Here is a 55,754-nt window from a genome sequence, read left to right as displayed (position 1 = left end):
TGCGGGCTTCGGCGGACGCGGCCTGGGCCTCGCGGGCCTCGGCCTTGATGCCCGAGCGAACGGTCATCGCGATGTTGAACGCCATGATCAGCATGCCGGCCAGGAAGAACCCGCCACCAATGGCACGCACCACGTACGGCTTGTGCAGGAACACCACCGACTCGGTGAAGGTGTAGGCCAGGTTCCCGTACTGGTCGAAGGCGCGCAGCATCAGGCCCTGACCGATACCGGCCACCCACATCGCGGTGATGTACAGCACGATCCCGATGGTCGCCAGGAAGAAGTGCACGTACACCAGCTTCAGGCTGTACAGGTTCACGTTCCACAGCCGCGGGATCAGGTGATACAGCGAGCCGAAGGAGATCATCGCCACCCAGCCGAGGGCACCGGAGTGCACGTGACCCACGGTCCAGTCGGTGTAGTGCGACAGCGCATTCACGCTCTTCAGGGACATCATCGGACCCTCGAAGGTCGACATGCCGTAGAACGCCAGCGCGGTGATCAGGAACAGCATGATCGGGTCGGTGCGCAGTTTGTCCCAGGCGCCCGACAGGGTCATGATCCCGTTGATCATGCCGCCCCAGGAGGGCAGCAGCAGCAGGATAGAGAAGGTCGCCGCCAGGGTGGAGACCCAGTCCGGCAGCGCGGTCCAGTGCAGGTGGTGCGCACCCACCCACATGTACAGGAAGACCAGCGCCCAGAAATGGATGATGGACAGCTTGTACGAGTAGATCGGGCGACCGGCCTGCTTCGGCACGAAGTAGTACATCATCCCGAGGAACGCGGCCGTCAGGAAGAAGCCCACCGCGTTATGGCCGTACCACCACTGGGTCATCGCATCCTGCACCCCGGAGAAGATGGAGTAGGAATGCGGGTGGAACAGGCCGACCGGGACCTGGATGTTGTTGAAGATGTGCAGCAGCGCGGTGGCCAGGATAAAGGCCATGAAGAACCAGTTCGCCACGTAGATATGCGGCTGGTTCCGACGCAGCAGGGTCATCAGGTAGATCATGAAGTAGGCGACCCAGACCACCAGGATGATGATGTCGATCTGCCAGTTGAACTCGGCGTATTCGCGGCCCTGGGTGATCCCCATCATGTAGGTGATCACGCCGAGGACCAGCGCCAAGTTCCACCCGTAGAAGGTGAAGCTCGCCATGGAGTCACTCCACAGCCGGGTCTGACAGGTCCGCTGCACCACGTAGTAGGACGTGGCGAACAGCGCGTTACCCCCGAAACCGAAGATCACGGCCGTGGTGTGGACGGGGCGGAAACGCCCGAAGGTGATCTGCGCGATATCGAAGTTCAGGAACGGGAACGCCAGCTGCGAGGCGATCCAGACACCGGCGGCCATCCCGAACACGCCCCAGAGGACGGCGGCAATGGCAAACCGCTTGATAATCGCGTAGTTGTACTGCTCGGAAGTCGCGACTGACGCTGCGGGTGCGGCACCCGCCGTAGTGGCTGCTTGTGACATGACTTTTCCACCTTGCTGCGGGGAACACGGATGTCCCGATGGTTCGGGGGCGTGAACTCTACCCCATTCCGGGCCCACAAAAAACCAATACCGCCTGTGTCACTCGGATATTGAGCGGGACGGGCGGAACTTTTCCTGCCAAAGAGAATACATCTTCCGGTGGATCGCCCGCGAGGGACGCGGGCGGCATTTTCGTTGATCCAGATCAACGAACCGGCTGAACCGGGATCACGCGCCCGCCTGGCCGCGACGGGGGCGGCGCATCCGGCACCCAGGCATGACCATAGACCACCTCCCAGGTCGCGGGCAGACGACCCTCCACGCCGAAGTCGCGGGCATAGGCCTCGGCGACGGCCACCAGACGCCGGGGGCCAAACAGACCCGACGAACGCCCCGCCAGGGCGTTGCGCACCCCGACCCCGCGCAGGTCGCGGATCAGGCCGGTCAGATCCGGGTAGGTCAGGGTCAGGGCCTCCTGGTCCATCACCGGATCGGCAAAGCCGGATCGCACCAGGGCATCGCCGATGTCGTGCATGTCCATGAAGGCGTTGACATGTGCCCCGGCGCCGCCATCCACGGTCGCGAAGGCGGCGCGCAGCTCGCGCAGGGTGTCCGGGCCGAAGGTGGTAAACAGCCACAGCCCGCCCGGGCGCAGGATACGCCGCACCTCGGCGAAGGCCTGGTCGAGGTCGCTGCACCACTGCAGGGCCGAGCTGGAAACCGCCAGATCAAAGGACCGCTCGGCCAGCGGCAGGGCCTCAAGGTCACCGCAGACCACCTGCGGCCGCCGCAGCCAGCGCCCGCGCCGCCGCGCCCGCGCAACCATCTCCGGGGCGAAGTCCACGCCGGCCAGGCGCGCCCCGCGGTAGCGGCGGCTCAGGTGATCCAGGGCCTCGCCGATGCCGCAACCCAGATCGACGATGCGTTCCGGCTCCATCCGGATCCAGTCCAGACGCTCCAGCATCCGCTCCTGCACCTCGCGCTGCAGGACCGCATGCTCCTCGTAGGTGGCAGCGGCCCGTGCAAAGGCCTCGCGCACCCGCGCCTTGTCGAGATCGAAGCTGTCGGGTCGGGTCATGCGGACTCCCCTGCACTGCAGTGATCCAGAAACTCGGAAACAAATCCGGCCAGCCGCTGCGGCCGCGCCCACCAGTCCGCATGACCGCCCGCCCCGCGACCGGTCCGGCCATCGGGGCGCAAGCTCGTCAGTCCCACCTCCACCGCGGCCGGCACCAGCGCGTCCTCCGGCTCCAGCCAGCACGCCACCGGCGTATGTACCTCGGCCCAGGCGGCACGCAGGTCGGCGCCCTGCAGCAGGTCCAGACCCGCCGCCAGCCCATCCGGCGATGCCGGGGCCTCCTGCATCCGGTCCGCCAGTGCGCGCGCAAGCGAGGCCGCATCGGGACTGCCACGAGCACAGAGCATCGCCAGACGCCGATTGAGTCGGCGGCGGTCGCCTCCGAGGGCGGCGCGGAAGTCCTCCAGCTCGTCCAGCGGCAGGGCGGCCGGCCAGTCATCATTACGGATGAAGCGTGGCGTTGCCCCAATCAGTACAAGCCCCTGCGGGCCCGTCCACTGGCGCGCCGCCGCGAGCGCCACCAGGCCGCCCAGGGACCAGCCAGCCCAGACCGGGTACTCGACGTCCGCGGGCAGCGCGGCGATCAGGGCCGCGGCGGCGCCCCCCGCATCCGCCAGCCGCCAGCCGTCGCCCGCGGCCCCATGACCGGGCAGATCCGGCGCCAGCACCCGCGTGCCGGCCGGCAGCTTGGCCCGCAGGGGCGCCCAGACCGCGCCGGAAAAGCCCCAGCCGTGCAACAGCACCAGCGTCGGGTCATGGACCGGGCGGGTCGCAGCCTCCATCTCAGCGCGCTGAACGCCGGCCACCGGCTTGCGTATCATGTGCGCTCGCAATCTCTTGCCCATCCGCGCAGACAGGCTCACCGCTCATGGCTATTACAATCGGCATCATCATCGCGTATCTGCTGGGATCGCTTTCCACGGCCATTCTGGTCAGCAAGCTGCTGCGTCTGCCGGACCCGCGCACCACCGGTTCGAAGAACCCCGGCGCCACGAATGTCCTGCGCTCGGGCGGCAAGAAGGCGGCCATCATCACGCTCATCGGGGATGTCGGCAAGGGCTGGCTGCCGGTATTCGTCGCGCTCCAGCTGGAGCTCTTCCCCGGCTGGGCGATCGGCCTGATCGGCCTGGCCGCCTTCCTCGGTCACGTGTTCCCCGTGTACTACCGCCTTCAGGGCGGCAAGGGTGTGGCCACCGCGCTTGGCGTGATCCTCGCGATCAGCCCGGCGGCCGGCGGACTGGTGCTGCTCACCTGGCTCGTGGTCGCCGCGATCTGGCGATATTCGTCGCTGGCGGCCCTGGTCGCGGCCGGCATGGCCCCGGTGTACACGATCCTGCTGGGCATGGATCACTGGATCAGCGCCGCGGTCGCGCTGATGAGCGTAATCCTGTTCATCCGCCACGACAGCAATATCCGCCGTCTGATGCGCGGTGAGGAATCTCGGATCGGCCAGAAGAACAAGGCCCCGGCCCCCGGAGACTGACGGCCCACCGAGCACGGGCCGGGCAGGGCTTCAGCCCGGTCCAGCCGGAACCGGCGCCTCCAGTTCGGCCAGGGGCCAGCGGGCCCGCGCGGCGACAACCGGGGCCCCGGCATCCCCTACGCCACCGGCCTGCAGCCGCCGCAGCCCGGCCAGCGCGATCATCGCCCCGTTGTCGGTGCAGAACTCCGGGCGCGGAAAATACACCGGCACCCCCTGGCGTTGCGCCATGGCCTGCAGCCCCGCGCGCAGCGTGGTGTTGGCGGCCACGCCACCGGCCACCACCAGCGCCGGGGCCCCGGTCTGCTCCAGACCGCGCCGGGTCTTTTCGACCAGGGTGTCGGTCACGGCCTCCTCGAAGGCGCGGGCCACATCCTCCGGGCGGTAACTTTGCTTCTTCAGCGCGGTCAGGACGGCGGTCTTCAGGCCGGAGAAGCTCATGTCCAGCCCCGGGCGATCCAGCATGGGGCGCGGCAGCCGCAGGGCATCCGGCTCGCCCTGTTCCGCCAGGCGCGCCAGCGCCGGGCCACCCGGATACCCCAGCCCCAGCAGCTTGGCGGTCTTGTCGAAGGCCTCGCCGGCGGCATCGTCGATGCTCTCGCCGATCAGGTCGTAGTCGCCCAGGGCCCGGGCATGGATCAGCTGGGTATGCCCCCCGGAGACCTGCAGCACCAGGAACGGGAAGTCGAGCCCGGTATCCTCCAGAAACGGCGCCAGCAGGTGGCCCTCCAGGTGATGCACCGCCAGCGCCGGGATACCCCAGCCCCAGGCCAGGGAGCGGGCCACCGAGGCACCGGTCAGCAGCGCCCCCAGCAGTCCCGGCCCGCCGGTGTAGGCCACCGCATCCAGGTCCGGCCCGTCCACGCCCGCCTCCTCCAGCACCGCGCGCACCAGCGGCAGGAGCCGCCGGATGTGGTCGCGCGAGGCCAGTTCCGGCACCACGCCGCCGTAGATTGCGTGCAGATCCGTCTGGCTGTACAGCCGGTGCGCGAGCAGGCCACGGTCGCTGTCGATCAGCGCCACGCCCGTCTCGTCACAGGAGGTTTCGATACCCAGTACCTTCATGGCGCCAGCATGCCGGGTTTCGTCGATGCCACCAAGCATCCCCGGAACGACCGCGCCATTGCGCCAGGACCGGGGTTCACAGGCGCCCCCGGCGATCGGGGATACCCCCCAGCGGCAGATGCGCGCAGCCGCGACCGAGAGCCATGACCTGGAAGCGCTCGCCCATCTCGCCCGGCAGGGTCAGCATGCGCACGGCCTGCGCCGCCTGCATGGTCAGGCGGGCATCCTCGCCGCTACCGACGCGGGCCTCGAAACGCTGCGGCAGCCCCGCCCCCAGGAGGAACTCGCCCTGCCCGGCGTAGGCCAGCACATCGAGGCCCGCGGCATCCGCCGCCTCGGCCACAGCGGTGAAGTCGACACTGGCGGTCAGGTCCATCAGCCCCGGATAGGCCAGAGGATCCTGGATCATCTGCTGGCGGTAGTAGCCGACCAGGGTCCCCTGGTGCCGTTCCGGGGCGTAGTAGGCCGCCTGCGGAAAGCCGTAATCCACGATCACGGCCACCCCCTGCTCCAGCCCCTCGGCGAGCGCGCGCACCCACGCCGCCTGCGCCGGCCGCCACTCGGACAGGTAGCCCTCGGGCCAGGGGCCATAGTCGGCCGCCAGCCGCGTCACGGGTTCGGCCAGGGCCGACGGGGCCTCGCGTTCGGCCAGGGTCAGCGCCCCGTCCGCCTCGGTAGTGACGCCGACCTGCCACACGCGCCCCTCACGCCAGCGGAACAGCTCCACCGGCAGGGCATCCAGCACCTCGTTGGCCAGCACCACCCCACGCAAGGGGGCCTCGGGGAGGGCGTCGAGCCAGGCCACACGCGCGTATTCCGCCGGCTCCAGCTGGGCCTGCAGGTGGGCCTGCTGCCGAGCGCGCAGGTCCGGGCTTACCTCGATGATCCAGTACCTCTCCCAGGCGACCCCGAGCTCGCGCAGGGTAGTGATCACATCCCCCGCCAGGCGGCCACTGCCGGCACCGAATTCCAGCAGCGTGCCGGCGCCGTCGAGGTCATCGCGCAGCACCGGGGCCAGCCAGGTCGCCAGGGTCTCGCCGAACAGCGGCGAGAGCTCCGGCGCGGTGACGAAGTCCCCGCCCTCGCCCAGCTTGTGTGCCCCGTTCACGTAATAGCCCAGACCCGGCGCATACAGGGCCGCCTGCATGTAATCGACGAACGGAAGGAACCCCTGGCCCGCCGCAATACTCTGTTGCAGGTGAGTGCGCAGACGCGCGGCGATCTCCCGGGCGACCGGATCGTCGGCGGTGTTTGTGCTAGGTTTCGGCGGCAACATGGCGACGCATGGTACCAACCCGGGGATGGACGTGGCGCAGGCACCCACCGACAATTTGAGCAGGACACCCGACCCGGCGGGCGTGGTGCTGATCACCGGGGCCGCACGGCGCGTCGGCGCCACCATTGCCCGGCACCTGCACGCGGCCGGGTTGCGGGTGCTGATCCATTACCGCGGCTCGCGTGACGAGGCCGACGCGCTCGCCGCCGATCTGAACGCGGTGCGCCCCGACAGCGCCCGCACCCTGCAGGCCGACCTGCTCGACCCCCAGGCCATCGAAGTCCTCGCCCGCGACGCCGAGGCGGCCTGGGGGCGGCTGGACTTTCTCGTCAACAACGCCTCGACGTTCTATCCAACCCCCGTGGGCGAGATCCGCGAATCCGCCTGGAACGACCTGATCGGCTCCAACCTGAAGGCGCCGACCTTCCTCACCCAGGCGTGCAACCCGGCGCTGCAGCGGGCGCAGGGCGCGGTCGTCAACATCGTGGATATCCACGCGCTGCGCCCGCTGAAGGGCTACCCGGTGTATTCGGCGGCCAAGGCCGGGCTCTGGGCCCTGACCCAGGCCTTTGCCCGCGAACTGGGGCCCGGCGTGCGGGTCAATGGGGTTGCGCCCGGCGCGATCCTGGCGCCGGAGGATGCGCAGAATACCGGCACCCACGAGGCCATGATCGAGCGCACCGCCCTCAAACGCGAGGGTAGCCCGGAGGATATCGCCCGCACCGTGCGGTTCCTGCTGCTGGATGCGCCCTACATTACCGGCCAGGTCATCCCGGTGGATGGCGGCCGCTCCGCGTCGCAGTAGCCGTACCCGGGGTCAGCCGCGCTACACTGGCCAGAACCAAGAACACGCGTCAGGAGACCACCCGATGATCGATTCCAAACGCTTCGACGACCTGGCTCGCCGGATCACCGAAAGCCTCCCGGAGTCCGTGCGCCACATGCAGGAAGACGTGCAGCGCCAGGTCCGCTCATCGCTGCAAAGCGGCTTCGAGCGCATGGACCTGGTCACCCGCGAGGACTTCGACATTCAGGTCGCCCTGCTGGAGCGCACCCGCGAACGCCTCGCCGAACTGGAGGCTCGCGTAGCTGCGCTGGAGGGGCGGCCGGACGACACCTCGGGGCAGTAGCCACCACTGAAACCACCCGCCGGGGACGGACCCCCGGCGGCCGAACGGAGGGGCACGGATGCCCGTCACCATTGCCTACGCCCGCGCCATCGACGGCATCCATGCCCCGCTGGTGACCATCGAGACCCATCTGGCCAATGGCCTCCCGGCCTTCCAGATCGTCGGCCTGCCGGAGGCCGCGGTGCGCGAGAGCCGTGATCGCGTGCGCGCGGCGATCCAGACCAGCGGCTTCGAATTCCCGCGGCGGCGCATCACCGTCAACCTGGCCCCCGCAGACCTGCCCAAGGACGGCGGCCGCTTCGACCTCGGGATCGCGCTGGGCATCCTCGCCGCCAGCCAGCAGATCCCGGCCGAAGCGCTGGCGGCGCACGAATTCCTGGGCGAACTGGGGCTGGACGGCCAGTTGCGGCCGGTGGGCGGCACACTGGCGGCCGGGCTCGCCGCCGCGGATGCCGACCGCGCCCTGGTGGTCAATCCGGAGGACGGCGCCGAGGCGGCACTGGCAAGCCGCGCGCGGGTGTTCACCGGGTCGCACCTGACCGCGGTATGCGCGGCGCTGGCCGGACGCGACGCCCTGGCACCCGCCCGGCCGCCCGACCCGAACCCGCCGAGCCACCCGGACCTCGCGGACGTACGCGGCCAGCACCAGGCGCGGCGCGCCCTGGAGATCGCCGCGGCTGGCGGGCACCACCTGCTGATGGTCGGCCCGCCCGGCAGCGGCAAGTCGATGCTCGCGGCGCGCATCCCCGGCATCCTGCCGCCGATGGACGAGGCCGAGGCGCTGGAGACGGCCGCCATCCACAGCCTGCGCGGCAGCACCCACCTGCGGGGTGACTGGCGGGCCCGGCCGTTCCGCTCCCCCCATCACACCGCGTCGGGCGTGGCCCTGGTGGGCGGCGGCAGTACCCCGCGCCCCGGGGAGATCTCGCTTGCGCACCAGGGCGTGCTGTTTCTGGACGAACTGACGGAGTTCGACCGCGCGGTGCTGGACGTGTTGCGCGAACCGCTGGAGACCGGCGTGATCCACATCTCGCGTGCCGCCCGCCAGGCCGAGTTCCCGGCCCGCTTCCAGCTCGTGGGTGCGATGAACCCCTGCCCGCAGGGCTTCGACTGCGACCTGGCCGAACGCTGCGAATGCACCCCGGAACAACGGGCCCGGCACCGCAAGCGCCTGTCCGCACCCCTGCTGGACCGGATCGACCTCGCCATCGAGGTGCCCCGGATCCCGCCGGCCGACCTGGCCGGCGCGACCGAGCCCACCGAGACGTCCGCCGCGGTCGCGACGCGCGTGACCCGGGCGCGCAACCGCCAGCAGGCGCGCCAGGAGGGGCTCAACAGCACCCTGGATGGCGCGGGACTCGACCGACACGCCGCCCTTGCGGCCGTCGACCGCGAGCTACTGGACAAGGCGGCCGAGCGCTTCCGTCTCTCGGCACGGGCCTATCACCGCATCCTGCGCGTGGCGCGCAGCATCGCCGATCTGGAGGGCGCGGAAGCGATTGCCACCCGACATCTCACCGAGGCGCTGAGCTACCGCGCCCTGGACCACTGGCGTACCCAATAAACGGGGAAGCGTCGGCCCGCAAAGAAAAGGCCCCGCCCGGTCTACCGGGCGGGGCCTTTGTACGCGGAAACGGCGCGACGATCAGTCTTCGAAGGTCGCCACGTAGACCGCCAGATCGGCGATGTCCTGATCCGACAGGTTCGCGGCATTCGGCGCCATCAGGGCCGTCTGGTCACCAACGGTCTCGCCGGCGCGGTAGCGCACCAGCTTGTCGGCGATGTACTCGGCATCACGGCCGGCCAACGCCGGGAAGACCGGGGTGCCCTGACCCTGCGCACCATGGCAGGCCACGCAGGTGTTGTAACGCGACTGACCGCGCTCAACATCACCCTCGTCGACCGCAATAGCGGCCACGGCTTCGGCCTCTTCCTCGGCGGCCGCTTCGCCCGCGTCGGTGGTGGCCACCGGCTCCTCGCCTTCAGCGGCGGCGTCGTCCGCTGCGGTGTCGCCGTTTCCGTTGGCACTGCCCTCGTAGCCGTGATCAACGCCTGCCTGATCGAGCATGTAGGCCACGACTTCATTCATCTGCTCGTCGGTCAGGCTGGAGTCGCCACCGCGGGCCGGCATCGCGCCGATGCCGTTGATCGAGTTCTCGAACAGGGTCTCCAGACCCTTGTCGTTCAGACGGTTAGTCCACTCGTCCGTGTCATCCTTGAGCGGGGCACCGGAGGCGCCCGAGTCATGGCAGGCGGCGCAGACGTTGGCGTAGATGTCGCCCGGGCTGAGGTCCGCGGCTTCCTCGGCGGTATCCACCTCACCGGAGACCACCCGGCCGATCGGCGCGATGCGCTCGGCAATACGCTCCTCGCTCACGGCCTCCGCCTGGGAACCCATCATGCCCCCAATCCAGCTCGCAAGCTGCGACACCAGAAACAGGACTGTCGCCAGCAGGGCCAGGGACGAGATAAACAGCAACACCTTGTTCCCGGTGTCCATCTTGATCGGTTGATTTCCCACTTCTCTCCCTCCGAGATCCTGGCCATGCATGGCCTTGTGGTGTGCTCTTTCGAAAGCGCTCGCGCGGTACGCGCAAATCGGGCGCAGAGTATAGGGCATCATGCCAGGCGCGACCACAAACCCAGCGGCGCGGTCAAATATGGCTGGACGCACCCGCGGCCCCGCCCGTATCATTGCAGCCCTTGCGCCCGTAGCTCAGCTGGATAGAGCGCTGCCCTCCGGAGGCAGAGGTCAGAGGTTCGAATCCTCTCGGGCGCGCCATTACTCAGAAAGGGGCCCTCGTGGCCCCTTTCTGAGTAATGGGGTGTCTGAGGGCCTCGATTCGAACCTCCGTTCGAATCGAGGCCCGCGAAGCGGGCCGACATCGCGGTGCAGCCAACGGCTGCACCGGTCCGAAGGACCGAGCCGCCACAGGCGGCGCAGCCATCCTCTCGGGCGCGACGCCCGAACACCCCGGACGTAGCCCCAAGCTCCATTCAAGCCGAGACCCGCAGCGCGGGCTGAGCGCGCCACAGCCACGGCCCGTGCCGGCTCGAAGGACCGGCGGCGCAACGAGCCCAGCCCCTCGGCGGCAGCCTCGGGACGTTCGCCGACACGAAGCCAGCCTCGCGCCCCCCACCCTCTCGGGCGCGAAGCACGAACACCCCCGAATCCAACCCGGCGAACCTCCAGTTCGAGCCGAGGCCCGCGCAGCTGCGCTGACATCCCCGTCCGCCGGATACAGCCCGAACGTTCCGCCAGCCTTCCGTTCCGCCCTTACCCGCCACAGCGCCCGCGGCGCACTGTCCGAATCGACTCCCGGCATGATCTGGATCAAATCGGAGGCCGGCTCCGGGGGCTAGCGTCGAAGGTGCATGGACCCAACTAGAGGAAAGATCATGCTGATGGAAATCATGTTTCAGTCGCCCATCGGGATCCTGACGATCGTGACGCTGGCGGGCATCGCGGCCTTCTTCGCGTACGTGATTTACTTCATCGTTCACGGGATGCACGAGAACGACAAGGGGCAATAGGCCCGGACGGATCCTGCCCGGGGCAGCCCCTCCAAACAGAAAAGGCCGGGGCGTCGGTCATCCAACGCCCTGGCCTTTGGTACGGGTTACCCGGAGCGCCCGGGTAACCCGTATGGTTGCGTCCGACTCAGGAGCCGGAGCCCCCGGGCGTATCACCCAGTTCGGCGCGCGGCGCGTCGCCACGGCGAGCATCCGCGGCCACTTCCGGGCCGACGCGGCTCGGCTCGGCCAGGGAGTCGGTGCAGGTCTGGGCACCGTGGTACAGGCGCACGACGTGCTTGGCCTCGGCGAAGAACAGCCAGCGCTCCATGCCGATCCCGACCAGGCTCGAGACCGCCGCCAGCCAGGCAATACCGGCCGGCGCACCGGAGAGGATCGAGCCGAAGACCAGCACCGGGGCGATGAAGCCGAGCAGGAAGACGCCCATCTTGATGTTGTCGATGGTGTCCTTGCGCGGGTCGTAGCCGAATTCGTCGGTCAGGAAGGTGCCGGCCGTATGACCGGTATCCAGCAGACGCACGGTCGCCCGGTTGAAGGTGGTCGCGGTGTTGATGGTCGGGCCGTTCACGCGCGAGATCCAGAAGTAGTAGATCCCCTTGAGCAACGCGGCGGCCAGCAGCGCGACGATGGCCACGCCCGCGTGCAGCGTGGTGGCATTGCCGAACACCGCGGCGATGGCGGCGAACAGCGTGGTGCCGGTCGCGATGCCCAGCATGATGTAATTCGCCGGGGTCAGCGCCGTGTTCCACTGGCGGATGGTCTTCAGGCAGCCATAGATCATGCCCGTGGAGAACAGCGTGATCACGGCCAGCACGGCAGCGATCGCGCCGGCCATGGCGGGCAGCGGCCCGATGGCCGAACCCTGCAGCAGCACACCCAGGCCGTAGATACCGGCGAAGGGGTAGAACAGCACCGCGAACACGGCCTCGCGCGACAGCCAGGAGGTCTTGAAGCGCATGAAGGAACGCCAGGCGTTCTTCTTGTTCGCCAGATGGCCGGTGGAAAGCATCAGCCCCAGGGTGATCATCCCCAGCGACACCAGGCCGTGCGCCAGCAGCTCGCCGTGGCTCATGGCCGGGCCGATACCCGCGAGATGGAAGGCCGCCAGCAGGATGAACAGGCCGTAGCCCGCACCCGAGATGACGGTAAACAGGATGACGGAAAATGCCGGATGCATATGAATTCTCCCGTTCGGGCCGCGTCTAGCGCGCGACCATCTTGTTGACCCAGTCCTTCACCGAGGTGACGAGCTTGTTGGCGCGCACATCGTCGGTGGGGATCGGGCGGGTGATACGCGGGGGCAGATAGGTGTTGACCGGCTTGTAGCCCAGCTCCGGCATCTGCTTCACGCCGCCGCGCTCGCGCACCAGGCGGCTGACCTCGGAGTCCTGATCGTCGAAGTCACCGAAGAACCGGGCGTGCGCCGGGCAGGTGATCACGCAGGCGGGCTGGCGCTCTTCCGGCGGAAGCTGCTCGTCGTAGATTCGGTCCACGCACAGCGTGCACTTCTTCATCACGCCGTCTTCGCGGTCCAGCTCGCGCGCACCGTAGGGGCAGGCCCAGGCGCAGTAGTTGCAGCCCATGCACTTGTCCTGGTCGACCAGCACGATGCCGTCTTCCGGGCGCTTGTAGGATGCGCCGGTCGGGCAGACGTTCACGCAGTCGGCATGCTGGCAGTGCATGCAGGACATCGGGATGTTCACGGTCTTGTTGTTGGGATAATCGCCGACTTCGTAGTGGCGAATACGGTTGAACCACACGCCGCTGGGGTCCTCGCCATAGGGACGATAGTCGGTCAGCGCGCCGGTGGTACCGCTGGTGTTCCACTGCTTGCAGGCCACCGCGCAGGCGTGACAGCCCACGCAGGTATCCATGTCGATTACGAGTCCAAGTCGCATTTCAGGTACTCCTCAAATTCTCTCGGGCCGCCGGCTTCGGCCGGCGGCATGGCCCGGATCCGTGATGCCTACTGTTCGTCGTCCAGCGAGCCGCGCGTCAGCACGTCGCGGATGGAACGGTTCAGGTGCACCGGCTTGTGCGCCGCGTAGCGGAGCTGGTCCGGGGCCTCGGACATGCCGGGCGCCGGCTTGATCGTGTCGAAGTCGGGCCAGGTGCTGGCCTCTTCCGGGTCGGCCGGGGTGATCTTGACCTTCAGGTCGTACCACGCGGCCTGGCCGGTGACCGGGTCGGAGTTGGTGATGTTGTCCACCGGGTCGCCCTTCTTCGGCAGCAGCTCACTGATCAGGTGGTTCATCAGGAAGCCCTTGTTGGACTCGTTCGCGTCCGGCTTCAGGCCCCAGGCGCCCTTCTGCTTGCCGATGGCGTTCCAGGTCCAGACGGTGTTCGGCTCGCAGCCCTCGATCAGCTTGACCTGCACGCGGATCTTGCCGTTGTGCGACTCCAGCCAAACCCAGGACATGTCCGCGATGCCCATGGACTCCGCCTTGCCACGGTTCATGTACAGATAGTTCTGGGCGCAGATCTGACGCAGCCAGGCATTCTGCGAATCCCAGGAGTGGTACATGAACATCGGGCGCTGGTTGACCGCATAGAACGGGTACTCGTCCTCGTCGATCCGGGTCTGCTCCAGCGGCTTGTGCCAGATCGGCAGCGGATCGAAGAACTGGGTCAGGCGATCCTTGTGCTCCTGCTTGGTCGGCTGCGGGCCGTCATACAGGCCCTGGCCGGCCAGCTTGAAGCGCTGCTGGGTCTCGGAGTAGAGCTCGATGGTGATCGGATCGGTCTTGCCCACCCAGCCGGCGTGCTTGGCCAGCTCCAGGTAGTCCTTGTTGGCGAAGCGGTAGAACTGCTGGTTCGGTGCCAGGTGATGCACGAAGAACCCCTGGTTCTCGATGTACGCCTCCCACTGCTTCGGGTTCGGCTCGCCACGCAGGTGGGTCTTGCCGTCCTTGCCGCGGTAGCCGGACAGGAAACCGATGCCGGGCTCCTTCTCGAAGTTGACGATGAAGTCCTTGTAGTCCGCGAACTTGCGGCTGCCGTCGTCCTTGGTGAACGCCGGGAACTTCAGACGCCCTGCCAGCTCGACCATGACCTCCTGCCAGGGACGCACGTCGCGATCGACCTCGAGGATCGGGTGGCGGATGGAGTCCGCCGCCGCGGCCGGCTCGGAGATCGGGCGGTCCAGCATGGAGATGGTGTCGTAGCGCTCCAGATAGGTCGTATCCGGGAGCACCAGATCGGCAAAGTTGACCGTCTCCGAGTGGAACGCATCCGCGACCACCAGGAACGGGATCTTGTACTCGCCGCTGTCGTCCTTCGCCCGCAGCATGTCCATCACCTCGGCGGTATTCATCGAGGAGTTCCAGGACATGTTCGCCATGAAGAAGATCAGCGTGTCGATCGGATAGGGATCGCCGTTGACCGCATTGGTCACCACCATGTGCATCAGGCCATGGTTGGAGATCGGGGCATCCCAGGAGAACGCCTTGTCGATGCGCAGCGGGTTGCCTTCGTCATCGATGACCAGGTCCTCCGGCGCGGTCGGGAAACCGAGCGGCGGGCTCTTCAGCGGGGTGTTCGGCGCGCATTCCTTGGCCGGCTTGATGCCCGGCGGGACGTGCTTGGGATACGGCGGCTTGGCCAGGTGACCGCCGGGGCAGTCCACCGAGCCCAGCATGATCTGCAGCAGATGGATCGCGCGGCAGGTCTGGAAGCCGTTGGAGTGCGCGGAGATGCCGCGCATCGCGTGCATGGACACCGGGCGACCGAACACCTTGTCGTGCTTGCGGCCCCAGGAGTCGGTCCACTCGATATCGAGTTCGATCGTCTCCTTGAACGCGACGTGCGCCATCTCCAGCGCCAGGCGCTCGGTCTGGTCGGCCGGGACGCCGGTGACCTCGGCGGTGTTCTCCGGGGAATACTCGTCGCTCAGGTAGCGCTCGGCCAGCAGCGTCATCACGGTCTTGACCGGGCGGCCGTCGGGCGCGGTGTACTCGCCGAACAACGCCGGCTTGATGTCGACCTGGGTGCCGTCGACGAACGCCTCCTGTTCCAGCTCCCAGACCAGCGGGTTGCCGGCCTCGTCACGCAGGATCAGGCCATCGCCCTTCTGCCCCGGGGTCTGCACCACCAACTGGGTGGCGTTGGTGTAGCGCACCAGGAAGTCCCAGTCGAACTGGTCGTTCTTCAGCAGCACGTGCAGCATCGACAGCGCGAACAGGCCGTCGGTACCGGGCTTGATGCCCACCCACTCGTCGGCGATCGCCTGGTAGCCGGTGCGCACCGGGTTGATCGCGACAAACTTGCCGCCGCGGCGCTTGAGCTTCTCCAGCCCGATCTTGATCGGGTTGGAGGCATGGTCTTCCGCCACGCCCCAGAGCATGTGGTACTTGGTGCGGTCCCAGTCGGGGTCGCCGAATTCCCAGAAGGCGAAGCCGGTGGTATACAGACCGCCGGTGGCCATGTTCACCGAGCAGAAGCCGCCGTGGGCCGCCCAGTTGTAGGTGCCGAACTGGGTCGCCCACAGACCGGTCAGGGCCTGCATCTGGTCGCGGCCGGTGAAGAACGCCAGCTTGCGCGGGTCGGTCTCGCGGATCTTCTGCAGCCGCGTGGACAGCATGTCCAGGGCCTCGTCCCAGGAGATCGGCTCGAACTCGCCGGCGCCGCGCTCGGTGCCGGGCTTGCGGCGCATCGGCTGGTGCAGGCGCGCCGGGGACTGCTGCTTCATGATCCCCGCGTTACCCTTGGCACACAGCACCCCCTTGTTGATCGGGTGATGCCGATTGCCCTGGATATAGCGGACCTTGTTGTTCTGGACGGTAACCTTGATGCCGCAGCGGCAGGCACACATGTAGCAGGTGGTGTACTTGATCTCCTGCTCGCTGTGGTTCTCGAACTCGGGCAACGCGCTCATTCAGACGACCCCATAGATTACGGTTTGCTTATTCATGGGCCATATTGGCCATAAGCCGGGCTTTTGGCCAACGAAAAGTTCTTATCTTGGAATAAGATAAAATTATCTGTGAGAGATTTTGTTTATTGCCGCAACGATTCTGAGGCATTGTTGTTGCGTTCTCGGAGAAGTGGTCTACGATGTGTGTGATGAAACATATCGCCCCCATCGGCAGGACGGAGCACCCCATGGAACAGCCCCTCAAGGACGAGAACGCACTGGTGGATGCCTTCGGCCGCCGCATCGAATATGTCCGCCTCTCGGTCACCGACCGCTGCGACCTGCGCTGCTTCTACTGCATGCCCAAGGGCTTTCGCGACTTCGAGGAGCCGGATCACTGGCTCAGCTTCGAGGAGATCGAGCGCGTCATGGGAGCCTTCGGACGTCTGGGCACCCGCCGCGTGCGCCTGACCGGCGGCGAGCCGCTGGTACGCAAGAACCTCCCGGACCTGGCCGCACGCCTGAACGCCCTGCCTGGCATCGACGACATCTCGCTGTCCACCAATGCCACGCGCATGGCGCGCCATGCCCAGGAACTGAAGGATGCCGGCGTGGCGCGCATCAACGTCAGTCTCGACTCGCTCAAGCCGGAAGTCTTCAAGGAGATCACCGGCGGCAAGCTGGAGAAGGTCCTGGACGGGCTGATGGCCTCCAAGGCCGCCGGGCTCGACCCGATCAAGATCAACATGGTGGTAATGGGCGGGATCAACGAGCCGGAAGTCGAGGACATGGTGGACTTCTGCATCGAGCACGGCTTCACCCTGCGCTTCATCGAGACCATGCCGATGGGCGACACCGGCCGCGAGGCGAAAGAGGGTCACTACGTGAACCTGCAGGACGTGCGCGCCCGTCTGGAGCAGCGCTACAACCTGGTACCCGGCGTGATGCCCGGCGGCGGCCCGGCGCGCTACATGCAGATCCCCGATACGCCGGTGCGCATCGGCTTCATTACGCCGATCTCGCAGCACTTCTGCGATACCTGCAACCGCGTGCGCCTGTCGGTGGACGGCACCATCTACACCTGCCTGGGCAACGACCACAGCCTGAACCTGCGCCCCTACCTGCGCGAGGGCTGCACCGATTCCGAACTGGAGGATCTGGTGGTCCAGGCCATCAACCTGAAACCGGAACGCCACGAATTCTCCGAGCGCCCGGAAAAGGTCATGCGCTTCATGTCCATGACCGGCGGCTAGCGTCACGGCGGGGCTGGCCCCGATCCCGTAGGAGGCCAGCCTTCTGGCCGATGGGGTGTGACAAGCGTCCCATCGGCCAGAAGGCTGGCCTCCTACATGCCTGGGGCCTCGACACCGCGCGAGCATTCCACAGGAACGAGGAAGGCCCGCTGGAAAGCGGGCCTTCTACGTGTCGGCGAACGGCGATCGGGCTCAGTCGACGGCGCCTTCCGGCGGCAGCTTTTCCTTCATGGAGTCGGACAGCGGCACGTCGTGCACGACCAAAACCGGCAGGCGGGCGTTGCGCACCAGCCACTCGGTCGCGGAACCGGAGAGCATGTTGGCGATCTGACTGCGCCCGCGGGTCCCCATCACGATCATATCCGCGCCCCACTCCTCCGCATGACGGGAGATCTCCTCCGGCGCACTGCCCACGGCGATGGCGACCTCGTCATCTGCCTCCGCCCACTCCTGCAACTGCGACCGGATTTTTTCTTCCGCCGAATGGCGCATTTCCTTTGCATTCAGGGGCGACGACCCCGCACCACTGAACGCACCAGCGGAACTGGGCCCTGCCACGTCCGACGGCTTCATCACATAGAGCAGCCGCTTCTTCGCCCCAGGGCAGTGCTGGCGTGCAACAGCCAGGGCCGCGGCAGAGGCGGGCGAGAAGTCGACGGCGATGATGACGCGCTGCAGCATGAAGATCCCCAATTGAACGCATGGAAGGGCCCCGGCAAAGGCTTGAGCGGGGCGGCAAACTTCAGGACGGGCTTATGAAGTGCTAGACTTTGTCGCCTTTCCTGGCGGTTTCAGTCTGTACCGGCATTGAACCGCTTGCAACCGCGCCATCCACTGGTGGCAACCGGGCCCGGCTACTTCGCACAAGTCTCTGGTACCTGTTCGTTCACCCGTTGATCCCGACGCATGTCGGCTTCGGCGCGCATCGGTATTGGGGAACGTAACGTGCAGCAGACCCTACAAGACTTCCTGTCCCGCCAGCGCAAGATCTGGTTGTTCAATGTGCGCGGCGACCTGATTGCCGGGATCGTGGTCGCGCTGGCCCTGATCCCGGAGGCGATCGCGTTCTCCATTATCGCCGGGGTGGACCCGAGCGTGGGCTTGTACGCGTCCTTCACCATGGCGGTAGTGATCGCCTTCGCCGGAGGGCGCCCCGGGATGATCTCGGCCGCGACCGGGGCCATGGCCCTGCTGATGGTGACACTCATCGCCGAGCACGGACTGCAGTACCTGCTGGCCGCGACCATCCTGACCGGGATCATCCAGATCCTGTTCGCCTGGGCCAAGCTCGCGCGCTACATGATGTTCATCCCGCGCACGGTGCTGGTCGGCTTCGTGAATGCGCTGGCGATCCTGATCTTCCTGTCGCAGGTGCCCTACCTGGTGGATGGCGACACCACCATGTGGGCGCTGGTCACCGCCGGGCTGCTCATCCTCTACGGCCTGCCGATGATCCCGGGCTATCCGAAGCTGCTGCCGCCGCCGCTGGTCGCGATCGTGGTGCTCAGCGTCGTGGTCTACTTCATGGGCCTGCCGACGCTGGAGGTCGGCGACATGGGCGATCTGCCGGACGGCCTGCCGGTGTTCCTGTTCCCGGATATCCCGCTGAACTGGGAGACGTTGCAGATCATCTTCCCGACCGCCTTCGCGCTGGCGATCGTCGGCCTGCTGGAGTCGCTGCTGACCGCCTCCATCCTCGACGACCTGACCGACACCCCGTCGGGCAAGAACCGCGAGGCCCAGGGCCAGGGCATCGCCAACATCGTCACCGGCTGCTTCGGCGGCATGGCGGGCTGCGCGATGATTGGCCAGTCGGTGATCAACATCAAGTCCGGGGGGCTGGGGCGGTTGTCCACGCTGTCGGCGGGGATCTTCCTGCTGATCTTCATCGTGTTCCTCGGCGACCTGGTCTCGATCATCCCGATGGCCGCGCTGGTCGCGGTGATGATCATGGTCTCCATCGCCACCTTCGACTGGGGCTCGCTGACCACCCTGCACAAGCTGCCGCGTACCGACGCCACCGTGCTGATCGTGACCGTTGGCACCACCGTGATCACCCACGACCTGTCGCTGGGCGTGTTCGCCGGCGTGCTGCTCTCGGCGATCTTCTTCGCGCGCAAGATGGTCAAGGCGGTCGAAGTCACCAGTGCCTTGTCCGAGGACGGCCAGACGCGCATCTACACCGTGCGCGGCCAACTGTTCTTCGTCGCCGTGGACAAGTTCATCGACAGCTTCGACTACCGCGAGGGCATCCATCACATCGAGATCGACCTGACCCGCGCCTCGCTGTGGGACAGCTCGGCGGTGGCCGCCATCGACAAGGTCGTCGGCAAGTTCCGCCGCAACGGCATGGAGGTCGAAGTGAAGGCCCCGCGCGGCGAGAGCGGCGAACTCCACGACAGGCTGGCGCTGCACGACAAGGGCGCTGACCCGGGGCCGGGCGAGCACTAGCGCCGCCACCGTCATTGCGAGGAGTGCAGCGACGAAGCAACCTCCTTCCGAGACGCTCGGACCCCGACGCTGCGCAAGCTTCAGGAGGTTGCCGCGGCCCCTGCGGGGCCTCGCAATGACGGTGCCCGTGGCGGCGCCGGGGGATTGGAGAGATTGGACCTCTTGTCCAGGCGTGGCAGGCTAGGCGGATGATGAACCTTCGCCGGCCGGCACCCCCGGCCGACCCCCGGGCCGAGCGCGAGCGGATTCGGCGCGCGCTGCTCTGGCCCATGCTGGGGGCCGCCCTCCTGATCGTGATCCATGCCCTGCACGACCTGGTCGGCGGGGACTGGTCGCGGCTGGGCATCCTGCCGCGCGACGCGGTCGGGGCGCTGGGTATCATCACCTCGCCGCTGATCCACGGCTCCTGGGGCCACCTGCTCGCCAATGTGCCGACCCTGTGGGTGCTCGGCATGCTCACGCTCTACGGCTTCCCGCGCGCCACCCGCGTTGCGGTCCCGATGATCTGGCTGATGGGCGGACTGGGCGTCTGGCTGTTTGCCCGCGAGGGGCTGCACATTGGCGCCTCGGGCCTGACCCACGGGCTGATGTTCTTCGCCGTGGTGATCGGGATTCGCCGCCGCGATGCGCTGTCCATCGCGGTGGCCATCATCATCCTGTTTCTCTACGGCAGCATGATCTGGGGCGTCTTCCCCAGCGGCCCCAGGGTCTCGTTCGAGGCCCACCTGTTCGGTGCGGTTGTCGGTGCGGTCTGCGGCTGGTTCCTCTATCGCCGCGACCCGTTCCCGGTATATCGGCGGCATGACTGGGAGGACGAGGACCCCACCGACGCCGAGACCCTGCGCAAGATCGAACAGGGGCGGCTCGACGAGATCGAGCCGAAAGAAGCACCGGAGGGGCCCGGGCGCGGCGGCTAGCCGGGCCTGTCTTGATGCGCTTCGCGGAGATCTGCCAGTGACGACGCGAGACCCGGCTGGGTAGCAGGCGCTAGCGTCCGAAGGTCATACGCATCCCCGCCAACAGGGTCAGGCCCGGGGCCGGCTCGTAATAGCGGCGGTTGCCGTCGTTGATGCGGATATTGTCGACGTGGTCCGCGTCGAGCAGGTTGTTCGCGGCCACGAAGGCCTCGACATGGGCGTTGCCATCCTGCCAATGGCGGCCCGCGCGCAGGTTCAGCGTGGTCTGCCCACCCACCCGTTCGTCATTGGCGTCGTTCACGTAGCGCCCGCCCGTGTACAGCGCATCGATGGTGAAAAAGTACGGGCCCTGGCGCCAGTCGGCCTCCACGAACAGCTGCTCGCGCGGCAGCCCGGGCAGCCGATTACCATCCTGCCGCTCACCCTGCTGGTCCACGAAATCCCGATAGCGGAAGTCGTTCAGGCTGAGCGCGCTGGACAGCGTCCACTGCTCGGTCGCGGCCCAGTCGACCGCCAGCTCGAAACCGTTGCGCGCGGTTCGGCCGGCGTTGGTGTAGAACGTGCGACCGTCCACGTTGGGCTCCTCGAACGGGGCGATCTCGTCGCGCACGCGGGTCGCGTAGACCGAGGCATCCCAGGCCAGGCGACCGGTCTCGCGGCGGATCCCGACCTCGATGCTGCGTGCCCGCTGGGGGTCGAGGGCGTCGTTGAAGCCACCCCCGCCCTCGGGGTTCGCGAACTCGGTGAAGGTCGGGGTCTCGAAGTTGGTGGCCACGTTCACGTAGGCCCGGTAGTCCGGCTGGAAGTGCCAGATCAGCCCCGCCATCGCGCTGGTCTCGCGGAAGGTCCTCGCATCCGAGCGATCCGGTTCGCCGACCCGGTCAGAGAAGTGGTCGTCGATGGACATGCGGATGCGGTCGTGGCGCGCGCCGAGCACCATGTTCCAGTCCGACCCCAGCGCGGTGTCGGTTTGTATAAACACTCCTCGCGAGCGGGCGCGCTCTAGCTGGTCCAGGGCCAGATCTCCAACGACTTCGTCTTCGTCACAGTCCAGCCCCGGTGTGAAAGTACCCGACGTACAGCGCCGAGTGCGGTCGTCACGCTGCTCTTCCAGGTCGATCCCGGTCAGCACCCGGGTGGGTCCGATGTCCTGTTCGTACTGGGCGTTGAGGCCGTAGAAGTATCGTTCGTAGGCTACCCGTGAGTCGCCGGGGAATGGCAGTTGCTGCGCGTAGTCGCGCTGCGTCCAGAACCCCCCGAGGCGCAGCTCGCCGGGCCCGAGCGACTGTTCCCACTGCAGCCCCGTCGTGAGCTGCTCGGCCTCCTGCGTGCTGTCGAGGGCCGTGGCCAGCGGGGCGGCCGCTCGCCGGTTCTGACGCATCTCCTCGCGGGTGAGTCCGCCGGGGTCGTCGGTGCGTGGGGCATCGAGGTAGCGCAGGTGGAAGTTCAGCGTGCCGGCCTCCAGCTCCGAGGCGGTGTGCAGGCGCAGGTAGCGCTTCTCGGCGGTGGACTGGTCGCGGTAGCCGTCGATCGCGAAATCGTGGGCGGTCAGGGAGTAGCGATGGGTCCCGTGGTCCTGTTCGGCGATGGCCTCGGCGCGGCGATAACCGTAGCTGCCCAGCAGCACCCCGCCACCAAAGCCACGCGGGTCGCGGCCGTCGCGGGTGCGCGCCGAGATCACGCCTCCGGAGGCATTGCCGTACAGCGCGGCGCTGGGTCCGCGCAGCACCTCGATGTCGCGCAGGTTCAGCAGGTCGATCGCGTCCACCTGTGACTGGCCGTCGGGGGTGGTCTCGGGGATGCCGTCCTGCAGGATGCGTAGCCCGCGCACCCCGAACGGCGCCCGCGAGCCGAAGCCGCGGATGGAGATGCGCGCGTCCTGCGCAAAGTTGTAGCGGTTCTGGGCGAACAGCCCCGGCACACGATTGAGCGCCTCGTCCAGCTGCAGGCCCTGCCGCCCCTCGGTCGCCTGGCGCTCGTCCACGCGCGATACCGCGGCCGGCAGGTCCGCCAGCGGCGTGGCCAGCCTGGGTGCGGTGACGGTGACTTCGACGGGATCCAGGACCAGTGCTTCGTCGTCGGCCTGTGCCGTGGCCGCCACCAGAAGACCGGCGAATAGCGGCCAGCGTACGCGTCCAGAGAACGTCGGATCCGGCCGTCGCACCACCTCGGTCCCTCCCATTCGGTACTGCATCATGGCGGGCGTCGAGCCTGCCCGCTCTTCAGAGGACTCGCCCCTCGCTGGCAGGTTCCCGGCTCAGGTGTTTCATTTGCGCAACAGTGTCGCGTTTTAACGCGATCTTCACCGCCCCGTAACGGACACGTCACTCGCGCTCCCCATGCTTGCGCCCTGTCGGGACGGCTTCGCGTCTCGCCAACCTGCACATTCCAATAGGGGAGAAACCCATGAATCGCAAGCAACTGCTGACCAGCCTGATTGCGGCCGGTCTGGTCGTACCGGCCCTGGCCACTGCCGACTGGACGCTGTACGGCCGCGCCCACCTGTCCGCCGATGTCCTCGACGACGGCGCCGACTACAACGAGTTCAATGTCTCGAGCAATTCCAGCCGCCTGGGCTTCAAGGGCGAGCGCGAGTTCCGCGAACAGCTGGTCGGGATGTTCCAGATCGAACAACAGATCGACTTCGACACCAACGGCACAAACTTCGCGACCCGCGACACCTTTGTGGGCCTGAAGGGCTCCGAGTGGGGCATGCTCCGCATCGGCAAGTTCGACACCCCGTTCAAGCGCGCCCGTGGCCCGGCCAACTTCTTTGGCGACCAGGTTGGCGACATGCGCAACCTGACGCGCACCACGGCTCACGGCCGCTACGACGAGCGCTTCAACAACAGCATCCACTACCAGACCCCGAGCTTCGGCGGCCTGACCTGGAACATCCAGTACTCCAACGAGACCGGCGACGCCACGACCGGGGATGGCGCAGAAAACAAGGCCTACTCGACCTCGCTGAACCTCAGCATGGGCGACCTGACCGGCGCCCTGGCTTATGAAAAGCAGGAGAATGGGGCTAACGATCCTGACGCCTGGCGCCTGGCCGTCGGCTACCGCATCACCCCGGCCTTCCGCATTGGCGCCTTCTATCAGAACTCGGAAGTCGACAACACGCGAACTGTCAGCACCGACCCGGATGTCTTTGTAACCCCTGACATCGAAGCGGACATCTACGGCCTGGGCGGCCAGTTCCGCCTGACCCCGAGCATGTACCTGAACGGTCACGTCTTCCAGCTGGATTCCGATCTGGCTGATGCTGACGCGACGATGTACGCCCTGGGCCTGGAATACCGCCTCGACAGCGACCTGCGCTTCTACGGCAACATTGCAATGGTCGACAACGACGATGCCTCGGCCCTGACGCCCTGGGGCGCCGCGCGCTCCTCCGGCCCCGGCGGCGCCGCCGGCGAGAACGCCACCGCGTTCTCGATTGGCATGCGTTACGACTTCTGACCTGGCAACACCGGGGCCGGCGGCCAGGACCGCCGTCCCCGTTTTACGAGCCCCGCCGGACTACGCCCCGGCGGGGCTTTTAGTTTTGTGGGAGGCCTTTCGTCGGGCGCGCTTAGAAGGCGGGTTCCCAGCCACTGGAACCCTCGACCAGCCGAAGGCGATCGGTGAGATCCTCCGAGTACCCGCCAGCGGACACCGTGGCATCCACCTGACAGTCAAAGACGCCCCCGTCCACCTCGCTGCAGTCGCTGCTGTGGATATCGACCGAGACGCCCTGTGCGCCGAGGCCGCTGGCCGCGACCATCTGGGCCATCACCGCCTCGATGTCGGCGGTCGACGGGCCACCACCAGAACACCCCGCCAGTACAAACGCGACGCCCGCCGCAGCCAGTCCTTTCTTGATCATCATTGCACTCCTCCTGAGTTATTGCAGGTAACAGGTCGTGCCCGAGTCTGGACCCGGGGAAACGCGGATTCACCGACACGAAGCTAGCGGGTCAGCTCGCGCGCCAGGGCCAGATAGACGCGCCGGTTTGCCTCGTCCCGGGTCGCCTCGCCGCGGAAGCGGGCAAAGGCCATGTTGTCGCGCTCGGCGTGTATCGGCACACGGTCATAGTCGGCATAGGCATCGGCGAGCTCCAGCCGGAACAGCGTGAGGACCGTATCCATGCCCCTGCGCAGGCCGCGCTCGCGGGTCTGGATGACGAGGATGGCGGTACTATCGCGCGACCCGAGCGGGAATACGTGATCGGCGGTCATGTCGCCCACCGGCTGCACATGCGCCGCCACCGTCTGCGCCAGCAACGCCTGACCGTAGGCCTGCTCGGCGGACCGCAGCGCCGAGCGCTCGTCCGAATACTCGAAGCTGCGCACGCTCTGGTTTTCCAGTTGCTGCTGCTGACGATCCAGCGACGTGGCGCGGCGGTTCAGGAGGGTCTCCTCGCGGCCGAGGTCGCGCCGGGTACCAAAGCGGTTTTCCGCCACGATCAAACGATCGTCCAGGACCTTGCGGGCATCGGCCAGGTCGGCCCGCAGGGTGCCCTCGGGTGCGCGCCGCCGGAACCCGCCCGTCACGCCAATCGTTTCGTCCAGTTCGTAGTAGTCGAGCAGACCGGAGGCCAGGATCGGGTCCAGTTGCGCGTTCACGGCTTCGCCGCCGCGATACGGGCGGCCGGACACCATCACGCACACCCCGTGGGTAGCACGCGCATCGATCTGTAAAGGGCTGTCGGCACTGGGGCAGGAGCGACTGGCGTCCACCTCCCAGGAGCGCCACGAATAGCCGTCGAACCGCGCCACCGGGCGCACCGGCAGCTCGTGCTCCATGATGGCCTCGTTCAGTGCGGCGAGGACGGAGTCGGCAATCTCGGCCTGCTTCGCTTCCAGGGCCTCGATCTCGGCCTCGACCGCTTCCACCGCCTCGCGCTCCTCTTCGACGAAGGCGTCGATGGCCGCGAGGTTCTCCTCCAGCTCGCTGCGTTCGGCCGCCAGCTCCTCGCGCGCCTGTTCCAGTTCCGCGCGCGCTTCTGCCTGCTCGCGCTCGAAGTTGTCATGGACGGCGCGGCGCTTGTCGGTGAAGGTGGCATAGGCCGCCTGCAACTGGTCGGCCGGCTCGCCTTCCACCATCAGGGTCAGATCGGAGACCGTCTCTGCGGCCAGCTGTTCGGAGAGCGCCTCAAGGTGGACCGCGGCCGGCTCCAGGTCGGCTACGGCGGCCTCGACGGATACGGTCAGCGACCAGCCGGCCTCGACCTCCTCGAGAAGCCCGCGCGCCTGGGCCTGATCGGCGATGGGCAGCTCGCCAAAGTCGAACTCGGCCTGATCGGGATAGGAAGAACTGCAGCCCGTGGCAAGCGCCAGGGCGAAGGCAGGCAGGACGCCCGCGAGAGATGCACGCTTCATGAACGCATTCCTTTGCTGAGACCTCGGCTTCCGTGCCGCAGGATTGATAGAAGGCTAGCCGCGAGCCCGGTCAATCAACTTTCGTGATCCGGCGAACGCCCGTTGACCGGCCGATCACCATCGCCCCATCACCATCGGCGAGGTGCCGCCCTGTGGACCGGCTGGATAAAAACAGCCGCCAAATCCGGGGGGTTCGGCGGCTGGCCGCGTCACGGACGTTTGGGGGTCTGGTACTCGGCTTCCTTCTGGAAGGGTTCCCAGATGGTCTCGTAGCCGACGAAGCCCTTTTCGTTGGGCTTCATCTGCCGGGTTACCAGAAAGCGTGACTTGCCGTCCGGCACTTCCGGGTGCTTCTTGTCGGATTGCTGACTCATGGTGCATTCACCTCGCTTCGATGAAAAAAGAGGGGCGGAGAACTGGCGTCGCCCTGCCCCGACATACTCACGCGCCGAACGCCTGCTCCATCACTCGATAGGGACCGCGCGCCCGCTGTCGATCTCCGGGCCCGACTCCACCTTGCCACCGTGTGCGATTTCCTCGTCGGTGGCATCGCGTACCAGCAGGATGTTCAGCTTGAAGATCACCTGACGGCCGCACAGTGGATTGTTGCCGTCGATGGTGATGGTCTTGTCGTCGAGCCGTGTCACCAAAAAGCTCTTGGTCTGGCCGCGATCGTTCTCCATCAGGATGGCGGTCCCCACCTCGCGGTACTCCTCCGGCACGTTTTCGATCGCGTCCGTGATCACGAGCGACTCGTCGCGCGGGCCATAGAGGGCGTTGCAGTCGATCGGCACTTCGATGGTTTCGCCCTGGGCACGGCCTTCCAGCTCGCCCATGACCTGGGGCGACAGGACCTCGTTGACGCCGTGGACATAGCCCAGCGGGAACTCGACCTCGGTCAGCACCTGGCCGGTTTTCTGGTCGATCACCTGGTAGTTCAGCTCGACGTACTTGTTGTCCTTGATTACTTCGGTCATGAACAGTCCCGCATTGTCAGAAAATGGACGCACCGAAGATGCGTACCTCGCCTTCCTCGTAGCCGAGGACCATCCGGCCCAGCCACTCGCCCTCCTTCTTCGTGCTGCGCACGCGATACAGGACGGTGACATGCTCGCCACGGCGAATAATGCCCAGGAAATCCCAGTCCTCGCTGAGATTGCGGGTCAACTCGCTCTGGGCGAACTGCTTGCCCACCTCGACCTCGTTGAGGCCAAACAGCAGGTGGTAGGAGAACCGGCGGACGAACTTGCCGTACTGCCCCTTGTTGGAGTGCTTGATCAGGTCGCTCCAGATGGGGTGGGCAATCTCGAGGATCTCCTGGTCGGAGTGGTCGATGATGTTCATCGAGGTCTCCGGCAACGTCTGTGCTTCAGCTGCACTGGTCATATTGAAAACCCTCAGGTGTGGCGGTTGAAAGGGATGATCTACGCGCGAACGCGTGGGTCATCGCGGCTGCCGAGCATGGTGGCGAGGCCGGCTGCGGCCCCGCCACCGCCACCGCAGCACCCTAGGCTTCCTCCTTCTCGGCCTCCTTGGCCGGCGCCTCGTCCTTGTCGACCAGGTGGTAGCAGGGCGCCTTCTCCATGGTGTACTCGCCCGTCTTCGGGTCACGACGCGAAACCGTCAGGTGGTGCCAGTTCTTGTCGTCGAGCTTCATGTAGTCGCCGCGGTAGTAGTAGCCCGGCCAGCGGGTTTCCTTGCGGAACAGGGTGTGGTGGAAGACGCTCTCGGCGGTGCGCACGCGGTGCTTCAGTTCCCAGGCACGCAGCAGCTCATGGATGTCCTCCGCCGCCAGCTTCTCGAGGTCCTCTTCGAGGATGTGCATCTTCTTCAGGCCGATATTGAGCAGCTTCTCGTTGGTCATGTAGCTGACCGTTACGCCGCCACAGTATTCATCCATCAGCTTCTGCAGGCGGTCAAGACCCTGGCGCGGGTTGATGAAGTTCGGATTGACCGAACCGGCCACGACCTCGTTGCTGTAGACCTTGTAGTGCTCCAGCGGCTTATAGATCTCCTCTTTCAGCTTGTTGATCTGCGAATCGGAGACACGGATGCCGTCGGCCTTGCCATCGTCGATGTACTTGCAGGCGGCCTTCGCGGCCAGACGGCCCTCGGTGAAGGAACCGGAGGAGAACGCGTGCGGCGTACCGCCCACGGCATCGCCGGCACCGAACAGGCCCTCGACACTGGTCATGCGGTTGTAGCCCCAGAAGTACTCGGGCGGGGAAACATCCTCCGGACCAGAGCACCAGGCGCCACAACCCGTGGCGTGCGAGCCCATCACGTAGGGCTCCGAGGTGGTCAGCTCGGGGTTCTCGTTCTTGGGGTCCACGTCGGTGGCGGCCCACAGGACGGCCTGGCCGACGGTCATGCCCAGGAAGTTTTCCCAGCCCACCTCTTCAAGGTGCGGGTCCTGGAAGGCCTCCATGGTGACCATGTGGATCGGGCCACGGCCCGCGTTCACCTCGTTCAGGAACGCATGGTTGCGCAGGCAGGTCGGGATCGGGCGATGCGTACGGTGAGAGACCTCCGGATCCAGGTATTCCTTGCCGACCATCTCCTGCAGCTGCGGCCACCACTTGGATTCGTACTCTTCCCCGTTGCAGTTCTGCGTACGGGTCTTCAGATGCAGGAAGTACGCACCCACCGGACCGTAGCCATCCTTGAAGCGGGCCAGCACGATGCGGTTCTCCATCTGGGTCATCTTGGCACCGGCGTTGATCAGCAGGCCATAGGCCGAGCCGGAAGACCACGGGGCATACCAGACGCGACCCGCACCTTCACCGACCGAACGCGGCTTGAAGATCATCGAGGCGCCACCGGCGGCCACGATCACCGACTTCGACTTGAAGACGTGGTAGTTGCCGGTGCGCACATTGAAGCCCACGGCGCCGGCGACCCGGTTCTCCTTGGACTCGTCCATCAGCAGATGGGTCACGCAGATCCGGTTGTAGATCGTGTCCGCGGACTTCTTGGCGGCCTCGGCCACGATCGGCTTGTAGGACTCGCCGTGGATCATGATCTGCCAGCGACCTTCTCGCTGATAGGCGCCCGTCTTCGGGTCGCGCATCAGGGGCAGGCCCCACTCCTCGAACTGGTGCACGGTGGAGTCCACGTGGCGCGCCATGTCGAACAGCAGGTCCTCGCGCACCATGCCCATCAGGTCGATACGGGCGTAGCGCACATGGTCCTCGGGGTTGTTCTCGCCCCAGCGGGTGCCCATGTAGCAGTTGATCGCGTACAGGCCCTGGGCCACCGCGCCGGAACGGTCGATGTTGGCCTTTTCGGCAATAACGACCTTCTTGTCCTGACCCCAGAAGCGGGCTTCCCAGGCGGCACCCGTGCCGCCGAGCCCGGCGCCACAGACCAGGATGTCGATGTTGTCTTCGACGATTGTCTTGTAGGCCATCAGTAGTACACCCCTTCTTTCAGTTTGAGACCGGCGGCCTCAAGCGTGTGCAGATCCCCCTCATCCATCCGGATGTACTTGGGCTCGTTGAACAACAGCTGGCTGTCGCGCATGGACTTGTCGGGTGCGGGGACGTCTGCCAGCTGCGGGATGTGCTTGCCCCAGGGCTTGGTGGTAATCGGCGACAGGAAGTCCTTCTCCCGACCGTCGCGGAACTTGATCTTCCAGGCAATGGTGCCGCGCTCTTCGTCGCGATCGACGCGCACGCTGTGCCCCAGTGGCGCGAAGTCCGCGTAGCCGCGCACGTCAATCGCATGGTGCGGGCAGGCCTTCACGCAGGAAAAGCATTCCCAGCACATGTTGGGCTCGATGTTGTAGGCGCGACGGGTGGTTTCGTCGATATGCATGATGTCTGACGGGCAGATGTCCACGCAGTACCCACAGCCATCGCAACGGGTCATGTATACGAAAGTTGGCATGGTTGTCCTCGATCGATGCTGGTGTTCGGGTTAATGGCTAGTAGTGGTGCGGCGCTTCACGCTGGATACCCTTCCCCATCTCCATCGGCGCATCGCGCAGCAGTTCCATGGAATGGCGCTGCTGCTGCTCGGGATCGTCGCGCGTGAGGGTCGGGAGGTTCTCGGCGGAGCCATCGGCACGGGTAATGCGCTTCTGGTAGGCCGCGGCAGGCTTGAAGAACATGTGCGCGAACTTGGACCAGTAGACGGTCGCGAACAGGGTCGTGGTCGCCGCGAGGAAGAGCGCGAAGAACAGCCACCCGAGGGCGCCGGTGCCCTGGGTCAGCGACCACAGGATGGCGAAGGTCGACATCGCCAGCAGCGACACGATGAACAGATCGGCCCGGACCAGCTGGTACCAGCGACGACCCTCGGAGTAGACGTCGACGCGAATGAAGAACCAGAACCAGTAGCCGCCGAAGGCCAGCGACAGGGCGCCCAGATGCCACAGGACCGGCCACACGCCCGCGGCGGGCTCGCTGGCGTAGCCAAAGATCAGGACCGCGGAGGAGACCACGAACAGGACAAAGCCCCACATGGTGAACAGATGGGACGCGCGTCGCTTCGGGTTCTTGAATTCACCGGAGGTGATGACCTCTTTCCCCAGGGTCTGCATGGCCTGGGAGAATTTCTCGCCGCCGCTCACGCTGCGGGTCGCGTTCTTCTCGGCTTTCTTGGCGTTCTCGAAGAAGTACTGGGCACTCCTCTTGTGCATCATGTCGAGGATCGTGCCGGCGGCCACCAGAATGACCATGAGCACGACATACGCCTGCATTGCGGCTGGTGGAATAAACGCAGCCAGTTCGGCAAAGGGATTGCTAGTGATCACGGCGTCAGGCCTCCTCAGAGTGTCCAATGGGCACACCGAGTCTGTGCCAACTCGATCTTTTGCTTCAAATCAAACTTGCTTCCCCGCGCATAAGCCTGATGAATGAGGTCATATGCTTATTTATGGAAACGCTTATCTAGCGGCCCGGGTCGACGCCATCGCAAGCCGCCAGGCTGGCCCGGGGGCGGCACACCGCCCGCTGCCCGCAGCACGCGGGTCCGGGGCGCCAGCGATGGCACCGGAACGAACGCCCGGGCCGGGTGAGACAGAGGGAGAACGGCCGCTGATCGGGGCGCGCCCGGGGCAGGGCTGACGGCCCTGACGGGCGGACAGATCCGGATGTGCGGCTGCGGGGACGGTCAAGAAACCCGAACCTTTATGGACTATCTTGTGCTACGTTCGGGGTCGACCAGCAGCGCGCCTGACCCGTCAACCGGGTGGGCGCATGCGCCCCGAACACGACTTACGTGTGGCACAGACCACCCCATCCATGCAGTTCACATCCAGCGTCGGCAGGAGAGAAAGCCCCATGATCAAACCGCACGGTGCAGACACCCTGAAGCCCCTGTTCGCCTACGACCCCGATCAACACCACGCCCTGCTGCAGGAGGCCGAAACCCTGCCCTCCGTGGTCATCAGCTCCGGCGCCGCCGGCAACGCCGTCATGATGGGCGGCGGCTATTTCACGCCGCTGACCGGATTCATGAATGTCGCCGACGCCATGAGCTGCGCGGAGAACATGCGAACCACCAGCGGCCTGTTTTTCCCGGTCCCCGTGGTCAACCTGCTGGAGGATGCGGACGCCATTCGCGGGGCCAAGCGGATTGCCCTGCGCGACCCGAACATGGAGGGGAACCCGGTCCTCGCCATCCAGGAGGTCGAGGCGATCGAGGAATTCACGCCCGAGCAGATGGCGACCATGACCGAAAAGGTCTACGGCACGACCGACATGGAACACCCCGGGGTCGCCGCCTTCAACAGCGTGGGCCGCGTCTGCGTATCGGGGCCCATCCAGGTGCTCCACTTCTCGTACTTCCAGGATGATTTCCCCGACACCTTCCGCACCGCCGTCGAGATCCGCAACGAGATCGCGGAACGCGGCTGGAACCGGGTGGTCGCGTTTCAGACCCGCAACCCGATGCACCGCGCCCACGAAGAGCTGTGCCGCATGGCCATGGAGCAACTGGATGCGGACGGCGTGGTGATCCACATGCTGCTGGGCAAGCTGAAGCCCGGCGATATCCCGGCCCCGGTGCGCGACGCCGCCATTCGCAAGATGGCCGAGCTCTACTTCCCGCCGAACACGGTGATGATCACCGGATACGGCTTCGACATGCTCTATGCCGGTCCGCGCGAGGCCGTGCTCCATGCGCTGTTCCGCCAGAACATGGGCGCGACCCACTTCATCATCGGGCGTGATCACGCCGGGGTGGGGGACTACTACGGGCCGTTCGATGCCCAGACGATCTTCGACACCGAGGTACCCGCGGGCGCGCTGGAGATCGAGATCTTCCGGGCCGACCACACGGCCTACTCGAAGAAGCTCGACCGGGTGGTGATGATGTGCGATGCACCCGACCACACGAAGGAGGATTTCGTGCTCCTGTCCGGCACCAAGGTTCGCGAGATGCTGGGCCGAGGCGAGGCACCGCCGGTCGAGTTCTCCCGCCCGGAAGTGGCCAAGATCCTGATGGAGTACTACCAGGGGCTGAACCGGTAGCAGGCACCGGGCTCAGGCATCAGCCAGCCCGCCAACGCGAACGGACGAGCGGCTGCCGCGGCACTCCCTGCCGCGGCAGCCATCCGCTTGTCTCCGGTCTCTCGAGCAGTGAAGGGGACTACGGGAGGAGAGAGCCCCGGAAAGTCGCCGCTCTCCCACCCGCATAGCTGGTCAATTCCAGGTAAGACGGGCTCCTAGTAGGCCTTGGACAGGGTCGCCTGGATCTGCGCGAAGGTCCGCGCGACATCAAAGGTCTGCACCTGAATCCCCAGCTGACGCCCGATCTGGGTCGCCGAGAATATCCCCCGGATGCGGGTCTCACCCGTCTGGGGATCCCGCTGACCGACCAGCGCATGCTGGCGTCCCCAGTCCTTCAGCGTCGCGACGATATCCGCCACGTCCGCCTGCATCACGCGCTGCATGTCCAGCAGGTCCACGTCATCCAGCGGCACCATCAGGTCGCGCACCCGGAGGTCGTCGTACCGCATGCCGCGCTCGTTCACCATCTGGACCGGGCGCTCCCCCTGAGTGTCGCGGGCCGTGATCAGACCCAGCACGCGCTCCGAGTCCACCACGATCAGCAGCCGGACACCCCGGGAGATCATCTGCTCGGTCGCCTGGTTGAGCGTCGCCTCGGGACCGATCGTCGCAACCGGAACCCGGCGGAAATCGGTCATTACGCACAGCGCCGAGGAAGCCAGGGTGACCTGGGGATCTTCCTCTGACACCTGCTGGAGCCCGATTCCGGGGGCCGCCTTTTGCGACGGAAGGGGCTTGTGCGGGAATTCTGCGGTCATCGCGTTTCTCCATCCACGGTGGAATCCAGAGGGACACGAATGACGCGCCCTCTCCTAGACGATGCCCTGAGACGAAGGCGCTGACAAGCGGGTCGATCATCCCGCGCCGAAACGCCACCCCGCTGCCGAATGCGGGCCGTATGACCGAGTCGGATCAGGCCGCGCTCTCCTCGGGTGTCGCCCGGATCGCGAAGTCCATGGTCTCGAGATCGCCCAGCGCCCAGGTCGCCCGCGGCGCCCCAAGCCCGGCCACGGTGCCCGGATTCACGAGCCAGGTGGCGCCATCCTTCACGTGCGGCTGCTGGCGGATCTCGGTCTCGTGGCTGTGGCCGCAGCAGACGAGGTCATAGTCCCCGGTGCAGGCCATCGCATGGGCGTAATGGGGGTAGTGCGTGACGAAGATGCGCCGGCCACCGAGGGTGATGGTGGCGTCCAGCCCGTAGTAGTGCAGGAGGCCATCGGACTGGTGCGCGATACGCGAGATCGCGACCGGGTCCCCCAGGTTGTTGCCGTGCACCGCGTGGATCGGCACACCCAGCTTCAGTGACGCCCGCAGCGTGTTGCCGCCAATCACGTCACCACAGTGGATGACCGCCTCGGCGCCTTCGGCAATGCCGGCCTCGATCGCGCGGGCCAGCATCGGGCCGCGGTCGTGACTGTCGGAAACAATGCATACCTTCATGGGTGGGCAGGCCTCTGTTGTGAAATTCCGGTGTCAGGACGATAACACTGCCGCGACCCGCCCTGCGCCCGGGCCCGATTCGGGGCATCCGAACGGGCGCGAAGAATCCATCTTTGACGCCCTTGTGGTGGATACCCCGGAACTGCATAGTGGGGGTAACCCCGATCGAAGTAAGGGGTATTGCAGTATATCGCGATTGTCTAACTTACAAGGCGTTGACGATTTATGGCACAGACCCCGTCGCAGGAAATCAAGAACACCACCTGTTACATGTGCGCCTGCCGCTGCGGCATCCGGGTGCACCTGCGCGACGGGGAGGTGCGCTACATCGATGGCAACCCGGAGCACCCGATCAATGAAGGCGTGATCTGCGCCAAGGGCGCCTCCGGGATCATGAAACAGCACTCGCCCGCGCGGCTGACCCAGCCCCTGCGGCGCAAGGCCGGCGCCGAACGCGGGGATGGCGAGTTCGAGCCGATCTCCTGGGAAGAGACCTTCGAGATCCTCGCCGAACGCCTCGGGCACATCCGCGAGACCGATCCGAAGCGCTTTGCGCTGTTTACCGGGCGCGACCAGATGCAGGCCCTGACCGGGCTGTTCGCCAAGCAGTTCGGCACCCCCAACTACGCGGCCCACGGCGGCTTCTGCTCGGTGAACATGGCCGCCGGCATGATCTACACCATCGGCGGCTCGTTCTGGGAGTTCGGCGGCCCCGACCTGGAACGCTCGAAGCTGTTCGTGATGATCGGCACCGCGGAGGACCACCACTCCAACCCGCTGAAGGTGGCGATCTCCAAGTTCAAGCGCCAGGGCGGGCGCTTCATCTCCATCAACCCGGTGCGCACCGGCTACTCGGCCATCGCCGACGAATGGGTGCCGATCCGCCCGGGGACCGACGGTGCCCTGCTGCTGGCGCTGATCCACGAGATCATCAACAAGGGCCTGTACGACCGCGACTTCCTGGTCCGCTACAGCAATGCCGGCCAGCTGGTGAACATGAACGAGGAGCAGGACGACTTCGGCATGTTCCTGCGCACCGAGGATCCGCCCGAGGAGGGCTGCTACGACGCGCAGAACCAGCTGTGGTGGGACCGCAAGACCGGACGCGCGGTGCCGACCCACACGCCGGATGCCGATCCCTTCCTGCTCGGCGAGTTCACCCTGGATGACGGCACCCCGGCCAAGCCCGCCTTCCAGCTGCTGCAGGACCGGGTCGCCGAATACACGCCGGAATGGGCCGCCCGGATCACCGGGATCGATGCCGAGGACATTCGCCGACTGGCCCACGAAATGGGCGTTACCGCCCGCGACCAGCGGATCGAGCTCCCCATTGCCTGGACCGACTCCTGGGGCGTGGAACACGAATCCGTCACCGGGAACCCGGTGTCGTTCCATGCGATGCGCGGGCTGGCCGCGCACTCCAACGGCTTCCACACCATCCGTTCGCTGTCGATCCTGATGTCGCTGCTGGGCACCATCGACCGCCCCGGCGGCTTCCGCCACAAGGCGCCGTTCCCGCGTCCGATTCCACCCTGCGCCCGCACGCCCAAGGGGCCGGAGGGCGTGCAGCCGGGCAAGCCGCTGGACGGCATGGTGCTCGGCTGGCCCGCGGACCCGGACGACCTGTTCGTGGACGACAAGGGCGAGCCGGTACGCCTCGACAAGGCCTTCTCCTGGGAATACCCGCTGGCCGTGCACGGCATGATGCACAACGCCATCACCAACGCCTGGCGCGGGGACCCCTACCCGATCGACACCTTGCTGATCTTCATGGCCAACATGGCGTGGAACTCGACCATGAACACGGAAGAGGTCCGCAAGATGCTGAACGACAAGGATGACAACGGGGACTACAAGATCCCGTTCCTGGTCGTCGCGGACGCGTTCCAGTCCGAGATGACCGCGTTCGCGGATCTGATCCTTCCGGATACCACCTATCTGGAACGCCACGACGTGATGTCCATGCTGGACCGCCCGATCTCCGAGTTCGACGGCCCGGTGGACTCGGTGCGCATCCCGGTGGTGCCGCCCAAGGGCGAGTGCAAGCCGTTCCAGGAAGTCCTGATCGAGCTCGGCTCGCGCCTGAAACTGCCGGCGTTCGTGAACGAGAACGGGGAGCGCAAATTCCGCGACTACCCCGACTTCGTCGTCAACTACGAGACCGAACCGGGCTCCGGTATCGGCTTCCTGGCCGGCTGGCGCGGCAAGGGCGGGGAGAAATCCCTGCGCGGCGAACCCAACCCCAACCAGTGGGAGATGTACGCCCAGAACAACTGCGTATTCCAGTACGAGCTGCCGCGCAGCTACCAGTACATGCGCAACTGGAACAAGGGTTATCTCGAGTGGTCGCAGCGCAACCGCATCACGCGCTTTGGCGAGCCGATCCTGATCCACCTCTATTCCGAGGTGCTGATGAAGTTCCGCGCCGCCGCCCAGGGCAAGGGCCCATCGCGCAAGGCCCCGGCGCATCTGGCCAAACGCGTGGAGACCTTCTTCGACCCGCTGCCGTTCTACTACGACCCACTGGAATACCAGACCACCAACAAGCACACCTATCCGTTGGCCGCGATCACCCAGCGTCCCATGGCGATGTACCACTCCTGGGACTCCCAGAACGCCTGGCTGCGACAGATCCACGCGCACAACCTGCTCTACGTGAATTCGCGCACCGCGCGGGCCGCCGGGATCAACGACGAGGACTGGATCTGGGTGGAAAGCCAGTGGGGCCGGGTACGCTGCATGGCCAAGTACTCCGAGGCGGTCGAACCCGGAACGGTCTGGACCTGGAACGCGATCGGCAAGGCCGCGGGGGCCTGGAACCTGACACCCGAGGCCAACGAGTCGCGCAAGGGTTTCCTGCTGAATCACCTGATCTCCGAGGAGCTCCCGGGCGATGAAGGCCCGATCTCCAACTCCGACCCCGTCACCGGGCAAGCCGCCTGGTACGACGTGCGCGTGCGCATCTACAAGGCCGAAGAAGGGGCGCCGCAGGAGACATCGCCCCAGTTCAAGGCCCTGCACCCCTACCCCGGCCAGTCCAAGCGGGCCCGTGTGGTGAACTTCTTTGCGGGCCTGGGGAAACGCTGAACAATGTACACACTCGCGTTGGTACCCCAGGTTTTCCGAGACAAGGCGCGGTGCGCAGCCGGTAGTGGCTCTACCGGCAAGCGGCGCAACGCAGGATCGGGGAACCTGGGGTGCCAACCCCACAAACTATTGAAAAGCAGGGGCTCGGCCGCTTTTGCATGCGCACGGCGTTGCGGCTCCCTTGTGCAGAGTGACTGCACGGCAGTCGCCGCGCCTTGTTCGCACGCAAAAGCGACTCGAGCGCGAGTGCGCACATTGTGCAGCGTTTCCCCAGGAGGCAAGAAATGACCCAACTCGCCCTTGTCATCGATCTCAACGTCTGCGTGGGCTGCCACGCCTGCGTCACCAGCTGCAAGGAATGGAACACCTCGGGCGATGCCGGCCCGCTGGTCGACCAGAACCCCTACGACGCGGACCCCACCGGTACCTTCTTCAACCGCGTGCAGAGTTTCGAGGTCGGTGAATACCCGAATACCGAGACGGTCCACTTTCCCAAGTCCTGCCTGCACTGCGAAGAGCCTCCCTGTGTGCCGGTCTGCCCGACCGGGGCGTCCTACAAGCGCGAGTCGGACGGCATCGTGCTGGTCGACTACGACAAGTGCATCGGCTGCAAGTACTGCTCCTGGGCCTGCCCCTACGGGGTGCGCGAGGTAGACACCGAAAGCAAGGTGATGACCAAGTGCACCCTGTGCGTGGACCGCATCTACAACGAGGAGCTGCCGGAGTGGGATCGCAAGCCGGCCTGCGTACGGGCCTGCCCGACCAACGCACGACTCTACGGGGACATTCATGATCCCGAATCGGTCGTCTCGAAGGCGATCCGCGAAGCAGGCGGCTATCAGCTGATGCCGGAATGGGGTACCAAACCGGCCAATCACTACCTGCCACGACGCAAGACTCAGCTGACCATCCGCGAGGACGAGGTGGAGCGCGCCGACAACCCGCTGAAGATCGACAGTCAGCTGCCGAAGCCCGGGCAGGAAGAACCCTCGCTCGACGACGTCACCAGCTGGTAAACAGGGACGAAGACACTATGCATCCAGCCTTCTCGGTTATCTTTCTCACCACCCTGATCGGCGCCGGCCAGGGCCTGTTTCTCGGTCTGTTCGGTGCCGAGTCTCTCAGTCTTCTGGGCGTGCTGCCGCCGCCCGGTTCGGACTTCCTGGCGCTGGGCTCCGCACTCGCCCTGGTCTTCCTGGTCCTCGGGCTGGTCGCCTCGTTCTTCCACCTGGGGCGCCCGGAACGCGCCTGGCGCACCGCCACCAAGTGGCGCACCTCGTGGCTGTCGCGCGAGGTGATCGTGCTCCCGGCGTTCATGGGCGTGGTCTTCCTGTACGGCGCGGCCCACGCGTTCGGGTTCAACCCGCCTCTGGGCACGCTGGCCGGGGACGTCCCCATCCTGCCAACCGTCGTGCTCGGTGCCATCGGCGCGCTGCTGGCGATCGTTCTGTATGTCACGACCGCGATGATCTACGCCTGCATCAAGTTCCTGCAGGAATGGCACTCCCCGCTGACCGTGGTGAACTACACCGTGCTGGGCGCTGCCAACGGCTTCACGTTGGCGGCTGCCTATGCGGCCTGGGCCGGTGTCCCGCTGGTCGCCTTCCTGGCGACGGTGGCGATCGTGCTGACGCTGCTGGGCCTGGCCACCCGCATCGCATCGCTGGTGCGCAACGCCCGTATCAAGTCGAAATCCACGGTGCAGACCGCGATCGGCGTGAAACACCCGAAGATCCAGCAGAAGTCCCAGGGCTTCATGGGCGGTTCGTTCAACACCCGGGAGTTCTTTCACCACATGTCCGCGACGTTCCTGCGCGGGATGAAGTGGATCTTCCTGCTGGGGGCGTTCGCGATCCCGGCGCTCCTGCTCCTGATCGCCCTGGTCACCCGGGTCGACCCGGTCAATGTGCTGATCGCCGCGTTTGTCATCCAGTACCTGGGACTGGTGGCCGAGCGCTGGTTCTTCTTCGCCCAGGCCAACCACCCGCAGAATATCTACTACCAGTCGGTCGCCTGACCCCGGTTGGGGGGCGGCCTGGCCGCCCCTCGTTCACCCCCACTACGGGCCCTGTTTCAAACAGACCGCTCAGGTGGCAGGCCAGCCCTCCGTCGCGATGCCTTCCCCCAGATCGACCTCTACCAGGCGGCGACGCACCTCCAGCAGCTTCTCGACCAGGGCCGGTTCGACGCGCTCGTAGGCCTCCGCGTCCGGCACCCGGTTGACCACCACCCCCAGCAGTTCGGTGATCGCGTTGCCGATCGAGTTCTGGCTGATCGTCACGATCAGACGGCCCTCGTCATTGCGGTAGATCAGCTGCTTGAAGGCCGGCTGCCAGCGAATGGCATGGGCGTACTTGGCATCGGTAAAGCAGCGGTCGCGCACCTTCTTGGCAGTCTTCAGGAAGTCGTTGTTGAACAGCAGGACCTCCTCCACCGCATCGGGAAAGTGCACGCCCTCGGGCATCGGGGCATTGCGGGTGGAGACCTGGGAGAAGAAGGTGCGATAGAAGTCCAGGAAGCCCTGCAGGATGGCGTCGTATTCGCGCCAGAAGCGGATGTCCTTCAGCGCCTCGACCCCGCCCTGGATCTCCCAGCTCGGCAGGCCGTGCGGGTAGCCGGTCAACCCGAGGCGCGCCTCGTGATCGGAAGCCGGGCGCAGGATCTGCAGGTCCAGGGCCCGGGTAAAGAACGCCCGGTAGACCTCGCGCATATAGGCCTGAAACAGGCTGTGCTGCCCGCCATCAGTCAGATTGGGATTGCCCGGATCCGCCAGCGGCGCATCGGCCAGCGACGCCATCGGGAAGACGATGAAATGGTTGTGCAGCATGCGGATGCTGGGCACCCCCGGCGCGGTCAGCGGCCAGGTCGCGTCCAGGCTGGCCTCGCCCGCCAGCACCAGGGCCTCGGCCGGGTCCGGGTACTGCTCCAGCATGTACTCGATGATCACCCCGTTCATCCGGTTCCAGACATGCCGCACCGGCTCCGGCACCTGGGTGCGCCGCACCGGGCGGCCCATCGGGTCGAGGATGGTCTGCGAGGTGTTGTAGATGATGGAACAGTCGAACTCGTTGCTGTGCCCCAGCGCCTTGCGATAGAGCAGCAGGTTTTCCGGATTCACCAGCAGCCCGTTGTTGTGGACCAGGTCCGCCAGGTTTTCGGTGCTGTTGAAGAATTCGTTGGGTTTCATGCCCTCCGGGATGTCCAGGGGGATGGGCCGAAACGGCGTGGTGATCTCGCGGGGGCCGGCTTGCATGACGGTCAGTGACTCCTTGCAGGGGGGGCGATGCCAGGGCGGCGCGGGCGGACTTGTACCTACAACCACAATGCCTGTACTGTAACTTGCGCGGCTCGGGAGTGTCTGCCGCGACCATAGCACAACCACCCACTCCTCAGAGGAGCGAGAGCATGCGACTGATTCTGTTGGGGGCGCCCGGCGCCGGCAAGGGCACGCAAGCCCAGTACATCTGCGAGAAGTACAACATCCCGCAGATCTCTACCGGCGACATGCTGCGCGCGGCGGTGAACGCAGGCACCCCACTGGGCATGAAGGCCAAGGAGGTCATGGATGCAGGCGGCCTGGTCTCCGACGACATCATCCTGGGTCTGGTGAAGGAACGCGTGGAGCAGCCCGATTGCTGCGACACCGGCTTCCTGTTCGACGGCTTTCCGCGCACCATCCCGCAGGCCGAGGCCCTGAAGGAACAGAACGTGCCGCTCGACTTTGTCGTGGAGGTGGATGTCCCGGACGAAGAGGTGATCCGGCGCATGAGCGGGCGGCGGGTGCACCCGGGCTCCGGTCGCACCTACCACGTCGAGTTCAACCCGCCGAAGGTCGAGGGCAAGGACGACGTCACCGGCGAGGACCTGATCCAGCGCGAGGACGACAACGAAGAGACGGTGCGCAAGCGCCTGGAGGCCTATCACAGCCAGACCCAGCCGCTGGTCGAGTTCTACTCGAAGTGGGCGGACAGTGATGACCCGTCGGCGCCGCAGTACGTCCACATCAAGGGAACGGGGTCGGTGGAAGACATCCGCGACCAGATCTTCAAGGCTCTGGGCTGACGATCTCGCGGAAGGCCCGGAAAGTGCCTCCCACGAGGTAAAAAGGCCCGCCCGGAGCACCGGGCGGGCCTTTTCGATTCGGGGACCAGCCAACCGGCCAGCCCCCTTTGCTGCCGAGCGGGCCGCGACTAGCGCCCCAGGACTTTGGTCACCTTGTTCTGCCGCAGCCGGTAGGCATCCGGCATACCGGAACCCAGCAGGGGCCGCAGGTACATGCGGAAGGCATCGGTCACATCGGTGCCCGAGGCATCGATGAACTCGTCCGGCATCACCTTGGTCTTGCCGGCGACCGCCTCCAGCGGCACATACTCGTAGTCCACCGAATAAAAGCCGGTGCGCTTGATCGCCACCGAACCGTCGCGACCTTCCCACATCGCGAACTGCACAGCCTTCTCGCCCACCTCGCGGGCTTCGCGCTGGTCGACATCCGAAACACAGCCAATAAAGGCCCGCTGCAGATAGCCGAAGGTGTCGCCACGCACCCGCTTCACCCCCAGCTTGTCGCGGATCTCGCCACACAGCATGTCCGCCAGCGCCCCGGTACCGGAGAGCTGGACGTTACCGTGGGCATCCTTCTCGACATCCTTCGCCAGCTTGGTCGCGATGGGTTCATCGTTGGCATCGTGGATGCCTTCGCTGACCGCGATCACGCAGCGGCCGTGGCGATCCATGGTGGCCTTCACGTCCTTCAGGAACTGGTCGACCTCGAACACCCGCTCCGGCACGTAGATCAGGTGCGGCCCGTCATCCGGGAATTTCTTGCCGAGCGCGGAGGCCGCGGTGAGAAAACCGGCATGACGCCCCATGACCACCGCCAGATAGATCCCCGGCAGGGCGTAGTTGTCGAGGTTGGCACCAATAAAGGCCTGCGCCACGAACCGTGCCGCCGACGGGAAACCCGGCGTGTGGTCGTTCTCCACCAGGTCGTTGTCGATCGTCTTCGGGATGTGCACGCAGCGCATCGGATAGTTGGCCTTGCGCGCCTCCTCGCTGACGATGCGGACCGTGTCGGAGGAGTCGTTGCCGCCGATATAGAAGAAGTAGGTGATCTCGTGGGCCTTCAGGACCTTGAAGATCTCCTTGCAGTAGTCAAGGTCCGGCTTGTCGCGCGTGGACCCCAGGGCGGACGAGGGCGTCTGCGCGACCATCTCCAGGTTGTGGGTGGTCTCCTGGGTCAGGTCCAGGAATTCCTCGTCGATGATCCCGCGGACCCCGTGGAAGGCCCCGTAGACCAGTTCGACGTCGGTGAATTTCCGGGCCTCGAGGACCGCACCCACCATGGATTGATTGATTACCGCCGTCGGGCCTCCACCCTGGGCGATCAGAACCTTGGCCATCTTCGTCCTCCTTTTGCGACTTGCGTGCGAACCATCGGTGAACCGGCCGCATAGCGACCGGGGCATCTCGATGCAACAAAGCCCGAAGATAGCAAATTCCGCACCCTGTGTACGGAATTGTTTAATTGTATTATCAGAAACTTATTTAATGGCGCACAGCCCGGCGGGCCTACCTGCATAAGCGTCAGTTGTGCCCCCGGCAGGGGGCAAGGCAGAACTCAGTCGCGCAGGTGCTGATTGACGAAGTGCGTGACCCGAATCATCGCGTCGCGCGAGGCGAGGTCATCGGCGAAGGTGCGGTTATTGCCGTTGCGGAAGTCGAAGCCGCGACCCACACCGGGATATTCGATCCAGGTGACATCACCGCCGCGGCTCTCCAGTCCATCCGCGGCCATGCGCGCGGTACGGTGGCGCTGGTACTGCTCCTCGTCGCCGATCAGGATCATCATCGGGATCTCGAGCTGATTGACCTCGTTGGCGTAGCGGTACACCTGGTGCGGCTCGCCCAGATTCGGGTCCTGCAGGTGCGGGTAGTAGCCGGCCCAGCAGGCGACATCCTCGACCTGGCGCTCGAAGGTGACGGCGACCTTCAGGGTCTTGTAGCCGCCACGAGTGATGGAGACCAGGCAGGCACGGTCGCCCGCGATGTCGTCACGCGCCAGCAGGACATCCAGCCCGCTGTTCAGATCGCCTTCCAGCTCGTAGTCATGATCCAGCGGGTGGCTCTCCATGAAGCGGCCGGTGTACAGGTCCGGCGCCAGCACCACGAAGCCGCGGGCGGCCAGGCGCTTCACGTGCAGTTCGGCCAGGTCGTCCAGGCCGCGCCGGCCGTGGGTCCAGAGGATCGCCGGATAGGCCTCGCCATCGGCCGGTCTTGCCACCATCGCCGGGATGTCGATGCCGTCGCGCTGGTATTCGATGCGTTCAATGGTGACCTCGTGGTTCTCCAGATCGGAATACATCACGCCGTCTTCCCACCAGTCGTCATCCCACCACCAGTTGTCGGAACCGGTGGGTTCATCGGCCGCCAGCGGCGCTACGAACAGGCTGGCAGCCGCCAGGAACAGGAGAGGACGCAGTACAGAAACCATCGGGAACCTCGTGCGGATCAATGTGGACAGGGCCGTCACAGGGAGACGGGCCGCTCGCGGGCTTTCTTCCGAGGGTAGTGCAAATGGCGAGGCCCTGCCGGGGGGCGCAGCAGATCGCCCAGATCCGACAGACTCCTAGTCTCCGCCGGAAAACCCGAGCTGGCGCCAAGCCTCGTAGACGACCACGGCGACTGCGTTGGAGAGATTCAGGCTGCGGCTGCCGGGCTGCATGGGCAGGCGCAAGCGCTGCCCGGGAGGCAGGGCTTCGAGCACCGAGTGGGGAAGACCGCGGGTCTCGGGGCCAAACAACAGGGCATCGCCAGCGCGGAAGGCCGGCGCATCATAGCGGGCGTGGCCGCGCGTGGTGATGGCAAAGACCCGTTCAGGCCGCACCGATTCCCGCCACTGTTCGAGGCTGTCATACTCTTGCACCCGGGCCAGCTCGTGATAATCGAGCCCGGCGCGGCGCGCCCGCGCGCTGTCCAGCTCGAAACCGAGGGGATGGATCAGGTGCAGCGCGGCGCCGGTATTGGCCGCCAGACGAATGATATTGCCGGTGTTCGGCGGGATCTCCGGTTGAAAGAGGACGATGTGAAGCATGAGTGATTCGCGCACCGATCCGCGGCTGGCCCTGGAGTTCTGCGGGCTGCATTTGAACACGCCGCTGGTGCTGCTGTCCGGCTGCGTCGGCTTCGGCGAGGAGTACACCCGCGTGGCCGGCTTCTCCAATCGCGACGCCGGTGCGATCTGCCTGAAGGGGACCACGGGCGCGGCCCGGCTTGGCAACGCGCCGCACCGGGTCTACGAGACCCCGGACGGCATGCTCAACGCCATCGGCCTGCAGAACCCGGGCGTGGACCACGTGGTGGACCACACCCTGCCGCAGCTGGACTTCGAGGAGACCCGCTTCTTTGCCAATGTCTCCGGCTCCACCATCGAGGAGTACATCGAGGTCACCCGCCGCTTCGACGACTCGCCCATCGACGCCATCGAGATCAACATCTCCTGCCCCAATGTAAAGGAAGGCGGGGTCGCCTTCGGCAACGACCCGGACATGTCCGCGCGCGTGGTCGAGGCCTGCCGCAAGGTCACCTCCAAGCCGCTGATCACCAAGCTCTCACCCAACCAGACCGACATCGCCGAAAACGCCCGCCGCTGCATCGAGGCCGGCACCGATGCTTTTGCGGTGATCAACACGCTGATGGGCATGGCGGTGGACGTCGAGAACCGGCGCGCGGTGATCGGCAACAACCAGGGCGGACTCTCGGGGCCCGCGATCAAGCCGATCGCGCTGCTGAAGGTCCAGCAGGTCTATCAGGTGGCCGCGCCCCACAACGTGCCGATCATCGGACAGGGCGGCGTGATGAACGCGACCGACGCGCTGGAATTCCTGATCGCCGGGGCCAGCACCGTCGGCGTGGGCACCGGGCTGTTCTACGACCCGCTGTGCCTGCCCAGGATCCTCCACGGCATCAGCGACTACATGGATCGCCACGGCTACACCCACGTACGGGACCTGACCGGCACCCTGCAACTCAACGGCGCCGTCTCCGCCTGCGCCCCGCCCGCCCCGCAGGACCCCACCACCTGAAGGCCTGTTTCACCACGAAGCACACGAAGGCACGAAGAAGGGCCAGGTCAAAAGCGGTTCACAGGAAGAAGGGAAGATGGGAAGGGTTTTTGGGTAAAGGCCGCTGGCCCGTGTCCTGGGGCCTGCCCGGCGGGTTGATCAGTCCCGGGGCACCATTCCCGCATTCTTCCGTCCTTCCCATCTTCCTGTTAATGCTCTATCGCTTTTGACCTGGCCGTTCTTCGTGCCTTCGTGTGCTTCGTGGTGAAATCAACCTAGTCGTCGTCGAGGCCGAGTTCGTGGATCTTGCGGGTGAGGGTGTTGCGCCCCCAGCCGAGCAGGGCCGCCGCCTGCTGGCGGTGGCCGCCGGTGGCGTTCAGGGCCTCGCGGATCACCGTGCGCTCCAGTTGCGGCAGCACCGAACCCAGCAGGTCCTGGTCTCCACGCTGCCAGTGCTGGCGGGCCACCTGGGCCAGTTCGGCCGTCCAGTCCCGCGGGCCGGCGACCACGCCGGCCGGACCACCGTCCGGCTCGGCCCGGGTCTCGGCGGGCTGGTGCAGCTCGGCCGGGAGGTCGTCCAGGTGGACCTCGCGGCCCGACGCCATCACGGTCAGCCAGCGGCAGGTGTTCTCCAGCTGACGCACGTTGCCCGGCCAGGGCAGGCGCTGCAGCTCCGCCACCACCTCGGGGCGCATGGTCTTGGCTTCGACCCCCAGTTCCTGCGCCACCTCGGCCATGAAATGCTGCACCAGCAGCGGGATGTCCTCCGGGCGCTCGCGCAGGGACGGCACATGGATCCGGATCACGTTCAGACGGTGGAACAGATCCTCGCGGAACAGCCCCGCGCGCACGCGTTCCTCTAGGTCCTGGTGGGTCGCGGCGATGATGCGCACGTCCACCCGGATCGGCGTATGGCCACCCACGCGGTAGAAGGTGCCATCGGACAGCACGCGCAGCAGTCGGGTCTGCAGGTCGAACGGCATGTCGCCGATCTCGTCGAGGAACAACGTGCCGCCATCGGCCTGTTCGAAACGGCCCTTGCGGCTCTGGTTGGCGCCAGTAAACGCACCACGTTCGTGGCCGAAGAGTTCACTCTCCAGCAGATCCTTGGGGATGGCCGCGGTATTCAGGGCAATCAGCGGCTGATCGGCGCGCGGGCTGTGCTGGTGCAGGGCACGGGCGACCAGTTCCTTGCCGGTGCCCGACTCCCCGTTGATCAGCACGGTGATGTTGCTGCGCGACAGGCGGCCGATGGCGCGGAACATCTCCTGCATCGCCGGGGCCTCGCCGATGATCGGGGTCTCCTCGATCTCGGGGCCAGCGGTGCCGTTGTCCTGCCCGGCGCGCCGCGCCTCCAGTGCCCGCTGCACCAGGGCCACGGCCTCGTCCACATCGAACGGCTTGGGCAGGTACTCGAAGGCCCCGGTCTGGTAGGCGCCCACGGCGCTCTCCAGATCGGAGAAGGCTGTCATGATGATCACCGGCGGCGGATCGGGGCGCGTCTGCATGCGCGCGAGGAAGTCCAGGCCATTCAGTCCCGGCATGCGGATATCGGCGACGATGGTGTCCGGCACCGGGTCCCGGTCGAGCGCCGCCCAGGCGGCGTCCGCGGTCTCGAAGCCGCGCACCGCGATCGCGTGACGCTGGAGGGCGCGTTCCAGCACCCAGCGAATCGAGTCGTCGTCGTCAATAATCCAGACAGTGGGCTCCATCACTTTCTGGCCTCCCGGGCCTTCGGGGGTTCAAGGGGCAGCAGGATGTCGAACGTGGTCGCCCCCGGGCGCGAATGGCATTCGATCAGACCGTCGTGCAGCTGGACCAGGCTCTGGGCAATGGGCAACCCGAGCCCGGTCCCGGCGGCGCGGCCGGTCACCATGGGGAAGAAGATGCGTTCGCGGATCTCCTCCGGGATACCGGGCCCGTTGTCGCGCACGCTCAGCTTGGCGACCAGGCGGTGGCGATGGCCGGAGATGGTGTACTGGCGCAGGATGCGCGAGCTCAGGGTGATCTCGCCCCCGTCCTCCAGCGCATGCACCGCGTTCTGCACCAGATTCAGGATCGCCTGCACCAGCATGTCGCGATCGGCCTGCACGTCCGGGATGCTGGGGTCATAGTCGCCGCGGATCTTCAGACCCAGCGGCAGCTGCACACTGACCAGGCCCCGCACGTGCTCCAGCACCTCGTGCAGGTTGACGGGCTCGCGTCGCGGCAGGTTGTTCGGCCCCAGCATGCGATCAACCAGGCTGCGCAGCCGGTCGGCCTCGCGAATGATGATCTGGGTGTATTCCTTCAGGCCCGAGTCGTCCAGCTCGCTGGCAAGCAATTGCGCCGCCCCCCGTAGCCCCCCTAGCGGGTTCTTGATCTCGTGGGCCAGCCCCCGGGTCACCGCGCGGGTGATCGCCTGCTGCTTCTGCAACTGCTCCTCGCGGCTGATGCGCTCGTGGCGATCGATCGCATTCAGCTCGAACAGCAACTGCCCCGGCTTGTCGCCCTCGCCATGGAGCGGGGTGATGACCACGTCGGCGAGGAAACTTTCGGCCCGCAGCGGCTCCATCTGGCGCGCGCGCAGGGTGATCGGCTGATCCAGCGTCAGCGCCGAGCGCAGGCGGCTGGACAGATTCCGGTCCAGCTTGAGCCACTGGCCCAGACCATGCCCGACGATGCGTTCGCGACTGAGACCGAGCAGCACCTCGGCGGCGCTGTTCATGCTCAGCAGGCAAAGCTCGGCATCGGTCACCAGCACGGCCGTCGAGAGGTCGTCCCACCAGGGCGGGGTGGCCGGGCCGGAATTGGAAGCGGGCGTGGTCATCAAGAGGCCTCAAGCAGGAATCGCGCCAAGGGGGAATCGCCCGGCGGGGCGCCGAAGCCGGGGGCACGGTCACAAAACGCAGCCGAATCGCCACCCCCCAGAACCTAAAACGCCCCATTATGGTGCAATCATAGCACCATCATGGGGCTTTGGTCGCACTATTTCAGTGCAGAGATCGAGGTTATCAGTTCGGGGCCGGCGTCACCGGCTGGGGCGCCCTGGGTGCCTGCGGGGCCCTGGGCGCCTGCGGCGCACCCCCGGGCGGGAATTGCTGCGGCCGCTGCTGCTGTTGCTGCTCGCGCGGAATGGCCATCCGCAACACGTTGAACTCGATGGTCGCGCTCGCCCCCAGCTCCTCGCCGGATGCGTCCACGATCCGGGCCTGCAGCGTATGCTCGCCGCGGTTCAGCCCCTCGAAGGTCGCCGTGGGCGACTGGCCCTCGCCCGCCTCCTCGCCGTTCAGCACCCAGATCACGCGATGGCCGGCGTCGGCATCCAGCGCTGGCTCGAGATCCAGCTCGGCACTCACATTGCCGTCGTTCGCCCGCACCCCCGAACCATCCTCCGGACGGGCAATCGCGACCCGCGTGTACGCACCCTCCGCCTCCGGCTGACTGCGGGGCCGCACGGGCCGCTCGAGAATCTCCCGCGCGCCTTCCAGCGGGACCGCGCGCATGGGCTCTCGCACGTCCACGGGCTCGCTGGCGCGCCCCTCGGGCGGGCGGTCGCCAAAATGGACATTGCCCTGATCGTCGGTCCAGCGGTAGACGTCGGCACTCGCAAGGGCCGGGGCGAGAAGGACAGCCAGCGACAAGGCCAGCCAGAGCGTGGTTCGGAACATGGGCCTTCCTCCTTGGGCGGGATGGCGCGGAACCACCACCCTGCCTCCCGTGTACGGTCGGACCACCACAAGCCCGGAAGGTCCCGCGCCACCGGCACGGGCCAGCCGGGATCAGGCGGCCGCGCGAACCCAGACGCCCTGCAGCCGCGCCGCATCGGCCTGCAGGGTCGCGAGACGATCCCGCTCGACCGCCGCGGCCGTTCCCGACTCCAGCGCGGACAGCCAGTCATCCAGCGCGGCCAGGCGGAGCATCGTGGGCGCCGCCCCGCGTTCGATTGCAGTCAGTGGCCGCCGGGCATTGAACCCGGCCAGCACGGCCCGGTACCGATCGGCATCCGGCTGTCCGGAGGCGTCCACGGCGAGCGTCAGGGCGATGCGCGCGAGCTGCCAGAAGGCCGGTACCGGCGCGGGCGGGATCACCAGATCGGCAAGACCGGCACCTTCCGGGTAGATGCGCACGGACTGCCAGTAGCTTCCCGCCAGCGGCAGGTCCTCGAAACGGTAGAGCCCCTGGTGGTGCAGCTCGGCGTCCAGGATCGCCCGGGACTCGGCATCCAGCGTGGACGCCATCGCATCGGCGCGCTCGCGCATCTGCTGCTGCAGCACCCCGCGCCGGTAGCCCTCGCCGACGGGCAAGGCCCCGGCCGTGTGACGCCCCTGCCAGTCGGCGGCGCGCTCGCCCAGGGCCTCCAGACTGCCGGGCCCCTCGGCCGCAACCGCGCCCTGCAACGCCTGACCGCGCTCCAGCACCAGCAGGACCTCACCAGAATCGGGATCCGCACCCCGGCCGATCACGCGACCGCAGCCGCCAGGTACCTCGCCGAGCGCGGATTCGAGCGCCGGGGCCACGGCGGCTGCCAGGCGCAGACACTGCACCGGCCGGCCATCCAGTTCGAGGCCGCTCGGGCCATGGGTCAGGGCCAGGCCGGTCGCATCGGCGCAGGCCCGGGTCTCAGATTCGTTCTCTACCATCGGAAAATCACCCAGGACGGGGGTACGAAGTTGGGGTCGAGCTCGTTGCGACGGCCGTCCAGCGTGCCGTCGCCCGTGGTGTCGATCAGGTAGTAGGTCGGGCCCACGGCGGGCGTGACCTCGACCATCACCAGCTCGCCACCCATGCGGTATTCGCGCCGGGTCTCGCCGTCGCGCTCGATGATGATGATGTCGGCGTCCTCGAGCGAGCGCTGTTCGCGGGCGCGTTCATCCAGCACCGGGGGCGGCGGATCCGCGCCCTCTTCAAGCTCCGGCGGCGGCGGGGCATCCCCCCACTCGCGGTCTTCCTGCGCCAGCGCCGTGCCGGAAACCAGCAGCAGGGCCGCCAGCAGCGACAGGGGCAGGCTCGCACGCATCGAGGTCATCATCACAGTTCCATCAGTCGTTTCTTTTCTTCCGCGGACGGCTCGAAGCTGCGCGCCTCGTAGTACTCGAAGATCACGTCCACCACGTCTTCCGGTGAATCTACCAGCGAGTATAGCTGGAGGTCTTCCTCGTCAATGGTGCCCTGCTCCACGAGCGTATCCCGGAACCAGTCGAGCAGGCCCTTCCAGAATTCGCTGCCCACCAGCACGACCGGGATGCGCCGGGTTTTGCCGGTCTGCACCAGGGTCAGGATCTCCGCCAGCTCGTCCAGCGTCCCGAAGCCCCCGGGCAGCACCACGTAGGCCGAGGCGTACTTGACGAACATCACCTTGCGCGAAAAGAAGTGACGAAACCCCAGGCCCACGTCCTGGTAATCGTTCGCACTCTGCTCGTGCGGCAACTGGATATTCAGGCCGATGCTCGGCGAGCGCCCGGCGAACGCCCCCTTGTTGGCCGCCTCCATGATGCCCGGACCGCCGCCGCTGACCACCGCGAAACCGGCGTCCGAGAGCTGCCGCGCGGTCGCCTCGCCCAGCTGGTAGTAGCGATGCTCCGGCGGGAAGCGGGCGGAGCCGAAGATGCTCACCGAGGGCTTGATATGCGCCAGGCGCTCGAAGCCCTCCACGAACTCCGCCATGATCTGGAAGATCTTCCAGCTCTCGCGGGTCAGGGCGGAGTCATCGATCGGGCGCAGGCCCGGGTGTTCGGCACGTTCGCGGTTGTTCATGCAGCGGGTTCCCAAGGGTGAAGGCTTCAGCGTACCGGCGCCCCCGGGCGCGCACAAATGGTCGCGGCCCGGGCCGGGCCTGTAGAATGGCGCACGTTCCCTGTCCGGATTCCACCTTCATGTCGCAAGCGCCTCTTGTCCTGGTCGACGGCTCGTCGTACCTGTTCCGCGCCTTCCATGCGCTGCCGCCGCTGACCGCGCCGGATGGCGCCCCGACCGGGGCGATGATTGGTGTGGCCAACATGCTGCGCAAGCTGCGCGCGGACTACGGCCCGGAGCACATGGCGGTGGTGTTCGACGCCAAGGGCAAGACCTTCCGCGACGACATCTATCCGGAATACAAGGCCACCCGCCCGCCGATGCCGGAAGAGCTGGCCGCCCAAATCGAGCCATTGCACGAGCTGGTGCGGGCGATGGGCTTGCCGCTTTTGTGCGTCGAGGGCGTGGAGGCCGACGACGTGATCGCGACCCTGGCCGACCAGGCCGCCGCAGCCGGGCACGACGTGGTGATCTCCACCGGCGACAAGGATCTCGCGCAGCTGGTGAATGACCGCATCACGCTGGTCAACACCATGAGCGGGGTCACGCTGGACCCCGAGGGCGTGCAGGAGAAATTCGGCGTCGCCCCGGAGCAGATCGTCGACTACCTCGCGCTGATGGGCGACAGCGTCGACAACATCCCGGGCGTGGACAAGGTCGGCCCCAAGACCGCGGCCAAGTGGATCGCGAAGTACGGCGATCTCGACACCATTCTGGAACAGGCCGACGGCATCGGCGGCAAGATCGGCGAGAACCTGCGCGCCGCGGCCGAGCGCCTGCCCACCTCGCGCGAACTGATCACGGTCAAGCGCGATGTCGAGCTGGACGTCGGCCCCAACGACCTCAACATCCGCGAGCCGGACCACGAGCGCCTGCTGGAGATGGTGCGCCGCTATGGCTTTACCCGCTGGCGCGCGGAGCTGGAGGGCGGCGAGGACGAGGCCGCTAGCGGCAATCCGGGCTCGCCGCTGGCGAAGGCCGACTACCGCACGTTGCGCGAGGAGGTCGAACTGGCCGAGCTGCTGGAGCGTCTGGACCAGGCCGAGCGGGTCGCCTTCGATACCGAGACCACCAGCCTGGATGCGATGCGCGCCGAGATCGTCGGCATGTCCTTCGCCTTCGAGCCAGGCACCGCCTACTACCTGCCGCTGGCCCACACCGGGCCGGATGCCGCCCCGCAGCTGCCGCGCGCGGAGACGCTGGAACGTCTGAAGCCCTGGCTGGAATCCGAGGACCACGGCAAGCTGGGGCATCACCTGAAGTACGACCGCAACGTGCTGGGTAATCACGGCATCACCCTGCGCGGCATCGTCGACGACACCCTGCTCGAGTCGTTCTGCCTGGACGCCGGCGCCAACCGCCACGACCTCGACTCCCTGGCCGAGCGCCACCTGGACTACCAGACCACGCATTACGAGGACGTGGCCGGCAAGGGCGCGAAGCAGATCCCGTTCGCCGAGGTGGATATCGGCATCGCCACCGATTACGCCGGCGAGGATGCCGACATCTGCCTTCAGCTGGATGCGGTGTTCCAGCCGCGCCTGCAAGAGGCTGAAGGCCCCGCGTTCGTCTACCGCGAGATCGAGATGCCGCTGGTCCCGGTGCTGGCGGATATCGAACGCGTGGGCGTAAAGGTGGACCCGGATCGGCTCGGCGAGCAGAGCCAGGAGCTGCTGGCCGAGATGGAGCGCATCGAGCGCGAGGCCTTCGAGGAGGCCGGCGGCGAGTTCAACCTCGGCTCGCCCAAGCAGATCCAGGAGATCCTGTTCGAGCGCCTGGGCCTGCCGGTGCTGCGGCGCACGCCCAAGGGCCAGCCCTCCACCGCCGAGGACGTGCTGGAGCAGATGGCGGACGACTACGCCCTGCCGCGCCTGATCCTCGAGCACCGCGGCCTGTCCAAGCTGCGCAGCACCTACACCGAGACCCTGCCCCGGCGCATCCACCCGGAGACCGGACGGGTGCACACCTCCTACCACCAGGCGGGGGCAGCCACCGGGCGGCTGTCGTCCTCGGAGCCGAACCTGCAGAACATCCCGGTGCGCACCGAGGCCGGCCGGCGCATCCGCCGCGCGTTCATCGCGGATGAGGGACACCAGTTGCTGGCGGCGGACTACTCGCAGATCGAACTGCGCATCATGGCCCACCTGTCGCAGGACGCCGGCCTGCTGAAGGCCTTTGCCGAGGGTCAGGACATCCACCGCGCGACCGCCGCCGAAGTCTTCGGGCTGGACCCGGAGCAGGTCTCCGGCGATCAGCGTCGCGCGGCCAAGGCGATCAACTTCGGCCTGATCTACGGCATGTCCGCCTGGGGGCTGGCGCGCAACCTCGGCATCGAGCAGGGCGAGGCCCGCGAGTACATCGACCGCTACTTCAATCGCTATCCCGGCGTGCACGACTATATGGAACGGGCGCGCGCCTCCGGGCGCGAGAACGGCTATGTCGAGACCCTGTTCGGCCGCCGCCTGTACCTGCCGGAGATCAACAGCCGCAACGGGGCGCGACGCCAGCAGTCCGAGCGTGTCGCCATCAACGCCCCGATGCAGGGTACCGCCGCCGACATCATCAAGCGCGCGATGGTGCGCGTCGCCAACGATCTCGCGGACTCGAATATCGACGCCCGCATGATCATGCAGGTGCACGACGAACTGGTGTTCGAGGTGGCCGACGCGGCCGTGGAGGACCTGACCACGCTCGTGCGCAAGGCCATGAGCGGGGCCGCCGATCTGGACGTCGAGCTGGTCGTGGACGTCGGCACCGGCGCCAACTGGGACGACGCTCACTAGATGGCGGGCTCGCTTGCCAGGGGTTTCAACCGGGCCGCCCCCTGGCTGGTCGCGGTCCTGTTGCTGGCGACCGCCTGGGTGCTGGCCGAACGCTATCTGGACACCGGTGGTTCCGGCGGGATCACCATCGTCCAGCCGGAGGACTGCGACCTGAACGCGGGGCCCTGCAGCGCCGACCATCCGGCGGGCGGCACGCTGACCCTGGCGATCACGCCACGCCCCGTGCCGATGCTGCAACCACTTGAGCTGACCCTGGAGCTGGACCCGGCGGCCCGGGGCAACCTCGGCGAACCCGAGGCCCTGGAACTGGATCTGGCCGGGGTGGAGATGTACATGGGCTTCCAGCGCCCGCGACTGGAACATACCGGCGACGGGCGCTACGTCGGCGAGACGACACTGCCTATCTGCACCACCGAGGCCATGACCTGGGCCGCCACCGTGATGCCCGCGGGCGATGCGGATGCGGCCCGGGTCCAGTTTCGTTTTGTCACCCGCCGCAGCCACAGCGACAACCCCTGAGGAAAACCGACATGCAGCGTATCCCGCTGAGCAGCCTGCTTTGGGCGCTGGCCGTTCTGGCGGCCGGCGCCCTGCTCGTCTTCGTGATGCTCCGCCCGGCACCGCCGCCCGCGCCCCAAGGGGCCGACCACGAACGCCTGCCGGTGGCCGATGCGGTATCCGGCGGGCCGATTGAACTGCCCATCTCCACCACGGGCGACCGGTTCCGGCTCGCGGACCTGGAAGGGCAATACGTCTGGGTCTACTTCGGCTACACCGCCTGCCCGGATGCCTGCCCGACCAGCCTGGGCTGGATCAGCGCCGCGCTGGACCGCCTGCCGCCCGAGCTGGAGGGCGAGGTCGCGGCGGTACTGGTAAGCGTCGACCCGGAACGTGATGACCGCGGGCGTCTGGAAACCTATGTGGGGCACTTCCACCCGGCCCTCCAGGCTGCGACCGGGTCCCACGAGGAGCTGCAGCCGATCACGGAGCGCTACGGCGTGTTCTACGAACGCACCGAGATCGACTCGGCCATGGGCTACGTGGTCGATCACAGCTCGTCCACCTACCTGGTCGGCCCGGAAGGTGACTTGCTGCAGATCTACCCGCACGGGACACCCGCCGCCGAACTGGTGGAGGGCCTGCGAACCCATACGGAGGCCACCGGGACAGCCAACTGAGCCACACCCCGGACGGCAACGATGGATTCTGTGAAAAAATTCGCAATCGAGAGGCACGCGGCAGGAACTTTGCCCGCGCAATGCTTTCTCACTTACTGAGCGCTCTAGCCCAGCGCGGCCCGCTTCTCTCCCTGAGCGGGCAATAGGCCTCTCTCCCCCCTGTAGAGGCCGAAATTAGCCCCGGTCCCACCCCAAGGCCGGGGCTTCTTTTTGTCTGCGTTTCGTGTTTGCGCTCGGCCGTCGGGCAGAGACGGGCCTCAGCTGGTCGCGGGAGCCGACTCCGGATCATGCTCGGCCAGCCAGCCACCCAGCAGGCCGCGCAGGTCATCGACACCCTGGTTCTTCAGCGAGGAGAAGGTCTGCAACGTCGCCTCGACGCCCATGGCCTCCAGCTCACCATGCGCCTTGCGCAACTGGCGGTCGGCCTCCTGGCGCGAGAGTTTGTCCGCCTTGGTCAGCAGGCAGTGCAAGCGGCAGCGCTCCAGAGGCACCCAGTCCAGTAGCTGGCGATCCAGCTCGGTCAGCGGCCGGCGGATGTCCATGATCAGGACCAGACCGATCAGGCACTGGCGTTTTTGCAGGTAGCCACCAAGGAGCTGGTCCCATTCCGCGCGCTTGCCGGCCGAGACCTTCGCGTAGCCGTAGCCCGGCAGGTCGACCAGCCGCCAGTGCTCGGCCGGCGGCAGACGGAAAAGATTGATCTCCTGTGTGCGCCCCGGGGTACGGCCGACCCGCGCGAGCGCCTTGCGTCCACACAAGGCGTTCAGGGCACTGGACTTGCCGGCGTTGGAGCGCCCGGCAAAGGCGATCTCGACGCCGGTGTCGGCCGGGAGCTGGGCAATCTGCGCCACGCCACGCAGGAAGTCGGTTTCGCGAAATCGGGGTTCCATGGGGCGAGAGAGCGTCCTAGGGAAACACTGATGAATGTACACGCTCGCGCTCGAGTCGCTTTTGCGTGCGAACAAGGCGCGGTGAGTGAAGTGTAGCCGAGCTACATAAGCGAGCCGCAACGCCGGGCGCACGCAAAAGCGGCCGA

General features: G+C 66.5%; 50 protein-coding genes and 1 tRNA gene (1 of these 51 running past the window's edge). 19 read left to right on the top strand and 32 right to left on the bottom strand.

What is annotated here, in order from left to right; all coding sequences use genetic code 11:
* The 3 genes from ccoN to F627_RS0100910 form a co-directional block, all read right to left on the bottom strand.
* Positions 1 to 1,477, bottom strand: the 5' portion of a protein-coding gene (ccoN, locus tag F627_RS0100920; protein ID WP_028485053.1) for a cytochrome-c oxidase, cbb3-type subunit I. Its footprint begins 8 nt before the window's first position; 1,477 of the gene's 1,485 nt are visible here — the first part of the coding sequence; it begins with the start codon at positions 1,475 to 1,477; its stop codon lies off the left edge, out of view.
* Between the two features lie 205 nt (positions 1,478 to 1,682).
* Positions 1,683 to 2,555, bottom strand: coding sequence for a malonyl-ACP O-methyltransferase BioC (bioC, locus tag F627_RS0100915; RefSeq protein WP_019583019.1), 873 nt, complete (start codon positions 2,553 to 2,555; stop codon positions 1,683 to 1,685).
* Positions 2,552 to 3,376, bottom strand: coding sequence for an alpha/beta fold hydrolase (locus F627_RS0100910; RefSeq protein ID WP_026331985.1), 825 nt, complete (start codon positions 3,374 to 3,376; stop codon positions 2,552 to 2,554). Before F627_RS0100910 ends, bioC begins: the two co-directional genes overlap by 4 nt.
* A 47-nt stretch (positions 3,377 to 3,423) precedes the next feature.
* On the opposite strand from F627_RS0100910, the gene plsY reads away from it, so the two are divergent.
* Positions 3,424 to 4,038: a glycerol-3-phosphate 1-O-acyltransferase PlsY gene (gene plsY, locus F627_RS0100905; RefSeq protein WP_018875941.1), complete on the top strand. Its 615-nt coding sequence runs from the start codon at positions 3,424 to 3,426 to the stop codon at positions 4,036 to 4,038.
* Between the two features lie 30 nt (positions 4,039 to 4,068).
* On the opposite strand, the gene tsaD is transcribed toward plsY, so the two are convergent.
* The gene (gene tsaD, locus F627_RS0100900; RefSeq protein WP_026280265.1) at positions 4,069 to 5,100 is read right to left on the bottom strand and encodes a tRNA (adenosine(37)-N6)-threonylcarbamoyltransferase complex transferase subunit TsaD; all 1,032 of its coding nucleotides are present in this window, start codon (positions 5,098 to 5,100) and stop codon (positions 4,069 to 4,071) included.
* Positions 5,101 to 5,176: 76 nt separating this feature from the next.
* Positions 5,177 to 6,376 (bottom strand): class I SAM-dependent methyltransferase, encoded by a 1,200-nt coding sequence (locus F627_RS0100895; protein ID WP_018877203.1) that lies wholly within the window; start codon positions 6,374 to 6,376, stop codon positions 5,177 to 5,179.
* Between the two features lie 82 nt (positions 6,377 to 6,458).
* Here F627_RS0100895 and F627_RS0100890 point away from each other — a divergent pair, with 82 nt between their 5' ends.
* From F627_RS0100890 to F627_RS0100880, 3 genes are all read left to right on the top strand, one after another.
* Positions 6,459 to 7,181: a pteridine reductase gene (locus F627_RS0100890; protein ID WP_019583017.1), complete on the top strand. Its 723-nt coding sequence runs from the start codon at positions 6,459 to 6,461 to the stop codon at positions 7,179 to 7,181.
* Positions 7,182 to 7,245: 64 nt separating this feature from the next.
* Positions 7,246 to 7,506, top strand: coding sequence for an accessory factor UbiK family protein (locus F627_RS0100885; RefSeq protein WP_019583016.1), 261 nt, complete (start codon positions 7,246 to 7,248; stop codon positions 7,504 to 7,506).
* A gap of 58 nt (positions 7,507 to 7,564) precedes the next feature.
* Positions 7,565 to 9,070, top strand: a complete 1,506-nt coding sequence (locus tag F627_RS0100880) for a YifB family Mg chelatase-like AAA ATPase (RefSeq protein ID WP_019583015.1) — start codon at positions 7,565 to 7,567, stop codon at positions 9,068 to 9,070.
* A gap of 81 nt (positions 9,071 to 9,151) precedes the next feature.
* Here F627_RS0100880 and F627_RS0100875 read toward each other — a convergent pair whose 3' ends face one another.
* Positions 9,152 to 10,027: a c-type cytochrome gene (locus F627_RS0100875; RefSeq protein WP_019583014.1), complete on the bottom strand. Its 876-nt coding sequence runs from the start codon at positions 10,025 to 10,027 to the stop codon at positions 9,152 to 9,154.
* Between the two features lie 184 nt (positions 10,028 to 10,211).
* Here F627_RS0100875 and F627_RS0100870 point away from each other — a divergent pair.
* Positions 10,212 to 10,288, top strand: a tRNA-Arg gene (locus F627_RS0100870).
* 617 nt (positions 10,289 to 10,905) lie between these two features.
* On the top strand, positions 10,906 to 11,040 hold the full coding sequence (locus F627_RS17270; protein WP_018875935.1) for a hypothetical protein: 135 nt from the start codon (positions 10,906 to 10,908) through the stop codon (positions 11,038 to 11,040).
* A gap of 127 nt (positions 11,041 to 11,167) precedes the next feature.
* Here the strand turns inward: F627_RS17270 and F627_RS0100860 are convergent, their stop codons facing one another.
* From F627_RS0100860 to F627_RS0100850, 3 genes are all read right to left on the bottom strand, one after another.
* A complete protein-coding gene (locus tag F627_RS0100860) occupies positions 11,168 to 12,217 on the bottom strand; it encodes a DmsC/YnfH family molybdoenzyme membrane anchor subunit (protein ID WP_018867740.1) in 1,050 nt (349 codons plus the stop codon).
* A 25-nt stretch (positions 12,218 to 12,242) separates the two neighbouring features.
* Entirely contained in the window at positions 12,243 to 12,938 is a 696-nt protein-coding gene (locus F627_RS0100855) for a 4Fe-4S dicluster domain-containing protein (RefSeq protein WP_026279312.1), read from the bottom strand.
* Positions 12,939 to 13,006: 68 nt separating this feature from the next.
* Complete coding sequence (locus F627_RS0100850; protein ID WP_019583013.1) at positions 13,007 to 15,913, bottom strand: molybdopterin oxidoreductase family protein; 2,907 nt, start codon at positions 15,911 to 15,913, stop codon at positions 13,007 to 13,009.
* A gap of 227 nt (positions 15,914 to 16,140) precedes the next feature.
* On the opposite strand from F627_RS0100850, the gene moaA reads away from it, so the two are divergent.
* Positions 16,141 to 17,145, top strand: a complete 1,005-nt coding sequence (moaA, locus tag F627_RS0100845; RefSeq protein WP_019583012.1) for a GTP 3',8-cyclase MoaA — start codon at positions 16,141 to 16,143, stop codon at positions 17,143 to 17,145.
* A gap of 192 nt (positions 17,146 to 17,337) precedes the next feature.
* Here the strand turns inward: moaA and F627_RS0100840 are convergent, their stop codons facing one another.
* Positions 17,338 to 17,826 (bottom strand): universal stress protein, encoded by a 489-nt coding sequence (locus tag F627_RS0100840; RefSeq protein ID WP_018880902.1) that lies wholly within the window; start codon positions 17,824 to 17,826, stop codon positions 17,338 to 17,340.
* A gap of 264 nt (positions 17,827 to 18,090) precedes the next feature.
* On the opposite strand from F627_RS0100840, the gene F627_RS0100835 reads away from it, so the two are divergent.
* Positions 18,091 to 19,596, top strand: coding sequence for a SulP family inorganic anion transporter (locus F627_RS0100835; RefSeq protein ID WP_026331984.1), 1,506 nt, complete (start codon positions 18,091 to 18,093; stop codon positions 19,594 to 19,596).
* 188 nt (positions 19,597 to 19,784) lie between these two features.
* Positions 19,785 to 20,513: a rhomboid family intramembrane serine protease gene (locus F627_RS0100830; protein WP_019583010.1), complete on the top strand. Its 729-nt coding sequence runs from the start codon at positions 19,785 to 19,787 to the stop codon at positions 20,511 to 20,513.
* Between the two features lie 70 nt (positions 20,514 to 20,583).
* Here F627_RS0100830 and F627_RS0100825 read toward each other — a convergent pair whose 3' ends face one another.
* Entirely contained in the window at positions 20,584 to 22,695 is a 2,112-nt protein-coding gene (locus F627_RS0100825) for a TonB-dependent receptor (RefSeq protein ID WP_019583009.1), read from the bottom strand.
* Between the two features lie 224 nt (positions 22,696 to 22,919).
* Between F627_RS0100825 and F627_RS0100820 the strand changes: the two genes are divergently transcribed.
* Positions 22,920 to 23,978 carry a porin gene (locus tag F627_RS0100820; RefSeq protein WP_019583008.1) on the top strand — a complete coding sequence of 353 codons (1,059 nt, stop codon included), beginning with the start codon at positions 22,920 to 22,922 and terminating at the stop codon, positions 23,976 to 23,978.
* 112 nt (positions 23,979 to 24,090) lie between these two features.
* Here the strand turns inward: F627_RS0100820 and F627_RS0100815 are convergent, their stop codons facing one another.
* From F627_RS0100815 to F627_RS0100780, 8 genes are all read right to left on the bottom strand, one after another.
* Positions 24,091 to 24,387, bottom strand: coding sequence for a hypothetical protein (locus F627_RS0100815; protein ID WP_018867731.1), 297 nt, complete (start codon positions 24,385 to 24,387; stop codon positions 24,091 to 24,093).
* A gap of 80 nt (positions 24,388 to 24,467) precedes the next feature.
* Entirely contained in the window at positions 24,468 to 25,880 is a 1,413-nt protein-coding gene (locus F627_RS0100810) for a hypothetical protein (protein ID WP_019583007.1), read from the bottom strand.
* A 209-nt stretch (positions 25,881 to 26,089) separates the two neighbouring features.
* Positions 26,090 to 26,254: a hypothetical protein gene (locus F627_RS17095; RefSeq protein WP_017942944.1), complete on the bottom strand. Its 165-nt coding sequence runs from the start codon at positions 26,252 to 26,254 to the stop codon at positions 26,090 to 26,092.
* 90 nt (positions 26,255 to 26,344) lie between these two features.
* Positions 26,345 to 26,857 carry a peptidylprolyl isomerase gene (locus tag F627_RS0100800; RefSeq protein ID WP_018867729.1) on the bottom strand — a complete coding sequence of 171 codons (513 nt, stop codon included), beginning with the start codon at positions 26,855 to 26,857 and terminating at the stop codon, positions 26,345 to 26,347.
* 16 nt (positions 26,858 to 26,873) lie between these two features.
* Complete coding sequence (locus F627_RS0100795; protein ID WP_018867728.1) at positions 26,874 to 27,224, bottom strand: hypothetical protein; 351 nt, start codon at positions 27,222 to 27,224, stop codon at positions 26,874 to 26,876.
* A 163-nt stretch (positions 27,225 to 27,387) separates the two neighbouring features.
* Positions 27,388 to 29,289, bottom strand: a complete 1,902-nt coding sequence (aprA, locus tag F627_RS0100790; RefSeq protein ID WP_018867727.1) for an adenylyl-sulfate reductase subunit alpha — start codon at positions 29,287 to 29,289, stop codon at positions 27,388 to 27,390.
* Entirely contained in the window at positions 29,289 to 29,768 is a 480-nt protein-coding gene (gene aprB, locus F627_RS0100785; RefSeq protein ID WP_038028264.1) for an adenylyl-sulfate reductase subunit beta, read from the bottom strand. Before aprB ends, aprA begins: the two co-directional genes overlap by 1 nt.
* Before the next feature lie 37 nt (positions 29,769 to 29,805).
* Positions 29,806 to 30,582: a hypothetical protein gene (locus F627_RS0100780; protein ID WP_019583005.1), complete on the bottom strand. Its 777-nt coding sequence runs from the start codon at positions 30,580 to 30,582 to the stop codon at positions 29,806 to 29,808.
* A 583-nt stretch (positions 30,583 to 31,165) separates the two neighbouring features.
* On the opposite strand from F627_RS0100780, the gene sat reads away from it, so the two are divergent.
* Positions 31,166 to 32,356, top strand: coding sequence for a sulfate adenylyltransferase (gene sat, locus F627_RS0100775; protein ID WP_019583004.1), 1,191 nt, complete (start codon positions 31,166 to 31,168; stop codon positions 32,354 to 32,356).
* Between the two features lie 194 nt (positions 32,357 to 32,550).
* Here sat and F627_RS0100770 read toward each other — a convergent pair whose 3' ends face one another.
* Together F627_RS0100770 and F627_RS0100765 are read right to left on the bottom strand one after the other, a co-directional pair.
* Positions 32,551 to 33,153: a CBS domain-containing protein gene (locus tag F627_RS0100770; RefSeq protein WP_019583003.1), complete on the bottom strand. Its 603-nt coding sequence runs from the start codon at positions 33,151 to 33,153 to the stop codon at positions 32,551 to 32,553.
* Between the two features lie 154 nt (positions 33,154 to 33,307).
* On the bottom strand, positions 33,308 to 33,835 hold the full coding sequence (locus F627_RS0100765; RefSeq protein ID WP_018867722.1) for a metallophosphoesterase family protein: 528 nt from the start codon (positions 33,833 to 33,835) through the stop codon (positions 33,308 to 33,310).
* A 225-nt stretch (positions 33,836 to 34,060) separates the two neighbouring features.
* Between F627_RS0100765 and F627_RS0100760 the strand changes: the two genes are divergently transcribed.
* The 3 genes from F627_RS0100760 (at position 34,061) to F627_RS0100750 (ending at position 38,939) form a co-directional block, all read left to right on the top strand.
* Positions 34,061 to 36,922, top strand: coding sequence for a molybdopterin oxidoreductase family protein (locus F627_RS0100760; RefSeq protein ID WP_018877188.1), 2,862 nt, complete (start codon positions 34,061 to 34,063; stop codon positions 36,920 to 36,922).
* A gap of 284 nt (positions 36,923 to 37,206) precedes the next feature.
* On the top strand, positions 37,207 to 37,938 hold the full coding sequence (locus F627_RS0100755; RefSeq protein WP_018867720.1) for a 4Fe-4S dicluster domain-containing protein: 732 nt from the start codon (positions 37,207 to 37,209) through the stop codon (positions 37,936 to 37,938).
* Between the two features lie 17 nt (positions 37,939 to 37,955).
* Positions 37,956 to 38,939 carry a DmsC/YnfH family molybdoenzyme membrane anchor subunit gene (locus F627_RS0100750; RefSeq protein ID WP_018867719.1) on the top strand — a complete coding sequence of 328 codons (984 nt, stop codon included), beginning with the start codon at positions 37,956 to 37,958 and terminating at the stop codon, positions 38,937 to 38,939.
* A 69-nt stretch (positions 38,940 to 39,008) separates the two neighbouring features.
* Here F627_RS0100750 and F627_RS0100745 read toward each other — a convergent pair whose 3' ends face one another.
* On the bottom strand, positions 39,009 to 40,175 hold the full coding sequence (locus F627_RS0100745; protein WP_018875923.1) for a hypothetical protein: 1,167 nt from the start codon (positions 40,173 to 40,175) through the stop codon (positions 39,009 to 39,011).
* A 152-nt stretch (positions 40,176 to 40,327) separates the two neighbouring features.
* On the opposite strand from F627_RS0100745, the gene adk reads away from it, so the two are divergent.
* A complete protein-coding gene (gene adk / locus F627_RS0100740) occupies positions 40,328 to 40,984 on the top strand; it encodes an adenylate kinase (RefSeq protein WP_018877185.1) in 657 nt (218 codons plus the stop codon).
* A gap of 128 nt (positions 40,985 to 41,112) precedes the next feature.
* On the opposite strand, the gene F627_RS0100735 is transcribed toward adk, so the two are convergent.
* From F627_RS0100735 to F627_RS0100725, 3 genes are all read right to left on the bottom strand, one after another.
* Positions 41,113 to 42,321, bottom strand: a complete 1,209-nt coding sequence (locus tag F627_RS0100735; RefSeq protein WP_018867716.1) for a 6-phosphofructokinase — start codon at positions 42,319 to 42,321, stop codon at positions 41,113 to 41,115.
* 218 nt (positions 42,322 to 42,539) lie between these two features.
* Positions 42,540 to 43,412 (bottom strand): dienelactone hydrolase family protein, encoded by an 873-nt coding sequence (locus tag F627_RS0100730; RefSeq protein WP_018867715.1) that lies wholly within the window; start codon positions 43,410 to 43,412, stop codon positions 42,540 to 42,542.
* A 135-nt stretch (positions 43,413 to 43,547) separates the two neighbouring features.
* Complete coding sequence (locus F627_RS0100725) at positions 43,548 to 44,012, bottom strand: tRNA (cytidine(34)-2'-O)-methyltransferase (RefSeq protein ID WP_019583002.1); 465 nt, start codon at positions 44,010 to 44,012, stop codon at positions 43,548 to 43,550.
* Here F627_RS0100725 and F627_RS0100720 point away from each other — a divergent pair.
* Positions 44,011 to 45,003 carry a dihydroorotate dehydrogenase gene (locus F627_RS0100720; RefSeq protein WP_018875922.1) on the top strand — a complete coding sequence of 331 codons (993 nt, stop codon included), beginning with the start codon at positions 44,011 to 44,013 and terminating at the stop codon, positions 45,001 to 45,003. The two genes, F627_RS0100725 and F627_RS0100720, sit on opposite strands and share 2 nt — an antisense overlap.
* 254 nt (positions 45,004 to 45,257) lie before the next feature.
* On the opposite strand, the gene ntrC is transcribed toward F627_RS0100720, so the two are convergent.
* The 6 genes from ntrC to F627_RS0100690 all read right to left on the bottom strand — a co-directional run bounded on the left by ntrC (position 45,258) and on the right by F627_RS0100690 (position 50,718).
* Complete coding sequence (gene ntrC, locus F627_RS0100715; RefSeq protein WP_018877182.1) at positions 45,258 to 46,694, bottom strand: nitrogen regulation protein NR(I); 1,437 nt, start codon at positions 46,692 to 46,694, stop codon at positions 45,258 to 45,260.
* Positions 46,694 to 47,791, bottom strand: coding sequence for a nitrogen regulation protein NR(II) (glnL, locus tag F627_RS0100710; protein ID WP_018867711.1), 1,098 nt, complete (start codon positions 47,789 to 47,791; stop codon positions 46,694 to 46,696). The genes ntrC and glnL overlap by 1 nt, the downstream gene beginning before the upstream one ends.
* Before the next feature lie 184 nt (positions 47,792 to 47,975).
* Positions 47,976 to 48,632: a DUF4124 domain-containing protein gene (locus tag F627_RS0100705; protein ID WP_019583001.1), complete on the bottom strand. Its 657-nt coding sequence runs from the start codon at positions 48,630 to 48,632 to the stop codon at positions 47,976 to 47,978.
* 111 nt (positions 48,633 to 48,743) lie between these two features.
* Positions 48,744 to 49,604 (bottom strand): hypothetical protein, encoded by an 861-nt coding sequence (locus tag F627_RS0100700; RefSeq protein ID WP_019583000.1) that lies wholly within the window; start codon positions 49,602 to 49,604, stop codon positions 48,744 to 48,746.
* Positions 49,598 to 49,993, bottom strand: coding sequence for a DUF2782 domain-containing protein (locus tag F627_RS0100695; RefSeq protein ID WP_018875917.1), 396 nt, complete (start codon positions 49,991 to 49,993; stop codon positions 49,598 to 49,600). The genes F627_RS0100700 and F627_RS0100695 overlap by 7 nt, the downstream gene beginning before the upstream one ends.
* Positions 49,993 to 50,718, bottom strand: coding sequence for a TIGR00730 family Rossman fold protein (locus F627_RS0100690; protein ID WP_018867707.1), 726 nt, complete (start codon positions 50,716 to 50,718; stop codon positions 49,993 to 49,995). The genes F627_RS0100695 and F627_RS0100690 overlap by 1 nt, the downstream gene beginning before the upstream one ends.
* 119 nt (positions 50,719 to 50,837) lie before the next feature.
* Here F627_RS0100690 and polA point away from each other — a divergent pair, with 119 nt between their 5' ends.
* The 3 genes from polA to F627_RS0100675 are packed head-to-tail and all read left to right on the top strand — an operon-like array spanning position 50,838 to position 54,718.
* Positions 50,838 to 53,540 carry a DNA polymerase I gene (polA, locus tag F627_RS0100685; RefSeq protein ID WP_019582999.1) on the top strand — a complete coding sequence of 901 codons (2,703 nt, stop codon included), beginning with the start codon at positions 50,838 to 50,840 and terminating at the stop codon, positions 53,538 to 53,540.
* Positions 53,541 to 54,059 carry a hypothetical protein gene (locus tag F627_RS0100680; RefSeq protein ID WP_019582998.1) on the top strand — a complete coding sequence of 173 codons (519 nt, stop codon included), beginning with the start codon at positions 53,541 to 53,543 and terminating at the stop codon, positions 54,057 to 54,059.
* A gap of 11 nt (positions 54,060 to 54,070) precedes the next feature.
* A complete protein-coding gene (locus tag F627_RS0100675; protein WP_019582997.1) occupies positions 54,071 to 54,718 on the top strand; it encodes an SCO family protein in 648 nt (215 codons plus the stop codon).
* 257 nt (positions 54,719 to 54,975) lie between these two features.
* On the opposite strand, the gene yihA is transcribed toward F627_RS0100675, so the two are convergent.
* Entirely contained in the window at positions 54,976 to 55,608 is a 633-nt protein-coding gene (gene yihA, locus F627_RS0100670; protein WP_019582996.1) for a ribosome biogenesis GTP-binding protein YihA/YsxC, read from the bottom strand.
* Positions 55,609 to 55,754 lie beyond the last annotated feature (146 nt).

It is taken from the genome of Thioalkalivibrio sp. ALE16 (assembly GCF_000381305.1).
Classification (GTDB): domain Bacteria; phylum Pseudomonadota; class Gammaproteobacteria; order Ectothiorhodospirales; family Ectothiorhodospiraceae; genus Thioalkalivibrio.
This window is presented reverse-complemented; position numbering and strand designations above follow the sequence as displayed.

What these genes read in the sequence shown, in the direction of transcription:
- bioC (WP_019583019.1), bottom strand. Translation starts at nt 2,555, where the DNA reads ATGACCCGACCCGACAGCTTCGATCTCGACAAGGCGCGGGTGCGCGAG.
- F627_RS0100910 (WP_026331985.1), bottom strand. Translation starts at nt 3,376, where the DNA reads ATGATACGCAAGCCGGTGGCCGGCGTTCAGCGCGCTGAGATGGAGGCT.
- plsY (WP_018875941.1), top strand. Translation starts at nt 3,424, where the DNA reads ATGGCTATTACAATCGGCATCATCATCGCGTATCTGCTGGGATCGCTT.
- tsaD (WP_026280265.1), bottom strand. Translation starts at nt 5,100, where the DNA reads ATGAAGGTACTGGGTATCGAAACCTCCTGTGACGAGACGGGCGTGGCG.
- F627_RS0100895 (WP_018877203.1), bottom strand. Translation starts at nt 6,376, where the DNA reads ATGTTGCCGCCGAAACCTAGCACAAACACCGCCGACGATCCGGTCGCC.
- F627_RS0100885 (WP_019583016.1), top strand. Translation starts at nt 7,246, where the DNA reads ATGATCGATTCCAAACGCTTCGACGACCTGGCTCGCCGGATCACCGAA.
- F627_RS0100880 (WP_019583015.1), top strand. Translation starts at nt 7,565, where the DNA reads ATGCCCGTCACCATTGCCTACGCCCGCGCCATCGACGGCATCCATGCC.
- F627_RS17270 (WP_018875935.1), top strand. Translation starts at nt 10,906, where the DNA reads ATGCTGATGGAAATCATGTTTCAGTCGCCCATCGGGATCCTGACGATC.
- F627_RS0100860 (WP_018867740.1), bottom strand. Translation starts at nt 12,217, where the DNA reads ATGCATCCGGCATTTTCCGTCATCCTGTTTACCGTCATCTCGGGTGCG.
- F627_RS0100855 (WP_026279312.1), bottom strand. Translation starts at nt 12,938, where the DNA reads ATGCGACTTGGACTCGTAATCGACATGGATACCTGCGTGGGCTGTCAC.
- F627_RS0100850 (WP_019583013.1), bottom strand. Translation starts at nt 15,913, where the DNA reads ATGAGCGCGTTGCCCGAGTTCGAGAACCACAGCGAGCAGGAGATCAAG.
- moaA (WP_019583012.1), top strand. Translation starts at nt 16,141, where the DNA reads ATGGAACAGCCCCTCAAGGACGAGAACGCACTGGTGGATGCCTTCGGC.
- F627_RS0100840 (WP_018880902.1), bottom strand. Translation starts at nt 17,826, where the DNA reads ATGCTGCAGCGCGTCATCATCGCCGTCGACTTCTCGCCCGCCTCTGCC.
- F627_RS0100830 (WP_019583010.1), top strand. Translation starts at nt 19,785, where the DNA reads ATGATGAACCTTCGCCGGCCGGCACCCCCGGCCGACCCCCGGGCCGAG.
- F627_RS0100825 (WP_019583009.1), bottom strand. Translation starts at nt 22,695, where the DNA reads ATGGGAGGGACCGAGGTGGTGCGACGGCCGGATCCGACGTTCTCTGGA.
- F627_RS0100820 (WP_019583008.1), top strand. Translation starts at nt 22,920, where the DNA reads ATGAATCGCAAGCAACTGCTGACCAGCCTGATTGCGGCCGGTCTGGTC.
- F627_RS0100815 (WP_018867731.1), bottom strand. Translation starts at nt 24,387, where the DNA reads ATGATGATCAAGAAAGGACTGGCTGCGGCGGGCGTCGCGTTTGTACTG.
- F627_RS0100810 (WP_019583007.1), bottom strand. Translation starts at nt 25,880, where the DNA reads ATGAAGCGTGCATCTCTCGCGGGCGTCCTGCCTGCCTTCGCCCTGGCG.
- F627_RS17095 (WP_017942944.1), bottom strand. Translation starts at nt 26,254, where the DNA reads ATGAGTCAGCAATCCGACAAGAAGCACCCGGAAGTGCCGGACGGCAAG.
- F627_RS0100800 (WP_018867729.1), bottom strand. Translation starts at nt 26,857, where the DNA reads ATGACCGAAGTAATCAAGGACAACAAGTACGTCGAGCTGAACTACCAG.
- F627_RS0100795 (WP_018867728.1), bottom strand. Translation starts at nt 27,224, where the DNA reads ATGAACATCATCGACCACTCCGACCAGGAGATCCTCGAGATTGCCCAC.
- aprA (WP_018867727.1), bottom strand. Translation starts at nt 29,289, where the DNA reads ATGGCCTACAAGACAATCGTCGAAGACAACATCGACATCCTGGTCTGT.
- aprB (WP_038028264.1), bottom strand. Translation starts at nt 29,768, where the DNA reads ATGCCAACTTTCGTATACATGACCCGTTGCGATGGCTGTGGGTACTGC.
- F627_RS0100780 (WP_019583005.1), bottom strand. Translation starts at nt 30,582, where the DNA reads ATGCAGGCGTATGTCGTGCTCATGGTCATTCTGGTGGCCGCCGGCACG.
- sat (WP_019583004.1), top strand. Translation starts at nt 31,166, where the DNA reads ATGATCAAACCGCACGGTGCAGACACCCTGAAGCCCCTGTTCGCCTAC.
- F627_RS0100770 (WP_019583003.1), bottom strand. Translation starts at nt 33,153, where the DNA reads ATGACCGCAGAATTCCCGCACAAGCCCCTTCCGTCGCAAAAGGCGGCC.
- F627_RS0100765 (WP_018867722.1), bottom strand. Translation starts at nt 33,835, where the DNA reads ATGAAGGTATGCATTGTTTCCGACAGTCACGACCGCGGCCCGATGCTG.
- F627_RS0100760 (WP_018877188.1), top strand. Translation starts at nt 34,061, where the DNA reads ATGGCACAGACCCCGTCGCAGGAAATCAAGAACACCACCTGTTACATG.
- F627_RS0100755 (WP_018867720.1), top strand. Translation starts at nt 37,207, where the DNA reads ATGACCCAACTCGCCCTTGTCATCGATCTCAACGTCTGCGTGGGCTGC.
- F627_RS0100750 (WP_018867719.1), top strand. Translation starts at nt 37,956, where the DNA reads ATGCATCCAGCCTTCTCGGTTATCTTTCTCACCACCCTGATCGGCGCC.
- F627_RS0100745 (WP_018875923.1), bottom strand. Translation starts at nt 40,175, where the DNA reads ATGCAAGCCGGCCCCCGCGAGATCACCACGCCGTTTCGGCCCATCCCC.
- adk (WP_018877185.1), top strand. Translation starts at nt 40,328, where the DNA reads ATGCGACTGATTCTGTTGGGGGCGCCCGGCGCCGGCAAGGGCACGCAA.
- F627_RS0100735 (WP_018867716.1), bottom strand. Translation starts at nt 42,321, where the DNA reads ATGGCCAAGGTTCTGATCGCCCAGGGTGGAGGCCCGACGGCGGTAATC.
- F627_RS0100730 (WP_018867715.1), bottom strand. Translation starts at nt 43,412, where the DNA reads ATGGTTTCTGTACTGCGTCCTCTCCTGTTCCTGGCGGCTGCCAGCCTG.
- F627_RS0100720 (WP_018875922.1), top strand. Translation starts at nt 44,011, where the DNA reads ATGAGTGATTCGCGCACCGATCCGCGGCTGGCCCTGGAGTTCTGCGGG.
- F627_RS0100725 (WP_019583002.1), bottom strand. Translation starts at nt 44,012, where the DNA reads ATGCTTCACATCGTCCTCTTTCAACCGGAGATCCCGCCGAACACCGGC.
- ntrC (WP_018877182.1), bottom strand. Translation starts at nt 46,694, where the DNA reads ATGGAGCCCACTGTCTGGATTATTGACGACGACGACTCGATTCGCTGG.
- glnL (WP_018867711.1), bottom strand. Translation starts at nt 47,791, where the DNA reads ATGACCACGCCCGCTTCCAATTCCGGCCCGGCCACCCCGCCCTGGTGG.
- F627_RS0100705 (WP_019583001.1), bottom strand. Translation starts at nt 48,632, where the DNA reads ATGTTCCGAACCACGCTCTGGCTGGCCTTGTCGCTGGCTGTCCTTCTC.
- F627_RS0100700 (WP_019583000.1), bottom strand. Translation starts at nt 49,604, where the DNA reads ATGGTAGAGAACGAATCTGAGACCCGGGCCTGCGCCGATGCGACCGGC.
- F627_RS0100695 (WP_018875917.1), bottom strand. Translation starts at nt 49,993, where the DNA reads ATGATGACCTCGATGCGTGCGAGCCTGCCCCTGTCGCTGCTGGCGGCC.
- F627_RS0100690 (WP_018867707.1), bottom strand. Translation starts at nt 50,718, where the DNA reads ATGAACAACCGCGAACGTGCCGAACACCCGGGCCTGCGCCCGATCGAT.
- polA (WP_019582999.1), top strand. Translation starts at nt 50,838, where the DNA reads ATGTCGCAAGCGCCTCTTGTCCTGGTCGACGGCTCGTCGTACCTGTTC.
- F627_RS0100680 (WP_019582998.1), top strand. Translation starts at nt 53,541, where the DNA reads ATGGCGGGCTCGCTTGCCAGGGGTTTCAACCGGGCCGCCCCCTGGCTG.
- F627_RS0100675 (WP_019582997.1), top strand. Translation starts at nt 54,071, where the DNA reads ATGCAGCGTATCCCGCTGAGCAGCCTGCTTTGGGCGCTGGCCGTTCTG.
- yihA (WP_019582996.1), bottom strand. Translation starts at nt 55,608, where the DNA reads ATGGAACCCCGATTTCGCGAAACCGACTTCCTGCGTGGCGTGGCGCAG.